Raw genomic sequence first — 57671 nt, forward strand, 5'->3', positions numbered from 1 at the left:
AACGGGTCGGTTAGCAAGCAGCAACGCGAATAGCGCTTTTTCCTCTTGTCAGCGACATGACATCTACGACAAAATGGAAAAGCGCTATTTATTTTTTAGCGTGAAAGTGCATCTCTATTCTTCGGTCATCAACGCCTCTACTTCAATCTCAATCATTAACCTGGGATCAATTAAAGCTTTCACCTCAACCATTGTTGCCACAGGCTGAACTTCCCGGAAAAATTCCCCGTGCGCACGGCCGAATTCTTCCCATAAGGAAATATCCGTCACAAACATCCGCGTACGTATGACATCCGACATGGTGGCTCCAAGTTCTAAGAGTGCTTTCTCTATCGTCTCAAGCACATAACGCGCTTGCTCATAAGCGTTGCCTTCTCCAACGACTTCACCATCCCTCATCGCTGTTGTACCAGCGACCTCAATGCGATTCCCTACTCGGATTGCGCGGCAATAGCCTACTGTTGGCTCCCAAGGCGAGCCTGTAAATACTTTTGTTCGAGTCATCACTCACTCAACTCTCCTTTTACAGATAAGATGCAAGATTAACGCGCAAACCTTCCGATACTGGCATAAGCGGCAAACGAAGCGTACCCGATTCAATGACGCTTTGCTGCTCAAGCAGCCATTTCAGTGGAGCTGGATTAGGCTCTTGGAAAAGCAGGCGGATCAGCGGAAGCAACTCTTCAAAAAGCACCTTGCTTTTCTCCTGCTGCCCTGCCAAAAAATGGCGGTAAAACGCTATAAACCGCTCTGTCTGCACATTCGCAGATGCGCTCATTACCCCCTTTGCTCCGGATTGAAGAGCCTCGAAAAGCAACGTATCTTCTCCGCACAAAATCGGCTTCGAGCCCAATCTAGTAAGCTCCGAAACTAACTTAGTGTTGGGCGTACTGTCTTTCATTCCAATCACACCATCCAGTTCGAGAATCGTCCGAACCGTATTGAGTTCTAATTTCACCCCTGTACGATGAGGAACTTCATAGAGAATCACGGGCACACCCACACTCGCAACACGGCGAAAATGCTCAATAATTCCTTGCTGACTAGGCTTATTATAATACGGTACCACGACTAAAACACTGTCAGCGCCAAGTTTTCCAGCTTCTTCTGTCTTACGTACCGTAGAACGTGTATCATTCGTGCCCGTACCCACTACAAGCGGGACATGCACATGGGCTGCATCTCGGGCAGCTTGTGCGGTTGCAAACATAACGCCTAGTTCATCACTCGCAATTGTCGGGGATTCCCCTGTCGTTCCATTCACGACAAGGCCATCAATCCCGTCTTGAAACAAATTGTAGGCAAGATTATAAAAGGAGGCAGCATCCAACTCACCTTCCTCATCAAAAGGCGTGATGATAGGAACATACACACCATGCAAATCTTTTTCTTTTAACATATAAGCCATCTCCCCGTCAATTTGATGTTGTACATCCACTTTAGCATGGAATATTGAATCACAGTTAGCTATAATAAATGATACTACTCATCAATAATTTTGAAGTAATGATAGGAGGCTGCCATGGACTTAACGTATTTCCGCACCTTTCGGGAGGTCGCCCGAAGAAAGAGCTTTACCAAGGCTGCCGAGGAATTAGGCTATGCACAGTCCAGCATTACGATGCAAATTCAGAAGCTTGAGCGTGAATACGGGGTACCTCTTTTTGAAAGATTTGGTCGGCAGCTGCGGCTAACATCTCCTGGTGAAAGCCTTCTGAAGCTGGCTGTACAGATGCTCGATCTCTATGATCAATCCAAAGAAATGGTGGCAAGCCAGGTCACAGGTACTTTGACGATTGGCACGATCAACTCTCTTGCCGCTTATTATCTTCCGCCTTATTTACAAGCTTTGAAACAGCTTTATCCCGGCCTCAATATTCAGTTATATCCGGACAGCGAAGCCTCCCTAATGACCAAAGTCAGAGAAGGCGACTACGATCTGGGTTTGCTTTTGGACCGATATCCGGCTGAGCCCCTCTTAACCTGTACGAAAATTAAAGAAGAACCATTGCTGCTCGTTGCTCCATTAACTCATCCGCTCACACAACTAGACCGCATTGAGCTTAGCGACTTGCAACAAACTGAGTTTATTGTGACAGAAGAAAGCTGTATTTATCGGGGCATGTTTGAAAAGCTGCTCAAAGATCACGCCATCCCGCTCCAAATCGGCTTCGAACTTGGCAATTTAGAGGCCATTAAACAGTGTGTCATGAACGGGCTCGGGATCGCACTGCTACCTAGAATTGTCGTTCAGAGCGAACTCGAACAAAAAAGGCTTGTTTCCCTTCCTTTTTCACATGAAGATTTAAAGCTGGATATCCAACTACTTCTCCATCCCAAAAAGTGGATCTCCCAGCCCTTGCAAACATTTATCCAACTATTAACCAGTAACGAGGAATAAATATAAAAAAAGAAGCCCTCCTTTTCGAAAAGGTAGGGCTTCTTCGCATTTCATTTATATGTGGATGTCGAGAATGTCATCCACTTGTGGCGCCGCCGGTGCGGTAACCAGTTGAACGCTTCGCATTCCTTCTATACACCAAACGCGGCTGGATTCTCTCTCCATGAACGGAGCAAGGCCATATCCTCAGCTTTGATTGCACCCTTCTCTAAAGCTACTTCAAGCAGCGTCGAGTAGTTGGAAAGCGTGTGAAGCGGCATCTCCGCAGCTTGGAAAGCGTCTGTCGCTTTATCCAGTTGGTAGGAGAAAATGGCTAGTACGCCTAACGGAATGGCTCCAGCTTCTTTGACAGCAATCGCTGCTTTCAAAGAGCTTCCGCCTGTTGAAATCAGGTCCTCGATCACGATGACCTTTTGACCTAGCTTTACAGAACCTTCAATCAGGTTCTCCTTGCCATGGCCTTTCGCTTTATCGCGAATGTAAATCATTGGGAGACCTAACTTCTGAGCGACCCATGCCGCATGAGGGATGCCAGCCGTTGCAGTACCGGCTACTACCTCTGCATCCGGGAACTTCTCTTGAATCAAGCTGACGAAGCCGTCAGCGATCGCTTCGCGAATCGCCGGGTGTGACATCGTCAGACGGTTGTCGCAATAAATCGGGGATTTCAAGCCCGATGTCCATGTAAAAGGTTGCTGCGGTCTTAACGCTACCGCTTGAATATCTAATAAGGAAGCCGCGACATGCTTCGCAATCGTTTCGAGTTGACTCATGTTACTTCCACCGTTCCTTCCGTTGTTAAGTGCTACAGGATGGAATCAATAATCGATTCCAATGCAGCCCTTGGGTCCGCCGCACCTGTGATCGGTCTGCCGATCACGACGTAGTCCGTGCCCTGCGCAAACGCCTCGCCTGGCGTCATGATGCGCGACTGGTCGCCCACATCCGCGCCTGCCGGGCGAATGCCCGGCGTTACGGTGACGAACCCGTCACCGCACGCCGCCTTAATCGCCGTCACCTCTAGCGGTGACGCGACGACGCCCTGAAGCCCCGCGGCATGCGCCAAGCGGGCATAACGAATGACGGCTTGCTCAACCGTGCCGGTCAAGCCGATCTCTTCATTCAGCACCGCTTGCGAGGTGCTGGTCAGCTGCGTCACGCCGATAACGATCGGACGTGCAGCGCCTGCGGCCAATCCCTTGTCGACACCCTCCAAGGTAGCCACCATCATGTCCTTGCCTCCGGCGGCATGGACGTTGAACACATCCACCCCTAGGCGCGTTACGCTTTCCGCGCCGCCTTTGACCGTGTTCGGAATGTCATGCATCTTCACATCGAGGAACACCTTATAACCGCGATCCTTCAGGCTCGCGACGAAGCTTGGACCTGCAGCATAGAACAGCTGCATGCCCACCTTCACGTAGCAAGGGATACCCTCGAGCTGCTTCAGCAGCCCTTCGGCGCTTGCCGCATTCGCATAATCGAGCGCGACCATAATGCGTCCTGCAACATCCGTACGAGTTAATACTGACAAGTCCGTCACCTCTTTCTTAGACATGCACCGGCATTGCGCGCGAGGAGAAGTTGATCGCTTCAAGCATATTCACGAGTGCTCTTACTGTGTCAAGCGATGTCATACAAACCACACCGTTCTCAACCGCTTCACGGCGAATACGGAAACCGTCGCGCTCAGGCGTTTTACCTTTCGTCAGCGTGTTGACAACAAATTGTGCATCTCCGCTGCGAATCAGGTCCAAAATGTTCGGTGAGCCTTCGCTCAATTTATGCACCGTTGTGACTGGAAGGCCAGCTTCTTCAATGGCTGTAGCCGTTCCGCCGGTCGCGATGATTTTATAACCAAGACGGTAGAAACCTTTCAAGATTTCAATCGCTTCTTCCTTGTCTTTGTCAGCAACCGTTACTACGACTGAACCGGCAGCCGGGATTTTCATGCCCGCACCGATTAAACCTTTATATAGCGCCTTAGCAAAGTTCGTATCGCGGCCCATTACCTCACCTGTGGATTTCATCTCAGGTCCAAGTGTTGTATCGACACGGCGAAGTTTCGCGAAGGAGAATACCGGCACTTTCACGGAGACATAGTTATCTTCCGGCCATAGACCGCTTTGGTAACCCATATCCGCCAGCTTTTGTCCCATAATGACGCGTGTCGCCACGTTAGCCATCGGGATGTTCGTTACTTTGCTTAAGAACGGTACCGTTCTGGAAGAACGCGGGTTAACCTCGATCACATACACTTGATCGTTGTGGATAACGAACTGGATGTTTACCAAGCCCACTACGTTAAGTTCCAGACCGATTTTTGTTGTAATCTCGATAACTTGCGCCTTAATTTCGTCAGAGAGCGATTGCGGCGGGTATACCGCGATGGAGTCGCCGGAGTGAACCCCTGCGCGTTCAACGTGTTCCATAATCCCAGGGATTAGCACCGTTTCTCTATCACAAATCGCGTCTACTTCTACCTCTTTGCCCAGCATATAACGGTCGATCAGAACCGGATGCTCAGGGTTGATTTTCACCGCATATTCCATGTAGCTCAGCAATTCTTCATCGGAGTAGACAATCTCCATCGCACGTCCACCCAAGACATAGGAAGGTCGAACGATAACCGGATATCCGAATTTCGCTGCTGTTCCAACCGCTTCATTCACAGAAGTTACTGTGCCGCCTGGAGGTTGAGCAATGGAAAGCTTGCTTAGCAAAGCTTCGAATTTTTTGCGATCTTCCGCTGTATCGATGCTTTCCAGATCGGAACCAAGAATGCGAACTCCTGCTTTGTGTAAAGGAGCTGCCAAGTTGATAGCCGTTTGACCGCCGAATTGTACGATAACACCGATTGGTTTCTCGCGTTCAATGACGTTCATCACATCTTCGAAGAACAATGGCTCGAAGTACAAGCGATCGGATGTGTTGAAGTCCGTGGATACTGTCTCTGGGTTGTTATTGATAATAACAGCTTCGTAACCAGCAGCTTGAATCGCCCATACAGCATGTACCGTTGAGTAGTCAAACTCGATCCCTTGACCGATACGAATCGGACCGGAGCCAAGTACAACGACTTTCTCTTTCGATGTTTCCGTTACTTCATCTTCTTGCTCATAAGTTGAATAGTAGTATGGCGTCGAAGCTTCAAACTCCGCTGCGCAAGTATCAACCATTTTGTAAACAGGTTTAATGTTTTGCTTCAAGCGATAAGCTCTTACATCCGCTTCGTTAATGAATGTTGTGCAGCCAGCAAGCGTACGAATTTCAGCAACAGCGCGGTCTGTGAAGCCTTTGCGCTTAATTTCAAAAATCAGATCAGCCGTTAATTCACTTGCGGCGATTTCTTTCTCGTACTTGATCAAACCTTCAAGCTTGTTCAAGAACCACCAATCAATTTTCGTCAAATTTTGCAATTGTTCTACAGAATAACCCCTGCGGTAAGCTTCTGCTAGCAAGAACAAGCGCTCATCATCAGGTTTTTGCAAACGGGATTCCAATGTTTCTTTATCTAAAAGGTCTGTTTCCTTCAGGAACAAACGATGTACACCAATTTCCAACGAGCGAACCGCTTTGTGAATGGACTCTTCGAATGTGCGTCCGATCGCCATAACTTCGCCGGTTGCCTTCATTTGTGTACCCAATTTGCGGTTAGCCGCCGTGAATTTATCGAATGGCCAGCGCGGGATTTTGGACACGATGTAATCAAGTGCAGGCTCGAAGCAAGCATACGTTTGACCCGTTACTGGATTTACAAGCTCATCGAGCGTGTAACCAATCGCGATTTTAGCTGCCATTTTGGCAATCGGGTAACCTGTTGCTTTGGATGCAAGCGCTGAAGAGCGGCTTACACGCGGGTTAACTTCGATAACATAGTACTGGAAGCTGTGCGGATCAAGCGCATATTGTACGTTACAACCGCCTTCGATGTTCAAAGCGCGAATGATTTTCAGGGATGCGGAGCGAAGCATTTGATATTCGCGATCCGACAATGTTTGGCTTGGCGCTACTACGATACTGTCTCCTGTATGTACGCCTACTGGATCAAAATTCTCCATGTTACATACAACAATACAGTTGTCGTTCGCGTCACGCATAACTTCATACTCGACTTCTTTCATACCTGCGATGCTGCGTTCAACCAGACATTGTCCGATTGGGCTGTAACGAATTCCGGAAGCTACGATATCCGTCAGTTCTTCCATCGTGTTACAGATACCGCCGCCAGTACCACCAAGTGTGTAGGCTGGGCGAACGATAATCGGGAAGCCGATTTCATTAGCAAAATCTACCGCTTGCGCGACTGTTGTTACGATAACACTATCTGGTACAGGCTGTTCCAGCTCTCTCATCAAGTCTCTGAAAAGATCGCGGTCTTCCGCTTTCTCAATCGCAGTAAGCTGAGTACCCAGAAGCTTCACATTCTCACTCTCAAGAACTCCAGCGCGAGCAAGTTCTACCGCCATGTTCAGACCTGTTTGACCGCCTAAAGTTGGAAGCAAGCCGTCTGGACGCTCTTGACGGATGATTTGTGTAACGAATTCAAGCGTAATTGGTTCGATATATACTTTGTCGGCCATGTTCGTATCCGTCATGATCGTAGCCGGGTTGGAGTTGATCAGGATAACTTCCATGCCTTCTTCTTTCAATGCTTGGCAAGCTTGTGTTCCCGCATAGTCGAATTCCGCTGCCTGACCAATAACGATCGGACCGGAACCGATAACGAGGATCTTTTTAAGTGTATTATTTTTTGGCATATTACAGTTCCTCCCTAGAGTTTTGCTTCAGCAAAACTTGCTTCGTAAGCTTTACTTACAGATGTCGATGCCGCGGACGCTTTCCATTGAGCAAGCATTTGTGCTTGGCGCGGCTGTTCTGGATGATCTAGTTTGTGCTGACGAATCATCGAGATGAAATCATCGAACAGATAGCTGGAGTCAAAAGGTCCAGGTGCGGCTTCCGGATGGTATTGAACCGAGAAAGCTGGGAATTTCTTATGTTTCAAACCTTCAATTGTACGGTCATTATTGTTAATGTGCGTCACTTCAAGATCAGTTCCGGCAACGGACTCATCTTTCACTGTGTAGCCATGGTTTTGCGAAGTAATGTAGCAACGGCCGGAAGCCAAATCTTTCACCGGGTGGTTACCGCCGCGGTGACCGAATTTCAGTTTATCCGTGTCAGCGCCGCAAGCGAGGGCGAACAGCTGGTGACCCAAGCAAATTCCGAAAAGCGGGATGTCGCCAAGCAAACCTTTGATCATTTCGACAGCGTGAGGAACATCCTTGGGATCCCCAGGGCCGTTAGACAGCAGGACACCATCTGGTGCAAGGCGGCGAATTTGTTCCGCTGTTGCATCTTGAGGCACAACAACAACGTCACAGTCGCGTTTGCTCAGATCGCGGATAATTCCGCTTTTTGCTCCAAAGTCAACCAATACGATACGCTCTTTGTGACCTGGTGCTCCGTACACGCTTTTCGTGGAGACGCGAGCAACTTGATCTGTCATGAGGGAAGTTCCTCTCAGGATTTCAGTTAGCTCGGCAACTGATTTATTGGAAGTTGTCAGCAAGCTTTTCATAACGCCGTGGTGACGGATCTTACGAGTCAACATGCGCGTATCGATACCGCTGATGCCTACGATGCCGTATTCCTTAAGCAAGCTGCCAAGCGTGTATTGCGCTCTCCAGTTGCTTGGAATTTCTTCATGTTCACGAACGACAAAGCCATGAATGAATGGGCGTACGGATTCAAAATCATCACGAATCACACCGTAGTTCCCCACCAATGGATAAGTCATCGTTACGATTTGACCGCAGTAGGACGGATCGGAAAGGACCTCCTGATACCCTGTAATCCCCGTGTTGAATACTACCTCACCAACGGACTCTCCTTCACTACCGAACGATTTTCCTGTAAAAAGCGTGCCGTCTTCCAGCAACAATCTTGCCTGCATGTATGTTCAGCTCCTTCACTATTGTCAACGATTCTAACGAATCGCAGATGTCATGCTTATTTGTTACCATCTTTATGCGTAGACTTGCATAAAAAATGATCAGTTTGTATAAATATACACGATTTTCGGGTTGCCGTATAGATCGTTCGTGTCGTTTTTATGAATAAACGATTTTTCCGGAAGCGATGGTAACAACGGGCCACCCCTTCAGTTTCCATCCGATAAACGGTGTGTTTTTACTGCGTGAAACAATCTCTTCTTTGAGGACTTCGCGTTCTGTTTCCAAATCTACAATTGTAATGTCTGCTACGCTGCCTACATTCAACGTTCCGTATGGAAGTCCGAAGACGTCAGCAGGTTTCTTAGTCATACGGTCTACTAGGAAACCAAGCGTCCACTTGCCGGTCAGCACAAATTTCGTGTACAGCAGGTTGAAAGCTGTCTCGAAACCAAGGATACCGAATGGCGCCAGCATCATGCCCTTCTCCTTCTCTTCTTCCGAGTGAGGAGCGTGATCCGTAACGATAATATCGATCGTCCCGTCTTCAAGCCCTTCGATGACGGCTTGCACATCGCGCGGTGTGCGCAGCGGCGGGTTCATCTTCCAGTTCGCGTCAAGCCCTGGAATATCTTCATCGGATAGCACCAGGTGATGCGGGCAAACCTCTGCGGTAACTTTAATTCCGAACTGTTTCGCGTGACGGATCAAGCGAACTGATTGCTCAGTAGAAACGTGGCATACGTGGTAGTGAACACCGGTTGCTTCAGCCAGCAGCACGTCGCGGCCAACATGAATCGCTTCGGATTCATTTGGAATGCCTTTGAGGCCGTGCTTCTTGGCGAAAGAGCCTTCGCTGACCGGCGCTCCGACGACAAGCGTATCATCCTCGCAGTGAGCGATGATGGGCATTCCGATGGATGCGGCCAACGCCATGGCATCCTTCATCATTTGCGCGCTTTGCACGCCTACGCCGTCATCCGTGTAACCGATGACACCCGCTTCTTTCAGCGCGGCAAAGTCCGTCAACTCGCGGCCAAGCTCGTTTTTGGTAATCGTGCCGTAAGGAAGGACACGCACTACGCCTTCTGTAGCTGCTTTGTCCAATATGTAATTCACCGTCTCTACCGTATCGATGACGGGTCTTGTATTCGGCATACAAGCAATCGTTGTAAATCCGCCTCTTGCAGCGGAACGCGTTCCCGTCGCAATATTTTCTTTATGTTCAAACCCAGGTTCTCTCAAGTGAACATGCATATCGATAAAGCCAGGTGTTACCAATTTACCTGCTGCATCGATGACTTCATGTCCTTCGGTTTGTGGCGCTGAACCTTCAACTGCGTCCAGAACCTGAGCAATTTTATCATTTTCAACTAAAATGTGTTTCTTCGCTTGTACATTATTTACGTCAACTGTCGTTCCGTTTAGAATCCAAATGCCCATTGTGGTAAGTCCCCCTGTTTTATGATAAAGCTCGTTCGATGACTGCCATACGAATCGGCACGCCGTGAGCAATTTGTGTGAAAATTTTTGATTTATCATGTTCAACCAGTTCATCGTCCAGTTCCACGTTGCGGTTAACCGGAGCCGGATGCATGATGATCGCGTGAGGTGCCATACGGCTTGCACGCTCTACCGTTAAACCATATTGCTCGCGGTATTCCTCTGCGGAGCGAAGCAGCCCTGTGTCGTGGCGTTCCAGCTGCACACGCAGCATCATCACGACATCTGCTTTCAGCGCTTCGTCGAAGGACACATATGGCGCGAACTCTGCGAGTTCTGGAGCCTGCATGCTGGCCGGTGCGCAGAATTGCACTTTCGCGCCCAGTGCGAGCAGTCCCCACAGATTGGAGCGTGCCACGCGGCTGTGCAGAATGTCTCCGACGATAGAGACGGTGAGCCCTTTGATGGCGCCGAACTGCTTGCGCATCGTGTAGAAGTCGAGCAGCGCTTGCGTCGGATGCTCGTTGTTGCCGTCACCCGCATTAATAAGCGGGATTTTGATTTTCTCCGCGAGCTCCTGGAGCACGCCGTTCGGCTTCAAGCGGATAACGCCAGCGTCGATCCCCATCGACTCCAATGTGCGGACTGTGTCGTAGATGGACTCGCCTTTCTGTACGCTGGACTCCGCTGCCGAGAAGTTCAGGACATCTGCGCCTAGACGTTTTTGCGCCAGTTCGAAGGAAAAACGGGTTCTTGTGCTATTTTCAAAAAATAAGTTGGAAACGAATTTGCCATTAAATTGATTGGTCACTTTCGCAGGACTCTGTTCAAAATAGGCCGCGCGATCGAGGATGCTTATGATCTCATCTGCGCTTACCCCTTTTAGTCCTAGAAAATGTTTGGTTTGTGTACTCACCATGCTCACTCCTGTTTCCCCCTCTGTTGAAGTATAATGACGCCGTCTTTGTCGTCAATTTCCGTTAGCAGCACTTCAATGCTTTCACTTTTGGAGGTAGGCACGTTCTTTCCTACATAATCCGGGCGGATCGGCAGTTCGCGATGCCCTCTGTCCACAAGCACGGCCAACTGGATCATTTGCGGCCTGCCTAAGTCGATCAAAGCGTCCATAGCTGCCCGCACGGTGCGTCCCGTAAACAGGACATCGTCGAACAGAATGATTTTCCGGTCTTGAATTTGGATGCGGCCGCCTTCCTGAACGTTCTCGACCGATTTCACTTTGACGCGGTCGTCTCGATACGAAGTGATATCAATCTCGCCGACAGGAACCGGTACGCCTTCGATTTCTAAGATTCTCTCAGCGACTCGCTTCGCTAAGTAAATGCCTCGTGTCCGAATCCCAATTAGGGTACAATTTTCTACCCCTTTATTCTTTTCAAGTATCTCATGCGCAATCCGCGTAAGAGCACGGCGAATTCCCATTTCGTCTATAATCGTGTGTTCGGCTGCTTCGTTCATTTGATTCGCCTCCTGAGAGTTTTGCTTTAGCAAAACTGGCATCGTAAGCATTAGTTGAGTTTTGGCCAGGTTAAAACACACCAAAAAACTCCTTGCCCATTCATTGGCAAGGAGTTAGCGTGCATAAAGATACAGAGCGGGGCATAAGGATGCGCACATCCCCAAGCTTGTTCATAAACTGAATTCGCGATTCAATTTATCCCGTCTTTTCTTATCGACTACCTTGCCAGCCTCTCTGGACTGTTTTTAAAGGTACATATGTAATTAAAAGAATTATGCCACTTTCGACACAATAAGTCAATAAGAATTCCATTGAATTTTTGAACAGATATTTTATCATGTGTTATAATTTACATATCAAAATTCACATTCTGGCATTTATTCACAATTCCCTAAGGAGGAAAACATTTGTTCAAACTGTTTAGACTTTTGAACCCGTACAAAGTTTCAGTTACAGCCATCATCGCCTTAATGCTCCTTCAGTCATTGTCCCAACTGTATCTCCCCACTTTGCTCTCGGACATCGTCGATGTCGGAGTCTTGAATGGGGATGTTGCCTATATTCTCCGTTATGGGGCCTACATGCTTTTGGTAGCTATGGGCGCGATGGTTTGCGTTATGATCGCCAGCTACTTGCTGGCACGGACAGCTACTGGATTCGGCAGAGATTTGCGCCGCAAGCTTTTTAGCCATGTCGAGAGCTTTTCATTAAATGAGTTTGACAAGGTCGGCACCTCCTCCCTGATTACACGAACCACCAATGACATCGCACAAGTACAGCAAGTGATCGTTATGATGCGGATGTTCATCGGTGCGCCGACAATGCTGATCGGCGGTGTAATCATGGCGACCTACAAGGATGCCCATCTGGCCATTGTCCTCATTGCCGTCATTCCGATTCTCGCATTAGCAATCATAGGAATCATGTCCAAAGGGCTTCCTCTATTTAAGGTGCTGCAAGTCAAAATAGATGCCATCAATCTCGTGCTTCGCGAGAATTTGACCGGTATCCGAGTCATTCGCGCTTTTAACCGTTCCGGTCATGAACAGACGAAGTTTGAAAAAGCGAATCTTGATTACACCCAAACAGCCATCAAAGTGAACACAATCATGGCGACGATGATGCCAATCATGATGTTGGTTTTTAATTTGGGGATTGTCGTGATCCTCTGGTATGGGGGAATACGCATTGATAGCCAACAGATGCAAATTGGCGATTTGATGGCTTTCATTCAATATGCGATGCAAATTATGTTTTCAATGTTCATGATGACAATGATTTTCATGATGATTCCAAGAGCCTCCGCCTCTTCCGGACGTATTAATGAAGTTCTGGCTTTGACCTCCACGATACATAATACCAAAGAGGCAAAGACCCTTCCCTCCGATCAGGCAGCGATTGAATTTAAACATGTAACCTTCAGCTATCCTGGCGCCGAGCAGCCTGCGATCCGTGATATTTCATTCCGCGCAGAGCCGGGTGAAGTAACAGCCATTATTGGCGGTACGGGTTCTGGCAAAACGACCCTGATCAATTTGCTGCTGCGCTTTTATGATGTTAATGAAGGCAGCATTACGATTGACGGCCATTCTTTGCCAACATTGAAAATAGATAGCCTGAGGCAACAAATTGGATATGTCCCACAAAAAGCAGCGCTCTTCTCCGGTACGGTTGCCGACAACATCCGGTTCGGACGCGAGTCTGCGACGGAGGAAGAAATCCAACAGGCTGCGCAGACAGCGCAAGCCGCAGATTTCATTGCCGAATTGAAAGACGGCTATCAATCCATCCTGGCTCAGGGAGGCACGAATTTATCCGGTGGCCAGAAGCAGCGGTTAGCCATTGCTCGAGCCCTCGCTCGCAAACCGGAAATCTACGTCTTCGACGACAGCTTCTCTGCGCTTGATTTCAAAACGGACGCAAAGCTGAGAGCGGCACTTAAAGCTGAAACCGCGCAAGCGACGAAAATCATCGTAGCTCAGCGAGTCAGCACCATCATGGATGCCAACCGGATTATCGTACTAGAAGACGGACGCATTGCCGGGATCGGCACACATGCCGAGCTGATGAGCACCTGCGGTGTATATCAAGAAATCGTGGCTTCCCAGCTGTCAGAGGAGGAAATTGCATGAGTGATCAACCGAGAAACGGGCAGCGTCCTTCCTCCCAAGGTGTTAATCCAGCTCATTTTGGCCGAGGCGGTATGGGTGCGATGGGCATGCCCGTCCAGAAAGCAAAGGATTTCAAAGGTACCTTGCGTCGGCTGTCCGGCTATATGAAACCTTTTCGAGTATTAATCATTTCTGTTTTTATAGCAGCCGTGCTCAGTACGGTTTTCAGCATCGTTAGTCCCAAGCTTATGGGGAATGCAACAACAAAGCTGTATGAAGGCTCTATGGCTAAGCTGAAGGGTGTGCCCGGCGCGAGAATTGACTTTGATGCGCTGCTTCAAATTGTTTTGATACTAGCTGCGCTTTACCTATTCAGCTCTGTTTTAACTTTTATCCAGCAAAGGATTATGGTTGGTGTTACTCAGAAAATTGTGTTTAATCTCCGCAAAGACATTAGCGATAAACTGACTCGGGTACCACTTTCTTTCTTTGATTCCCGCAGTCATGGAGATACGATGAGTCGTGCAACGAACGATGTCGATACGATCTCTTCGACCATGCAGCAGAGTTTAACTCAGCTAATCACATCCATCGTCACGCTGGTCGGGATTATCATTATGATGCTCACCATTAGTCCCCTGTTGACGTTGGTTACCATCATCACACTGCCTTTAAGCATTATGGCAACGAAGATGATTGCTTCCCGCTCCCAGAAATATTTCAAAGGTCAGCAAAAAACACTTGGCGAGCTCAATGGCCACGTCGAGGAAATGTACACGGGACATACCATTGTCAAAGCATTCGGGCGTGAACGCCACTCTATTGAGAAATTCAATGAAATCAATGACAGGTTGTATCATTCCGGATGGAAGGCACAATTTATTTCCGGGATGATCTTCCCCCTCATGTCATTTATCGGAAATATTGGATATGTACTCGTCAGTGTCATTGGCGGTATCATGGTGACACACAGCGTGATCAAAATTGGCGATATTTTGGCTTTCATCCAGTACTCCGGGCAATTCGGGATGCCCATCACGCAGGTTGCGAACATCGCAAACATTATTCAGTCCACCATTGCAGCCGCGGAACGGATCTTCGAACTGCTGGATGAGCCTGAAGAGGTACTCGAGGACACCGCAGTCAAGTCCGTTACGCAGGTGCGCGGGCATGTCCAGTTCAACGAGGTCGCTTTCTCCTATAAAAAGGATGAGCCGCTCATTGAGCATATGAACATCGAAGTCGAGCCAGGTCAAACCGTGGCTATCGTCGGCCCGACCGGTGCGGGGAAAACGACCATCGTTAACCTGCTCATGCGGTTCTATGAGCTAAAAGGCGGAACGATATCTATCGACGGCGTTGATTCCCGTAAAATGTCTCGCAGCCACCTTCGTGGACTGTTCGGCATGGTGCTTCAAGACACGTGGCTGTTCAATGGCACGATTCGGGAGAACATCGCTTACGGGCGAGACGGTGCATCCGAGGAAGAAATCGTGAATGCGGCTCGCGCAGCGTATGCCGATCATTTCATTCGAACGCTACCGGATGGATACAACACCATTTTAAATGAAGAAGCTTCCAATCTCTCCCATGGTCAAAAGCAGCTGCTTACCATTGCTCGAGCAATTTTGGCGGATCCAGCGATTTTGATTCTTGATGAAGCGACAAGCTCTGTAGATACCCGCACAGAAGTCTCCATTCAGAGGGCGATGAACAATCTGATGGAGAACCGAACGAGCTTTGTTATTGCCCATCGCTTATCCACCATCCGTGACGCTGATCTCATTCTGGTGATGAATCATGGAACTGTTATTGAACAGGGGACACACGAGCAGCTTTTAGCGCAAAATGGCTTCTATGCCGACCTGTATAACAGCCAATTTGCATCAAAAGCCATCTCATAATCAATGGACTGCGCACGCGAGTTGATTCGACTCGGTACGCAGTCCTTTTCACGTCGCCCCCTATCTGATAATATAGGAGAGTCAATTTAATTTAAGGAGATGTCACCATGAGCGAAATGAATACGTTAGAAATCATCCAGTTTATTAAAGAAAGCAAGAAAAAAACTCCCGTTAAAGTATATGTAAAAGGAAACCTTGAAGGTATTGAATTCGGAGAAGGCAGCCAATCCTTCATTTCCGGGGGCAGCGGCGTCGTATTTGGCGAGTGGAGCGAAATCTCCCCTGTGCTTGAAGCCAACAAAGAGCAAATCGTTGATTACGTGGTTGAATCAGACCGCCGCAACTCCGCAATTCCTATGCTTGATCTTAAAGGAATCAACGCTCGTATCGAGCCAGGTGCGGTTATTCGCGATAAAGTACATATCGGAGACAACGCGGTTATCATGATGGGCGCTCTTATTAACATCGGTGCATCCGTAGGCGACGGCACCATGATCGATATGAACGCTGTTCTTGGCGGCAGAGCGCAAATCGGTAAAATGTGTCACATCGGCGCAGGTGCAGTTGTTGCCGGCGTTATTGAGCCTCCTTCCGCACAACCTTGCGTTATCGAAGATGACGTGCTTGTAGGCGCAAATGCCGTTATCCTGGAAGGCGTTCGCATTGGTAAAGGTTCCGTAGTAGCTGCAGGCGCTATCGTTACACAAGATGTTGAAGAGTACACGGTTGTTGCAGGCGCTCCTGCTCGTGTAATCAAGAAAGTTGACGATAAAACAAAATCCAAAACAGAAATCTTACAAGATCTGCGTACCCTGTAAGATCATCTGGAGGAACACCTATGTCTAGCCCTTTCATCGCATTGCGTCGTCAGCTTCACCAAATCCCGGAGCCGGGCTTTCAAGAGTTCAAGACGCAAAAGCTGCTCTTAGACGAACTTGCTAAGCTGCCTCAGGATCGGATCAGCATCCGGACTTGGCGGACAGGCATTTTGGTTTATATCAAAGGAACAAATCCGACCAAACGCTTTGGCTATCGGGCGGATATGGACGGGCTGCCGATTACGGAAGAAACCACACTTCCGTTTCCATCGCAGCATCCTGGGTACATGCACGCCTGCGGTCATGATTTTCACATGTCTATCGGGATGGGCGTGATCACCCATTTTGTTGAACAGCCTATGAAGGATGATCTTGTTGTCTTGTTCCAGCCGGCTGAAGAAGGACCTGGGGGCGCAATGCCCATGCTTGCTTCGGAAGAACTGCAGGACTGGATGCCGGATCAAATGGTTGCCCTCCATATCGCGCCTGAATACCCGGTTGGCACCATTGCCACACGCCCTGAGATCTTGTTCGCCAACACTTCTGAGTTGTTCATCGACCTGCTAGGCAAAGGCGGACATGCAGCTTACCCGCATCAAGCGAATGACATGATTATCGCGGCGACGCAAATGGTTGGCCAACTACAAACCATCGTTTCCCGTAATGTGAATCCGCTGGATTCGGCTGTCGTGACCATCGGCAAAATGGAGGCTGGCACCAAACAGAACATCATTGCCGAAAAGGGGCGCTTGGAAGGCACGATTCGCACGCTTTCCGCTGGTTCGATGGACAAGATCAAGAAACGGATTGAGGCCATCGCATCTGGCATCGAAAGCTCTTTTGAATGCAAAGTAACGATCGATTACGGTTCAAACTACCGTCAAGTTTTTAACGATCCTGCTTTGACCGGGGAGTTCATGGCGTGGCTGCGAACAACCGATCAAGTTCAGCTTGTGGAATGTACAGAAGCTATGACCGGTGAAGACTTCGGCTACTTTTTGGAGCAAATTCCCGGTTTCATGTTCTGGTTAGGGGTAGATACGCCTCACGGACTGCACAATGCCAAGCTTGACCCGGATGAACGGGCGATTGAAGTTGCTATTAACACCATTACAGCTTACTTCCATTTTAAATCTCAATAAGTGGATACAAAAAAACCTCCAAGCCTTAGAGCTTTGGAGGTTTTTTGCGTCTTACAATTTGCTGATAAAACGTTCCACACGATTCAGCGATTCTTCCAGTACTTCCTGCGAGTACGCATAGGAGATACGGATAAAACCTTCCCCGTAGGAGGTAAAAGCATCCCCAGGCACGACCGCGACATGCTCTTCTTGAAGCAGTCTCATCGTGAACTCTTGCGAGGATAATCCGAATTTGGCGATGGACGGGAACAAATAGAACGCCCCATCCGGCTTATCCAGCTCAAAGCCCATGGCCATCAAACGATTATAGACGTAGTCTCGGCGAGCTTCATATTCTGCTCGCATCGGAAGTGCATCGTCGATCCCTACTGTCAATGCTTCCAAAGCCGCGTATTGGCTTACGGAGCTGGCGCAGGTGACATTGTATTGGTGCACCTTGACCATATGCTCCGTTATGTTAGCCGGCGCCAAGGTGAAGCCAATTCGCCATCCTGTCATGGCGTGAGATTTGGACAGCCCATTGATGACGATCGTTTTTTCACGCAGGTTGCCGATCGTTGCAATGGATTGATGCGTTTCCCCATAAACAAGCTCGCTGTATATCTCATCGGATAAAACGAATAATTCACGGTCTTCCAACAACTGTGCCAAGTCGTTCAACTCTTGCTTCGACAGCACTTGGCCCGTTGGATTGGACGGATAACACAAGATCACGCAGCGCGTTTTGTCCGTTAAGTGTGGCGCTAATAGTTCGGCTGTTAATTTCAAGCCGTTTTTTCTTGTGTCCACATAGACAGGAACCCCGCCGGCAAGTCGAATCAAGGGCTCGTACCCCGGATAAATCGGTGCTGGCAAGATGACTTCCGCACCCGGCGTAAGAATGGTCCGCAGCGTAATATCGACCGCTTGGCTTGCGCCGGCAGTCACGATGATTTCATCTGCTGCACGGTAGGTTTGGCCATATTTCACTTTCACAAAGTGAGATACCGCTTGTCTAAGCTCAAGCAAACCCGGATTTTGCGTATAGACGGTTTTATTTTCGTCCAGCGCCCTCTGTCCCGCTTCAATAATATGCCGCGGCGTCGGGAAATCCGGTTGTCCGATCGTAAGCGTCAGTGCACCCGGAATGGTGCTGACCAGATTGGAGATTTTACGAATACCCGAAATCTGAATGTCTTTTACTTGTGGATTAATTAAATGCTCCATATGATTCGCTCCTCTCCCCATCAGATGAACCTTAGGATGTTCGTATCGTTTGCAGTAGGTGCTCCATGTCCGAAGGAATCGGCGCTTCGAACTGCAGCCATTCCCCTGTCCGAGGATGCTCGAAGCCTAGCACTGCGGCATGCAGCGCTTGACCATCCATCAACATCCCTTTGCTCTTGCCGTACATCGGATCTCCGACTAAGGGATGTCCAATAAACTTCATGTGCACGCGAATTTGGTGCGTTCGCCCCGTTTCTAGCTTGAGTTCCACCAAAGTGAAATCGCCGAAACGTTCCAGCACGACGAAATGAGTCACCGCATGCTTGCTGTTTTTCTCCGTCACCGTGTACATCTTACGGTCATGTGAATCGCGTCCAATCGGCGCATCGATCGTGCCTTGATCATGCTGAAGGTGTCCGTGGACTAACGCGATATATTTGCGATTAACCGTGTGTGCCTTCAATTGCTCAGCCAGACTCGCATGTGCCTTGTCATTCTTAGCTGACATAATCAAGCCGGATGTGTCCTTATCGATGCGGTGTACAATGCCAGGACGAAGTTCTCCGTTGATTCCGGAAAGATCCTTGCAATGATGCATCAAGGCATTCACTAACGTACCTGAATAGTGCCCTGGCGCAGGATGAACAACGAGCCCGCGCTGCTTGTTGATGACGATGACATCCGCGTCTTCGTATACCACTTGAAGCGGAATGTCTTCAGCAATCAGCTCGACACCTTGCGGGTCAGGTATTTGCAGCGAAATCGCATCCTGTTCCGAGAGCTTATAGTTAGGTTTGATCGTTTTCTCATTTACCTTAACATGCCCGTCTTTGACCCATTGCTGCACCAAGGTTCTGGACACATCTTCTTCCAACGCTTCGGTGATGAATTTATCGATCCGTTCACCCGCATACTCTTTATCAACTGTCCATTCGATAACATCTTGAGATGCCATGTCAGACGAGGTCTGATTTGTGTTCATGAGCGGCTCCTTTTTTCTCTTTTCTCCACGCAAGAATTGAATCTAAGAAAATGAGGATAACCCCGATCACGATGGCGGAATCAGCAATATTGAAAATCGGATAAATGTAATAAATGTCCTTACCGAACAAGCTGAAATCAAAAGTCACCTGCAGGAAATCCACCACTTCTCCGAATAACGCGCGGTCTACAAAGTTTCCGATAGCTCCCCCGAGGAGTAAGCTAAGTGCGCATGTCAACAATGTTTTATTCTCACGAATTGTCCGACGCATATACCAGATGATACCGATCAACACAAAAGTCGTAATGATAATGAAAAACCATCGTTGGTTTTGTAAAATGCCGAATGCGGCTCCCCGGTTTCGATGGGAAGTGATCATGAAAAACTCACCAATGACAGATCTTTCTTCGCCAAGCGGAATTCTTTTTACGATGAACCATTTGGACACTTGATCCAAAATAAAGACGATTAACGCATAGAAATAATACTTCATATACTTCATTTCTTTTCCTCCTAAGAGCTCTGCCTCTGCAAAAACCCACTTCATAAACATTCACATATATCCCTAAGCAAGAAAGGTACCTTAATTTCAAGGAATTACCTCACTAAAAAACGCGGCTGCTCGGCATTATAACGGTAAGGATCAGCTGTAAGAAGGGAGCTGTACGACCTATGAGCCATCTAACCGAGGAGCAATCAAATCAATTATATTTGCAATTATTGGAGGAAAAGCTTGGTCTTGAAAAACATTTTGCCACGAACGATCATTATGGCCTGTCAAACTCTTTCAGAGACGGTACGGGTGAACTCTCGATGTATGATAACCATCCTGCTGACGTGGCCTCAGAAATCTTCGAACGTGAAAAAGATATCTCGCTCAATGAGCATGCTGAATTTCACTTGAGGCAGGTTGATGAAGCCTTAGCACATATGGAAAAAGGTGACTATGGCCACTGTATCTTTTGCGATAGCCCAATTCCTTTTGAACGCTTGCAGGCCATTCCAACTACGCTCTACTGCAAAGAGCATGTGCCTGATCCAGAACAGTCCATCAGAAGACCGGTTGAGGAGCAAGTGCTTTATCCGCCTTTTGGCCGGACAAGCTTTGACGAGCGTAATGACGAAACCGAATTTGACGGTGAGGACGCTTGGCAAATCGTTGAAAGCTGGGGCACATCCAATACGCCTGCCTTCGCAGAAGACCCAAACGTTGAGAATTACAACGAAATGTATATTGAAGCTGATGAAAATGTCGGCTATGTTGAATCTTTCGAAAGCTTCGTAGCGACAGACTTATATGGTGAGCATGTCACCATTGTGCGCAGCAAAGCTTACCGGGATTATATGCACAGCGATGAAGGCGACCCTTTTCTTGAGCCGGAAAACCGTTCCCTTGATGACGAGCCGCTCTAAAATAAACAGGACAAACGAGCTTCGCTATAACAGCGCAAGCTCGTTTGCTCGTTTCTTACTCGTGGTAATGAGCAGTAACCACGTCATTACATCTGACGCATAGTGTTGGATGTTCTTTACTTTGCCCAACCTCTGGAGTCACTATCCAGCAGCGCTCGCATTTCTCGCCGTCCGCTACTTCAATAGCAATAGCTAAATCCTTCGTCTGATGAGCCCCCTCAGGTGCACTCGTTCCTGGCTGATGTACACTTACAGCGGACACGATGAACAATTGATCCAACTGTTCAAGTTGGCTAAGCAGGCCAAAAGTCGCTTCACTCGGATACAGGTGCACAGCAGCCCCTAAGGAGTTACCGATGACTTTCTCTTTACGCGCTTCTTCTAGTGCTTTCAACACTTCGTCGCGAATATCAAGGAAGCTGTTCCATTTATTTTCCAATTCCACATTGTACAAGCTCGAATCCACTTCCGGCAGCTCAGCCAACTGAACACTGCTTAATGCTACTCCAGGGATGTACTTCCATACTTCGTCAGCTGTATGAGCCAAGATTGGTGAAATTAGCTTAGTCACAGCAACTAATGAATCATACAACACCGTTTGCGAAGCTTTCCGTGCTGGATCTTGCGGTGCGTTCGCATATAAGCGGTCCTTGATAATATCCAAGTAGAAAGAGCTCATTTCAACCGCGCAGAAATGATGAATCGTTTGATATACAATGTTGAACTCATAAGCATCATAAGCTTTGATAACCTTATCAATCATCCGGTTCAGACGGATCAATGCATAACGGTCAAGCTCTGACATATTTTCAACAGCTACACGATCTGTCTCTGGATTAAAGTGACTCAAGTTCCCGAGCAAGAAACGCATCGTGTTACGGATTTTGCGATAAACTTCCGTTGTTTGATTCAAAATGTTGTCCGAAATCCGGTGATCTGATTGGTAATCCACAGAGGATACCCATAGACGCAGAATATCAGCACCAAGCTTGCCACAAACCACATTAGGATCAATCGTGTTCCCAATGGACTTGGACATCTTGCGTCCTTCTCCGTCCAATGTGAAACCGTGACTTAGAATGCCTTTGTAAGGAGATTGCTCTTTCGTCGCAACACCGGTAATCAAGGAAGAGTTAAACCAACCACGATATTGGTCAGAACCTTCCAGGTACAAATCTGCCGGCCATTGAAGCTCAGGACGTGCCTCAAGCACGGCTACGTGGCTGGAACCGGAATCAAACCAAACATCCATGATGTCTGTTTCCTTGCGGAATTCGCCATGACCGCATTTCGAGCAGCAAGTTCCCGCAGGAAGCAGGTCCTTCTCTTCTTTGATAAACCAAGCGTTCGATCCTTCTTGCTCAAATAGCTGTGCCACATGCTCAATCGTTTGTTCATTGACGAGCGGTTCATTACAGCTGCGGCAATAGAAAATCGGGATGGGTACGCCCCATGAACGTTGTCTCGAAATACACCAGTCTCCACGATCGGCGATCATGTTGTGCAGGCGCAATTCTCCCCACTCTGGCGTCCATTTTACTTTCTTGATTTCATCCAACATCTCTTGTCTGAATTTATCGATTGAAGCAAACCATTGCTCCGTAGCACGATAAATAACCGGTTTCTTTGTACGCCAGTCATGCGCATATTGATGCTGAATTTCCCCTGCTTTTAGCAATAAGCCTGATTCCTGCAGTTTCTCAATGATCAGCTTGCCGCCTTTTTCATAGAACATGCCTTCAAATCCAGGTGCCTCCGCTGTAAAATGACCTTGGTCATCCACAGGACAAAGGACCCCGAGGTTATAGCGTTGACCGATGGCAAAGTCATCTTCCCCGTGACCTGGAGCCGTATGTACACAACCTGTACCGGCTTCAAGCGTAACATGCTCGCCAACCATAACAAGGGATTCGCGATCATAGAAAGGATGCTGGCAAGTCACGTACTCCAACTCTTGACCTTTCACTGTCGACAATACTTCATAATCGCTCCAGCCGATTTCTTTGGCCGCTGCTTCCAGCAAGCCTTTCGCCAGCACATATTTTTCCCCACCGGCTTGCACCACAGCATAATCAAATTCCGGATGCAGGGAGATTCCCAAGTTGGCGGGAAGTGTCCAAGCTGTAGTTGTCCAGATGACGATTGCTGCGTCTTGAGGAAGCTTGCCTTTTCCGTCTTTAACCGGGAATGCCACATAGATGGATGAGGACGTTTTTTCTTTGTACTCGATTTCCGCTTCAGCTAGAGCGCTTTCGGAAGACGGAGACCAGTAAACAGGCTTCAAACCTTTATAGACGTAACCCTTTTGCACCATTTTGCCGAATACACGGATTTGTCCCGCTTCATATTCCGGCAGTAAAGTGATATACGGATTCTTCCAGTCGCCTCGAATACCTAGACGTTTGAATTGGCTCTTCTGTTTCTCAACGGATTGCAACGCGTATTCTTTGCAGTATTCACGGAATTCAGGGACCGTCATTTTCTTACGGTCGACTTTCCCGCTGTTCGTAATCACCTGCTCGATCGGCAAGCCGTGTGTATCCCAACCCGGCACGTAAGGAGCGTCATATCCTTGCAGCGTTTTAAAACGAACAATCACATCTTTCAACACTTTGTTAAGTGCATGTCCAATATGAATATCCCCATTGGCGTATGGAGGTCCATCATGCAAAATAAATTTCTCTCTGCCTTTGCGACTCTCCTGCACTTTGGCATAGATGTCTTCGGCATCCCAATGTTCTTGAATTTTCGGCTCCGCTTGAGGTAAATTCCCTCTCATCGGAAAATCGGTTTGTAATAAATTTAATGTTTTGCCATAATCCAACTCAACCACTCCATTCTTACCTTCACACATTTTATCATCCAAAAAAACAAAAAAAGCCTCTCATCCCCTAAAAGGGACGAGAAACTCTACTCGCGGTACCACCCTCGTTAATGAGCCACCGAAAAGACGCGTTAAACGCAGCAATTTCACGCTCATTCACTCGATCATGTATAACGGCATGACCCGGTTCTCTCTACTTGATTCAAGAGACGCTCCTGGGAGATATTCGGTACGCTGCAGAGATTAGGCTCACACCAATACCCTAATTCGCTGACACTGCTTAGGCGACTTACTCGTTCCAGTCATAGCTTTACTGAGATACTAATAAAAGGAGTATAACGAATTCACTAGACATAGTCAATATGACAGCTGCCTGGCAGCCGTCATCCTAGGCTTCTTCCTTTTGATCGAACTGCATGCTCTGCCAGCCTTCATTGTTTAGAAGCTCCAACTGAGCTTCCAGCAACGTCCGGAAACGCGTACGGTAAATCGATGCTTGTTTCTTCAACTCTTCAATCTCCAGAGCTACCTTACGTGAACGCGTCAAGGATTCGTTAATAATCCGGTCTGCATTCTTCTCAGCTTCCTTCAAGATCAGCTGCGCTTCTTTCTTGGCGTTGTTTCTAACTTCATCCGCTGCTTCTTGGGCAACAATGATCGTTTTGCTTAACGAGTCTTCGATGTTCGTGAAATGATCCAGACGCTCCTGCAGGGCCACCGTTTGATTAGCTAAGTCTTTATTCTCACGAATCAATGCCTCGTAATCCTTAATGACTTGATCGAGGAATTCATTGACTTGATCTTCATCGTATCCGCGAAAAGAACGGGAAAATTCCTTATTATGTATATCTAACGGTGTTAATGGCATCAGTGCCCCTCCTTTGCGTTTTGCACAGCTTTGCACAGCAATACGCACATCTATACTGAATCAGTTCGACAGAAAATTAGCAATTCCTGCATGGTTCGTGGATAATTTATCCACGTTCATGCAAACTTGCCGATCTTCACACGAATCCTACCTTTTTTCGTTACGCCTTCGACTTCGAGCACCTTGAATCTGCCGAATCCTTGCATAGAAACCATGTCGCCCTCTTTCAGCGGCTTACTCGGATCTTCTTCCGGCTTCCAGTTGACGCGGCAGCGCCCGGCTTGAATAGGGATCAGCACTTTAGCGCGGCTAAGCCTGAATACATCGCTTACAATACCGTCCATCCGCATGGAGGCAACGGATAACGTCAGCTCGTCCAGGTTCACAGTTGCTAGCTCCAGTTTATTCAATGGAAGCAGTTCTGTCTGAACATGGACTCTATGAACTTGTGACAAGTTTAAGTGCAAATAATCGGCTGCATCACGGGTAACTAGGCAATGGCAGCCACCCTCTATAACATGAATATCGCCAACCTTGTCTCGCTTCATGCCGAGTCCAAGAATGGCGCCCATGTAATCCCCATGTTCTAATGTTAAAAATTTACCGTCCCCGGATGAAACGGAGAGAACAGCCATCTCCATATCTTCCTCATCCAATGTCCGGTAATCAGGGGCGACTAGCGCCCTTCTGCGTTCCGCATCCGGATAGCCGCCGTCGAACCGGCAGTGCACATCCGGATGCCGATTCACGAGTGAGGTTAAGATGAAAGCTTGTCTGGGATCCAGAAAATCAGTCAGCTTCACGGCGTGGTTCTGTGCCGCCCGCTCCACCCAATCCCAGGCTTTATCTACAAAGTAATGTTCGTCTGAATGAAAATGACTATAGAGTTCTTTAGACAATTTTAAAACATCCCTACAATGAAATCTAGAACGGCAATAATCCCCATGACCACGAATCGCAAAGCGATAAGGGCAACGATCGGCGACAAGTCGATGAACCCGATGCTTGGAATTATTTTTCGGAAAGGACTTAAGTACGGTTCAACTAATTTCCCCAGCAGACCACCGACAAAACTGTCGCGTGCATTCGGAAACCAGGAAAGAATTAAGTAACCGATAATCATGAAATAATAAATTTCCATCAAAATACTAAGATAATAGTGAACGTAATCCACGTACGCATCCACCTCTGTGTTAGGATATGCGCCTATTCCTCACTCATCATCTCTGAGATGTGGCCATGAATATCAACTGTATCAGGTGTGCAAAGGAAGATATTCGGTCCCAGTTTGGATATAGACCCATTCAAAGCATATACTGTTCCGCTCAAAAAATCTACGATGCGTATGGCTAAATCACCGCGAACTCGCTGTAGATTGACGACCACCGCTCTTCGAGAACGAAGATGATCCGCGATGTCTTGCGTTTCTTCGTACGTTCTAGGCTCGCTCAGCACGACACGCGCGTTCTTCTGAGAGTGAATGCTGACGACATTCGCCTTATTTTTATTACGCAATTCATAAGGATTGGTTTCAGGTTCTTCCGTTGTTTCCACGATTCGCTCACGCTCCACAACTTCTTCCTCTTCTTGTAATCCAAGAAAATTCATAAAACGGTTATAAACTCCCATTATAATTCCCTCCTATCCGCTTGTTCAATCCTTTATAACCTTTATGCTTCTTTTCCAACCAGAACAGTACCCAATCGCACCCATGTAGCTCCCTCTTCAATCGCCACTTCAAAATCTCCTGACATCCCCATGGATAGCTCTTTAATGTCATAGGGGAAAATGTTGCGCTCATTCAATCGGTCTCTCAGTTCTCTTAAACTGCGAAAGACAGGTCTAGTCGCATCGGCTTCCATCTCATAAGGCGCCATCGTCATTAAACCGGAGATATGTATATGCTGCAGTTTGCTGACTTCTTCAGCAAATTCGAAGAAATGCTCGGGATCCATGCCATACTTGGATTCTTCTCCGGATATGTTTACTTGCAGCAAACAATTAACTTGCATACCGAGCGCCGCAGCCTGCTTGTCCAACTCCTTGGCGAGCGACATCCGATCGAGCGAATGAATGTAGGCGAATTTGCCAATGACATCTTTCACCTTGTTCGTCTGCAAATGACCTATGAAATGCCACGTACCGCGTTCATGCAGTGCCTCCCACTTAGGCTTTACATCCTGCCAACGATTTTCACCGATATGCAGCAATCCCGTATCCAGTACACTTCGGGTCGTCTCCAAGGACACATATTTGGTCACAGCAATAATTTTGATCTCATCCTCATTTCGTCCTGACCGCTGGCAAGCTGCGGCAACACGAGCTTCAACTTCTTCTTTACGCGCTAGTAAAGTCATATATGTAAACACCTCAATTTCAAACGTTGCCTGCTTGTTATCTCCTTACCGAAGACCAATCCAAGCAACCATTCTACCTGTTGATCCGCCCTCTTTGCGATGAGAAAAGAAGTCATCTGAGCGGCAACTCGTACATAACTGAGTTACTTCGATATGGGACGACAAAATTCCTGCTTGTACCAACAATTTTCGGTTCAGTTCTTGCAAATTCAGCATGTACTTGCCGTTTTCCTTGCCAGTAATAACTGTAAGCCTGTCATCAGGCGTTGCATTCATCTCATCTAGCACAGCATAAACACGTGTTGCAACGGTGTCATCCACCTCATAACAGCAAACACCAATGGAAGGTCCGATGGCTGCCCTGATGTCCTTAGGCTGACTACCAAAAGTATGTGTCATTAAGGATATTGTAGCCATGGAAATGTTTAGCACGGTCCCTTTCCAGCCGGCATGGGAGAGTCCCACAACATGATGAACAGGATCATAGAAAAACAGTGGTACACAGTCTGCAAACTGCGCACATAGCACAATTCCCTTCTCCTTCGTAATAAAGCCGTCCTTCGCTTGAATGGCTGACTCCCTCGACGTTCTTCCTATCCCTTTCTCCTGAAGCGACACAACCGTCACCTCATTGCCATGTACCTGCTCCGCGTAGGTAAAAGCGTCGAATGGCTGACCGATGGCTTCAGCTAACCGTTCTCGGTTCCTGATCACGTGCTCAGGATTATCCAACACATGCAGACCACAGTTCAACGTTGAATAAGGTGCTTCGCTCACTCCGCCATGTCGTGAAGTAAAACCTGCCGTCAGTCCTTCAAATTGGTCCATCCAGTTTTCTATTGTATAGAGTGCAGGCTGCCCCTCTTTTACTTGTTTCACAAATGGTTCCACGATAATTCCACTCCCTTACATTCATACTACCTCTACTTTAGCACAAAACAAAAAGACACACGATTGTCTCTTGGCTGATTGTGGGAATTCAGCCTACATTCGTGTGTCATACGTTAGTTGCGGAACTGTCTGTTGAACTCATAGACACCTTCATTTTCTTCGGTTTGACGATACGGACGAGCATCTTCGAGCTTCACGAGCACAACGTCTGCGCCGATTTTCACAATATGCTTCCATGGTATAATGACGTCTGTTCCGGTACCAAACAACCCGAAGAATCGGCTTTGGTTCGGTACGACAATCGATTCGATCCGCCCCTGCAGCAGATCCAGCTCCAGATCGCTGATTTGACCCAGTTTTTTACCGTCCACGATATTAATGACATCTTTCGTCTGGAAATCAGATATTTTCATGAGGCCATTCACCACGAATCCATAGGATTTTAACTGATTTTGTACTAGTATATGTGCGGTATGGGCAAAATGTCCTGAAAATCAAAAAAAGACCGTCACAGCTTTTCACAGCTGCTCCGGTCTTTATGTATAGAAATTACGATTTCACGTGTTTCTGCATCTGGCAGATGGCTGATTTCTCAAGTCGCGATACCTGTGCTTGGGAAATGCCAATCTCATCGGCAACCTCCATCTGTGTTTTTCCTTCAAAAAAGCGCATGGAGAGAATCATTTTCTCTCTCGCATTCAGCTTGCGCATCGCTTCACGAAGTGCGATTCCCTCAATCCAGGACATGTCCTTATTTCTTTCATCACTGATTTGATCCATGACATAAATCGGATCACCGCCATCATGATAAATCGGTTCGAATAACGAAACCGGGTCTTGAATAGCGTCAAGTGCAAACACGACATCCTCTTTGGGCACGTTCAGCGCCTCGGAGATCTCATAAATCGTGGGTTCGCGTGAGTTCGCATTCGTCAGGCTGTCTCTGACTTGCAGCGCTTTGTAAGCAATATCTCTTAAGGAACGAGAAACGCGAATCGGGTTGTTGTCACGTAAGTAGCGGCGTATCTCACCTATAATCATCGGTACAGCATAGGTTGAGAATTTGACATTTTGGCTTAAATCAAAGTTATCAATGGCTTTCATCAGACCGATACAGCCAACTTGGAAGAGATCGTCCACATACTCTCCGCGATTGTTGAACCTCTGGATCACACTTAGAACCAATCTGAGGTTCCCATTCACCAATTTCTCTCTTGCCGTTCGCTCCTGCTTGGTCTGCAAATCAGCGAACAGCTCGCGCATTTCAGCATTGGTCAGAACAGGCAGTTTGGCGGTATCAACACCACATATCTCAACTTTATTTCGGGTCACCGTGATTACCTCCCAAGGAGAAACATTAATGTTAATTATCCCCCTGAGTGAGTGATTTATTCCTGCTTAACCCCCCGTTCCGCCACTTGACAAAAGGCCTCCGACTCGCTCCCCCCTGTGACGCCTGAACAATTTCGACATTGCCAGCTCAAAAATATTTTTCACAAAAAAAAGAGAGGTGGGATCACGACCACATCCCAAGCTCTCTTTTCACCTTACACCATCTTGTTAAACTCCTTACGCAGCCTTTTAATGATTCGTTTTTCCAGCCTGGAGATGTAGGATTGCGAAATGCCAAGTAGATCTGCCACGTCTTTTTGCGTTTTTTCCTCGCCGTCCTGTAATCCAAAGCGCAGCTCCATGATAATACGCTCACGCTCACTTAATTTATCCAACGCTTTGTGCAGCAGCTTACGGTCTACTTGTTCTTCAATATTGCGGTAAATGGTATCGTTCTCTGTTCCGAGTACATCGGACAAAAGCAGCTCATTACCATCCCAATCGATATTCAGCGGTTCGTCAAAAGATACTTCCGTACGGATTTTACTATTACGCCGCAGGTACATGAGAATTTCGTTCTCAATACATCTGGAAGCGTATGTAGCAAGTTTAATTTTCTTCTCCGGATCAAACGTGTTAACTGCTTTTATTAAGCCAATAGCGCCGATGGAAACCAGATCTTCGATGTTGATGCCTGTATTTTCAAACTTCCTGGCTATATAAACAACCAATCGCAGGTTGCGTTCAATCAACATGGCTCGAATAGCGGCGTCCCCGGATGGTAATTTTTCCAATAAGTATTCTTCTTCTTCCCTCGTTAGCGGTGGCGGTAGAGCCTCGCTTCCACCTATGTAATAGATTTCTTCTCCCTTAAGACCAAGAAGCATCAAAATTCGATAGTACGCTAGTTGAAAAAGCATTTTCCACTTCAAGAGCATGTTAGTTTCCTCCTAAGAGTTTTCCGTAGGAAAACTTGCTTCGTAAGCATAAGCTGAGTTTTGCGTAAGCAAAACTAACTTCGTAAGCATGGGCTGAGTTTTCGTAGGAAAACTTGCTTCGTATGCATTCGCTGAGTTTTGCGTATCAGAACAGACTTCGCCAGGGCAATGAAAGCGCTAACCAGCAGATATTAATGCCGGATGAATAATCGCTTGATAGGATCCGTCGCTGCAAAGCTTTCCTCCGTCGAGTCCGATAAGCACCTTAGATGCTTCAATTTGCGTACTATTATGGGTAATCACCACCTTATCCGGTTTAATGGCCAGCATGAATTGGGTGTTCCGATTAACGCCTCGATAAGGCACTAGACGCAAGCGGTCCTGCCAAACGAACTCTTCTACACCCAAACCGCTTATGATTTGGTCAACATCAGCTGACCGAATCCGCTGCAGCCACTCTACAGGCAATACATCGCCCCATTCCGACACTTCCATGACCATCACAGGGGTGCGCGTTAGTGGATCATACAATTGATTTCCCGTATCAATTAATCCTTTGCAGGAGGCCGTATAGTCTCCTACATGAATCGTAACTTCCGCAACGTAGGCTGTCAGCACATCACGCTGCTTTGTGCTTTGCAGCACGGTCCTGAACCACCAGAGCAATGGAATAAGTAGCAAAAGAACAAAGAGCACGCTGCCAATTTGGAGTTGGAACATTGCCACACCGGATTGGGTGAATACAATACCTTTCATCACCTCAGAGGACGATGCAAGGACATAATGGATACCAAACATCCCGCCAGCGACAGCAAAATTTACTAAGAGGAACGTTCCGAGGTTTCTCAATAAATTTTGTAAAGACCCGAACCCAAAAGCAGTCATAATCATCCCTATACAAAACATACATTTCACAGAAAATGTAAAAAGAAACACGGGTACCGGCAAGAACATAATGACGACATAGGAGGCTCCTAAGAACGACGAACCTACGATTCTCCACCATTTGAACGATATTTTCCGCGTTTTGGCCGTTACGATCAGCATGGCCGCATCCATCAGAAAGTTCAGTAGGAAAATGAGATCCGCGTAGACGATCACAATGTCCTCACCTCCATGATAGATGCTTTTTCAACCATTTTCCTGACGAAACTTTAAGGTTCTAAATCAGTATAGGGCAATCCTAGTTCAAAGTCTGTCTAAACTTGCTAGTAGGCTACTACTTTTTTTGTCAGTTGACGCGGCCTTTAACTAACTAGAAAAGCCTTCAAAATAACAAAAAACCGAAGCCGCTACATGACGTAGGACTTCGGTCTCTTTACACATTTCGTGTAATTATTTGTCGTTATTCCGCCCGCGATTGCGCAGGAACGTCGGAATATCTAATTGATCGTTTGATGGCTGTGAGCCAAAAGGTTTGAGGTTGTTCAATCGGTCGGAAGAAACGGATGGCGAGGATTGTGGTTGCTCTTGATGCCCGCTGACAGGACGCTTAACCGGTTGAGCCAGTGGTGATGCTCTATGCTCAAAACCAGTAGCAATGACCGTTACCAGAATTTCGTCTTTCAGCTTATCATCAATAACTGCTCCGAAAATCATGTTCACTTCAATATCAGAAGCTGATGCCACAATATCCGCCGCTTCATTGACTTCGTACAAGCTGAGGTTCACGCCGCCTGTGATGTTCATCAGAACCCCACGAGCACCTTCGATCGACGTTTCCAAGAGTGGCGAGGAAATCGCCTTTTTCGCTGCTTCAGCCGCGCGGTTTTCACCTGTTGCCACTCCGATTCCCATCAGGGCGGAGCCGCGTTCTGTCATGATTGTCTTCACATCAGCAAAGTCCAAGTTGATCAAACCAGGAACCGCGATCAAATCGGAGATCCCTTGAACGCCTTGGCGAAGTACGTTATCCGCTTCGCGGAAAGCTTCAAGCATCGGCGTTTTCTTATCTACGATTTCCAAGAGACGGTCGTTAGGAATAATGATAAGAGTGTCTACTTTCTCTTTCAATGCAGCAATCCCTTGCTCTGCTTGTAAGGAACGCTTGCGACCTTCAAATGTAAACGGACGAGTAACAACACCAACGGTTAACGCGCCCACTTCTTTTGCGATTTCAGCAATAACGGGAGCCGCTCCAGTTCCAGTACCGCCACCCATTCCTGCAGTAACGAAAACCATGTCTGCGCCGCGAAGCGTGTTCAGAATCATCTCCCTTGACTCTTCTGCCGCTTTCTTCCCTACATCCGGGTTTGCACCTGCGCCAAGACCGCGCGTCAGCTTGTCCCCGATTTGCAATTTATGCACCGATTTGGCAAGGTGTAAAGCTTGAGCATCCGTGTTAACGGTAATAAACTCAACGCCCTTAACGCCGTTCTCGATCATTCGATTTACCGCATTACTACCACCGCCACCAACACCGATGACCTTTATTTGAGCCAACTGTTCCATATCCATATCAAATTCAAACATGTGAGTCATATCCCCCTAACGTTGCGTTCACTATATAAATTCACTGAAAAAACTTTTTACACGTTCCAAAATACCAGGTTTAGAGCTCTCGGAGGATTTTTTTGTTACAGGTTTTGATGCCACTTTTTTGGTGAAAGCGGTATTCCGGTTTTTCATGTACTTGGAAACGAATTGAATGATGCCAACACCACTCGTGTAAGAAGGATCACGCACTCCGATGAAATCAGGAACGGCAATTCGAACAGATGTAGCGAGTTGAGCTTGTGCAATGGCGAGTACACCTGGCATACAAACGGTTCCGCCTGTGAGTACGTACCCACCGGCTAGATCGCCATATCCCAGGCGGTGCACTTCTGCACGTATCATTTGGAAAATTTCTTCAACGCGGGGTTCAATAATATTCGCGAGATCAACTTGCGAAAACTCTTTTTCCACATTGCTTCCCATTCGTGTAACCTTAAACATTTGATCGGGGGCTGAGTCGTCTACCGATGCGCAACCGTATTTCAGCTTTATTTTCTCTGCGATTTCGAGCTGAGTACGAAGGCCTATCGAGATATCATTGCTGATATACTCACCGCCGATTTGAATCGTTGATGTGGCTGTCAGATTCCCTTGTTCAAACACAGCGATCGTCGCTGCACCTGCACCAACATCAACCAGTACAGTTCCTACTGATTTCTCATCCTTGGAAAGAGCTAACTGTCCGGATGCAAGCGACATCAAGATGAGGCCTGCGACCTTAAGTTCGGATTTTTCCACAACTCGGATCAGATTATGTATCCCCGTCTTCGCGCCTGTGATTATCGTCGCTTCCACTTCTAAGCGAACGCCGATCATGCCGCGAGGATCGTTAATGCCTTCTTGTCCATCAACTAAGTATTGCTTGGGTACGACTCCAATAATTTCACGCTCGGGAGGTAATGCGATGACTCTTGCCGCTTGAATGACACGATCAATATCCTCTTCCCCGATTTCTCGGTCTTCATTAGAAACAGCGACAACACCGTGACTCGATTGAAGAGCAATATGATTCCCTGAAATTCCTACGTAAACCTCGGAAATTTGTACGCCGACCATTCGTTCAGCATGATCAACAGCGCTCCGGATGGAGTTGACCGTTTGGTCAATATCAACGATTGCGCCTTTACGAATACCCTCTGACTCGGCAGATCCCACACCTATTATATTAATGGTTCCGTTAACAACTTCCCCAATAATAGCACGAACCTTGGATGTACCGATGTCTAAACTAACAATGATATCATTGTTGCTCAAGCCCCTGGCACCTCCTATAACTTGGATAATATTGTGTTTACATTACAATTACTTAAATACGTATTCCACACAACCGCCATATTCCCTCTTTTTTCAACATTTTTTTTAACGGAAGCAAAGTCGTTTTTTTAAACAGTTAATTTTCAATAGAATAGGGATAAAACAAGTCTAGTAATTGCTTGTACACTTCATAGGGTTAATAGAATTCTATTTAACCATAAAACTAATTTTAACATTAATTTTCATGGTTGAGTAGTCCATTAAACCGTTTTTTTATCAGGAAGGACGCGCTGTTTCTGGGATTACGGTTTCGGTGTCGCTTTTGGAGTCGGCTTTGGCGTCGACTTGTTCCCATCCTTGTTAGGATCGGGTGATGGGCTTGCTGCTGCATTGCTTCCACCTTTTTGGCCCGACGCATTATTCGAATCAGATTTCGTATCTTCATTAGGTTCAAAAGGAGCATGATATTCTACTTCTAGCATTTTGATAATGCCGCTAGTAATATGATCCTCTTGTAAGCTTGCTATATAAGCAGGCAGATTGTCAATTTTCTCAGGCAAGTAAGCTATCGTGGTGTACACTTCAAATTGGGATCTCGTGTACAGCTTGATTTTGTCAGGGTACGGCTCCGACGGGTCCGGTTTGATTTCGGAAATGTCCGAGAGCGCACTCTCCGGAATTTCACCTAGCACTTTGCATAGTGCTGCTTTATTCGGATCACCATCCGTCCACCCCGTCAAAATGGGCATATCCAGTGGAATGCTGCTGCCAGCAGGCAATTCAACGACAGCGCCATCGGCAAGCACCGCTTGCTTTTTGCCATCTGCTGCTATCTGGAAAGCAACCTTCGGATACTCCTGCACGGTAATGAGAACTTTGCCTGGAAAATGCTTCTTCACCGTAGCTGTCTTAATCATGGGCAGAGATGCTACACGCTGTGTTATCGTTTGTGAACTGAAGGCAAAGAACCGGTCCCCGACGGCAATCTGGCTTGCTTGTCCGATCGCTTCTGAGGTCATGAGCTCATTTCCTTCAACTTCAATGGCACTTACACGGCTTAGAGAAGACTGAAAAAACAAAATGACTAAAATGATGATAAAAAAAATAAATAAGAAGATGAGCAGTTTTCTATTCGTACGGGCTCGTGGCTTTGGAACGGGCGGCAGAGCGGGCATATTGCGGTCGTCAGACAAGCTGGGCACCACCTAATAGTTTCGAATGAAGGTTAAAATTTACAATCTTGTATGTACCAATCAAATGAAACCGTGAATCCCCGCCTGAATCCAGGAAGGGATGCGCGGAATTCATTCAGTTGTTCGCTTGCTCACTTGGAACAGGTGATTGTCGATGCACGGAAGCACCTAATCTTGAAAGCATATGTTCAATTCTATCATAGCCTCTATCAATATGATGAATTTGCTCAACGATCGTCGTACCATGCGCAGCCAGACCGGCGATAACAAGTGCTGCGCCAGCACGTAAATCCGTCGCCTCCACTGTCGCTCCATACAGCCTGGGAACGCCTCGAATAAAGGCTGAACTCATATCTACACGGATATCTGCACCCATACGGGACAATTCATCTACGTGCTTGAATCTACCTTCGAAAATCGTTTCTTTCATTACGCTCATCCCGTCTGCTAAAGATAGCAGCACCATAACCTGTGATTGCAAATCAGTAGGAAAAGACGGATGCGGCGAAGTCACGATACGTTCGACGGCCTTCGGTCTAGTCGGACAGCTTACATGTATTATATCACCGTCAGAGATGATTTGAACACCTGCACGCTTGAGGACATGAATCACAGAGGTTAAGTGAGCAGGGTTAACCTTCTCTAAAGTAATGCTCCCTTTCGTTGCAGCAGCGGCCACCATAAAGGTTCCGGCCACGATACGGTCAGGGATGATGCGGTAGGTGCAAGGTGACAGAGTTTCCACACCACGAATGGTGATGGTATCTGTTCCTGCTCCGATAATGTCGGCGCCCATGGCGTTCAGGAAGTTCTGCAGATCCTGAATTTCCGGTTCGCGGGCCGCATTATAAATCGTTGTGATGCCTTCCGCTTTCACAGCAGCCATCATGATATTTTCCGTAGCTCCGACGCTCGGGAAATCAAGAACGATTTCACTGCCATGAAGCGATTCGGCTGTGCAAACAATTTTGTTTGCGAATTCTTCGATGTTGGCTCCTAAAGCTTGCAGCCCTTTCAGGTGCAAATCAATTTTACGTTCGCCGATTGCGCAGCCTCCGGGTTGATACACGGTGACACTGCCAAATCTAGCGAGCAGCGGTCCCATTAGAAAGATGGATGAACGCATCTGCCCCATCAATTCTTCTGGAATATGCGAGGAATTAGCTGTGGTTGTTGTAATAGATACCGTATCCCCTTGCTGTTCGGCACGGCAGCCCAACGCACGAAGAATGCGGAGCATGGTGTCGATATCGAGCAAATTAGGAACATTATGCAGAGTATGAGTGCCGCTAGCCAGGATGCATGCTGCTAAGATTGGTAATGCGGCGTTTTTAGCGCCGTGTATCTGGATGGCTCCCGTGAGAGGTTTTCCACCTTCGATAACGAGCTTCTCCAAAGTTCCACCTCCGATTTACCTCTCACCCATCACCAAAACTTCCGGTACTAGCGATATGCCGTACTGTTTCTGTACGATCTGCTGTACTTCTGCGATGAGAGTGAGAACGTCCTCGGCTTTAGCATCTCCGGTGTTCACAATGAAATTGGCGTGCAGCGTAGAGATTTGTGCTCCACCGACACGTTTGCCTTTCAGGCCAGCCTCTTCGATGAGCTTTGCGGCGAATCCCCCTGCGGGGTTGCGGAATACACTTCCAGCACAAGCTAATTGAAGCGGTTGTGTGCGAAGACGCCGATCCCGGTAAGCCGCCATGGCTCCCGCGATTTCTTTGCGTTCTCCAACCTGTAATTCAAAGACAGCTTCTGTTACGATGCCGGGGAGAGTGTGCAGAATAGAATGCCGATAGGCATACTGCAAATCCTCTGCCAGCATCGTGACCAATTCCCCTGTGTCCAGGATGACTTCAGCCTGCTTGAGTATGCGTGACACATCGGACCCGTGAGCCCCTGCATTCATGTAGACGGCGCCTCCCACAGAACCGGGAATGCCCGAAGCAAACTCCAGTCCGGTTAAACCTTCCTTGGCTGCTAGCACAGACAATTTAATGAACGAATAGGAACCGCCTGCATAAACCGTCGCACCTTCAAAGCGCAAAGTTTCCAGCGCAGAGCCAAGTTTGATAACTACCCCTCTAATTCCTTTGTCACTGACAAGCAGGTTAGATCCACGACCGATAATCGTCCATGGTACTCCACGTTGATGCAGAAAACGGATGACTGCAGCAACCTGCTCCTTCGTGTTCGGGAGGATAAGGCAATCGGCCGGACCACCGATTTTCCAAGTCGTATAAGGGGCCAGTCGCTCATTCGTTCGAATCTCGCCAATATTTGCTGCCTTTAAGTCGGATATTAACTGCTGCATGGGAAAACCTCCTTCACAGAACATAGGGCGAAATTATCGAATCATCTTAATCTCCATAATTTCAAAAATACGGACCAAGTTGAAGATGGCCGGGCTTCAAACTTTGGCGCCATATCAAGCCTTAGGTGTCTGTCACGGTTATAGTATAGTTTATGTAAAATCGGATAGAGTGTGACAATCGCCCATTCGCTTTCGAAAAACTAACTCGATAAGCTGTAGGATTCAATCAATTTAACGATCGCAGCAACAGCATCGCTGTCGTTGCGGGATTGCATAGCTGCTTTATAAGTTTCTCTGTTTGCATAAAGAGCCTCCAGGCGTGATTGCAGCGATTCAGCTGTAAGCTCATCTTCCTGCATAACATCCGCGTAACCGGCTTTCTGAAACGACTTGGCGTTCAGAATCTGATCGCCACGGCTCGCTTGCAGAGATAAGGGAATAAGCAGCATCGGTTTTTCCAATACCAAAAACTCATAAATCGACGTAGCGCCTGCCCGGGAAATCACAAGGTCTGTCATAGCTAAGACATCCGGGAGTTCCTCATTCAAATATTCGAATTGTTTATATCCCCGCGTCCCGGCAAACTCTGCCGCAATATTGCCCTTCCCGCACAAATGAACAATTTGAAATTGTTCCAGCAACCGGGGAAGATTTCCTCTGACTGCTTGGTTGATGACCTGCGAGCCCAGGCTTCCCCCCATGATCAAAATAACGGGTTTTTGCTTATGAAAATCGCAAAGCTGGTAGCCTTTGGAGGCTTTCCCGCTCCGAATATGTTCGCGAATCGGCAAACCGGTAAGAACCGCTTTCTCTTTGTTGACATGCTGCAGGGACTCCGGAAATGTGACACATACTTTCGTTGCCATAGGAATCGATATTTTATTAGCCAATCCTGGCGTCATATCGGATTCATGAATAATGACCGGCACTTTGTTCATGCGACTGCCCAAAACAACCGGTACGGAAACGAACCCGCCCTTCGAAAAGACGATGGCGGGCTTCAGACGACGGAGCAATCTATAAGATTCATAAACACCTTTCATCACTCTAAAAGGGTCTTTGAAATTTTTCAGATCAAAATATCGACGCAATTTCCCAGAAGATATCGGGTAAAAAGGAACACCTTCGCGCTCGATGATGTCTTTCTCGATGCCTGTAGCCGAGCCTATGTATTTAATTTCCCAACCTAACTCTTTCAGCTTATGCATAAGAGCAATGTTAGGCGTAACATGTCCTGCGGAGCCTCCTCCGGTAAAGACAATTGTTTTCATTCCTTTGTCACCTCGAATAACGGGATATATTGAGCAGGATGCCGACGGATGTCAGCATAAGCGTCAATGACGAACCACCTGCACTTATGAATGGCAATGTAATACCGGTAACTGGAAACATACCAATGACAACACCGATATTAATAATAACCTGAACAGCAATCATGCCGATAATGCCGACAGCAATTAAACTTGCAAACGTATCCGGTGCTGTAATCGCTGCCCGCATACCGCGCCATACTAAAATGGTAAATAATAAAAGCACTAAGGTACCGCCAATAAAACCAAGTTCTTCAGCAATGATGGAGAAAATAAAATCGGTTTGCGGCTCAGGCAAATAACTGTATTTCTGACGGCTCATACCAAGTCCCAACCCTACTAAGCCGCCTGGACCAATTGCATAGAGAGATTGAATAGATTGATAGCCTGCACCAAGCGGGTCCTGCCAAGGATCTAAAAAAGCAGTAATCCGTTTCAAGCGATACGGAGCAGCAATGATGAGCCCAATAAAACCGGCAACCCCTATCATACCCAGATATGAAAGATGAAGCAATCGTGCGCCTGAGATAAAAATGATAAGCAGTGAAGCTCCGACCAGAACAGCGCCGGTTCCAAGGTCAGGCTGCAGCATAATCAAGCCGAAGGCTAACCCCATAATCCCTAGCGGAGGCAATAACCCTTTGGTAAATTGGGTGATTTTGGATTGCTGCTCCGATAACAATTTGGATAAGTACAGAATCATCCCCATCTTCATAAACTCCGACGGTTGTATACCGAAGGCGCCAATCCCGAGCCAGCTCCTGGCTCCGCCGCGCACAACCCCAATGCCGGGAATCAGCACAATAATCAGCATGAAGAAACATACGATCAGTGTAATGCGCGCTACCTTTTTCCAAACGAGATAATCGACATTCATCGTAAAAAACATCGCAATGATCCCTAAAACAGCAAAAATTAACTGCCGTTTCAGGTAATACAGGGAATCGCCGAATTCCCGAAAGGCCAGTACACTGCTCGCACTGTAAACCATAATAATGCCAATTGTCAAAAGCAGCAAGGTTGGAATAATAATCCAAATATCAGGAGCAGACCGTGATTTACCCATAACAGACACCTCTTTAAGTGTTCTGGGCCACATCCATAGGATGGATAGCCGAGCAGGAGACGACCGTCACCTGCCAGCAAACACATGTGGATAAGCCCTATTTAAAGGTTATGCACGGACTCCTTAAACATGCGTCCCCTGTCCTCAAAGGAGGGGAACATATCCCAACTTGCACAAGCCGGCGAAAGAAGGACGATATCTCCCTCTTCACACATCTGCCAAGCAAGCTGAACGGCTTGCGAAATTGCATCCGCTGCATCCTTAGCAGTATCGACGGTTTGAATACGGCTAATCCCTGCCAGCTCGGCAATATGTTTAATTTTCTCTTTTGTTTGTCCGAGTGTGACAATCCCTTTCACTCGCTCCCCGAACGTAGGCAGCAGCTCCATATAATCAGAGCCTCGATCCAAGCCTCCTGCAATTAAAACTAACTTTTGGTCGAAGGCTTCAATTGAGCTAATCGTAGCCACAGCGTTTGTCGCTTTCGAGTTATTGTAGAAAGTGACCCCCTTCAGTTCTCTCACGAACTCCAGACGGTGCTCTACGCCTTTGAAGCTTCTAAGCACATCTGCGATCGTGTGCGGCTCTACACCTGCTGTGAGGGCCGCTGCCGCTGCCGCCAAAGCGTTCTCAATGTTAAAGCTGCCCGGCATTCCCATTTCGCGTGCTGGCATAATCGGCACAATTTCACCTCGGCCATTCGCATAAACAAGGTTATCTGACGATTTGTCATAATAAACACCGTAAGACAACGCTTCTTTCCTGGAGAATGGGAAAAGCTTCGCTTTTAGCGTAGGAATAAGCGATTGGCATACCGGATGATCCCAATTTAATATAGCCGTATCTTCTTCTGTTTGATTGGCAAACAGCTTCGCTTTTGAGGCAATATAATCATCCATCGAACCATGGTAGTCCAGATGAGTTTCGTACAAATTCAAGAACAGCGCAATTTTCGGACGGAACGAAGTCGTCCCTTTGAGTTGAAAGGAGCTTAGCTCCACAACCATCCAATTGTCGGCCGTCACTTCAGGCGCTGCTTCCGTAAGAGCACGCCCGATATTCCCCGCCACGACAGGCGACATGCCTGCTGAATCCAGCATTAATCCAATCAATGTTGTCGTTGTTGTCTTCCCGTTTGAACCAGTAATCCCGATAATCGGCGCTTCACAGAACTGATAGGCGACTTCTACTTCCGTAACGACTTCAATGCCAAGCTCCAAAGCTTTGCGGATCGGCTCAACCGAGTACGGGATACCCGGGTTTTTCACAACGAGCGCAACACCCTCATGGACCAAGGACTCCGGATGAAACCCGCATACAACAGAAATACCCAGAGCCTCCAATTCGTCGGCTTCAGGGCATGCGCTCCGCTCTTTTTTGTCATTAACGGTGACCAAGGCTCCTTGTTGATGAAAAAGCTTAGCCGCAGCGACACCGCTGCGAGCCAAGCCCAAAACAACCACTTCAAGTCCACGATATTCCCGCGGATGCATCATGTTCTACAACACCTCATTCATATATAATCCGAGTGCAGCAAGTACAAGACCTACGACCCAGAATGTAATAACAACACGCCATTCCGACCATCCGACCAGTTCAAAGTGGTGATGGATCGGACTCATTTTAAAAACACGCTTGCCCCTGGTCTTGAAGGAAACAACTTGAATAACAACAGATAAAATTTCGATCAGGAACACGCCGCCGACAACCGCCAGCAGCAGCTCCGCTTTGGTCAAAATCGCAACAGCCACTAAGCCGCCGCCGATGCCAAGCGAGCCTGTATCTCCCATAAACACTTTCGCCGGATGTGCGTTAAAGACGAGAAAACCAAGCACAGCACCCACCATGGCCGCTGAGAAAATCGCTGCTTCCGGCTGTGTGTTGTTCATCGCAATCACCGTATACGCGCCAAATGCAATTGCACTTGTCCCTGCCAGCAAACCATCCAACCCATCGGTGAAATTCACCGCGTTAGACGCGCCTAACATGAGGATCGCCATCAGTGGGAAGTACAACCAGCCAGGATTGAAGTGGAACTCCACAAAAGGGATATATAAGTCCGTGCTATGTCCTTCCCTCACCAGCAGGTAACAAACAATAGCCGAGATCAGCAGCTGCCCGAACAGCTTTTGTTTCGCTGTAAGTCCAAGCGAGCGTTTGAAAATAATTTTGATGTAATCGTCCAGAAAACCTACGAGGCCGTAGCCTAGTGAAGCAATCAGCAAGATGAGAAGATCTGTATTTTTATCAGCAAAACGAAGGCTTGCCAAAGCCAGGGCAATTAGAATGATGATGCCGCCCATCGTTGGTGTTCCTTGTTTCTTCAAATGTCCCTGTGGGCCATCCTCACGGATTTGTTGGCCAAACTTCATACGCCGCAAAATCGGAATACAAAGCGGCCCCATAATAAGCGCAAGCACAAATGCGACGCCCATCGTTAATAAAATTGCGTTTTCCACGTTGGTTCCCCCTGCTCGTTTCCGTTATCCGAAAACGATCTACTGTTTCATAATAAGTTCATTCTGTTCCTATTAGGTGAGTAAAGCATTCACGACTTGCTCAAGCCGCATACCGCGCGAGCCCTTCACAAGCACAATGTCCTCCGGCTGTGCCAAAGCGGCTAGCTCGCTCGCGAGCAGCTCCTTGTCCTCGAAGGCGCGCACGCGATCCTTCGAGAGGCGCTCCGCCGCTTCCTCTGCGATGAAGCGGCCCAAACGGCCGAACGTGAAGACGTAGTCTACACGTTCCGGCGATACCATCGCGCCAATTTCGCGATGGAACTGCTCTTCGTGCTCGCCAAGCTCCAGCATGTCGCCGAGCACGAGGAACTTCCGACCGAAGCCGCCCAGCGTCTCGGTCAATGTAATGGCCGCCCGCATGGAAGCCGGGCTGGCATTGTACGCATCGTTGAGCACGGTCAGCCCTGAGGCTGCCGTCAGCTTCTCGATGCGCATGCTTGTCATCTCCAGCGAGCGGAGCCCCGCTGCAATGGCTTCCTGCTGAACTCCGAAGGCTTCGCCGATGGCGACGGCCGCTAACGCGTTGATGACGTTATGCGTGCCGAGCAAAGGAATGTACAATTCCGCGTAATCCGGTGAATTGACCTGGAAGTGCGCACCGTCCGCATCCATACGAATCGCGGTCGGGTATTTCGCATTGTCCTTGCCGTGTCCGAAGCGGAGACGGTGAAGCCCTTCCGGCAAGCTGCGCTCTGCAAGAGCCATCTCAATGAGCGGCTCGTCACCGTTGTACACTAGCAGGCTGCCGCTTGGCATGCCGCTTACGATCTCCACTTTCGCCCGGGCAATTTCTTCCCTCGAACCCAGCTGAAGCATGTGGGACTCGCCGATCATTGTGATGATCGAAGCATCCGGCTCGGCCAAATCGCTTAGCAGCTCGATCTCGCCCCGTCCGCTCATCCCCATTTCAACAACGGCAAACTCTGTCGTTTCCTCCAGCTGTAAGAGCGTAACCGGCAAACCGATATGATTATTTAAATTCCCTTTGGTTTTATGCACTTTATACGTACTACCCAAAACCGCTGCGACCAAATCTTTCGTCGTTGTTTTGCCGTTACTGCCCGTTATGCCTATGATGCGCACAGACAGTTGCTTCCGATAAGCCTTAGCTAATTGCTGTAAAGCTGCCAGCGTATCTGCCACTGGGACATAGGGAACACCTGCTGGTGCATCTCCGCGATCCTCCTGCCATAAAACAGCCGCCGCTCCTTTATGATAAGCTTCCTCTGCATAGGCGTGCCCGTCAAAATTTTCTCCAATCAGCGGGACGAATAGACTGCCGGCCGGAATCGAGCGAGTATCGGTTGAGACGCCCGCAACGCTCACGGCAGCTTCAGTCCCTCGAACCTCACTCCCCAACATTTCTGCAATTTGTTCTAATGTACGCTGGATCATCGATTTCTCCCCTTTATCGCAGCCTTAGCCACCAAACGATCATCGAAATCATGCTTGACCCCCATGATATCCTGATACGTTTCGTGGCCTTTTCCCGCTATCAATATTACATCTTTGGGGCCTGCCCCATCAATAGCCTTTTGTATCGCTTTTTTACGATCCGGAATCAATTCATAGTTATTTTCGGGATAACTGACCTCCTGAAGACCGGGAACAATGTCCTGAAGAATGGCATCCGGATTCTCGGTGCGGGGATTGTCGGAAGTCACATATAAATAATCGCTAAAGGCCGCTGTTACCTTCCCCATCAAGGGGCGCTTCGTTCTGTCGCGATCTCCTCCACAACCAAATACGGTAATGACTTTGCCCTCGGCAAATTCACGGACCGTAGAAAGTGCATTCTCTAGTCCATCCGGCGTATGGGCGTAGTCAACCAGAACCAAGTAATCCTGGCCCTCATCCACGACCTCCATCCGTCCATCTACGACAGCAATACTTTCCAAGCTGTTCCGAATCGCCTCTAACGGAATGCCTTCCGCCAATGCGGCTGCGATTGACCCAAGAGCGTTATACACATTAAATTTGCCGACCAATTTCATTTCGAAGAACGCTTCTCCGGCAAAAGAGATTAATCGGAAAGCTGTGCCTTTTGCAGTAATCCGAATGTCAGTCGCACGAACATCACATGGCTGCTCTATCCCGTATGTAATCACTTGTGCGGCTGTAAGTCTGTTGAACGTCTCTGATGCCGCATCATCCGCATTCAAGATCGCATACTGACGATCTTGGGAATTACCTGAAAACCCGTTGCCCAATCTGGAGAACAAAAGCCCTTTTGCCGCTGCATATGCTTCCATGGTTTTGTGGTAATCCAGATGATCCTGGGACAAGTTCGTAAAAATGCCTGAGCGGAAGTGAATCCCCTTCACACGGCCAAGCTCCAAAGCATGGCTTGAAACCTCCATAATGCAGTAATCTGTTCCTGCCTCGCACATGCTGCGGAAACTGCGCTGCAGATCAACGGACTCTTGCGTTGTCCGCTCCATCTCGGTGTAAGTATCACCGATTTTCATTTGAATCGTGCCCATCAGACCCGTGGTAAAGCCTTGATCGCGCAATATTTTTTCCAGCAAGTAGGTCGATGTTGTTTTGCCGTTGGTCCCTGTAATTCCAATTAACTTTAATTCCTTACTCGGATATCCGTAGAAGTGAGCAGACAATGCGGCCATCGCGTATCTGGCATCTTTCACCACCAATTGTGGAACCGGCAAATCCAGCACTCTTTCGGTAACAAGCGCAGAAGCCCCAAGCGCAATAGCTTTTGGGGCGTAATCATGGCCGTCAACCGTCAGTCCTGGGATGCACAAAAATATATCGCCTGGTTTAATTTTACGAGAGTCTGCTTCAATCCCCGTAATCTCCGTATCCGCATTTCCATGTATGTGGGTAATGAGCAGTGCGGAAGCAAGCTCCTGCAGTTTCATGAGCAACCCTCTCCTTAACATTTTTCCTATCTATTATGGACAATTTTATGCATATGGAAAAGCTAAACATGTCTTACTTGCAAATCTTTTTTTGAATCGGAACCTAACTCCCTATTGTGGCGGCTCATTGTTCGATAAAAAAATACGAATCGTTGAACCTTGATCAACCCTTGTGCCTGCTTTCGGCGCTTGGCTGATCACATATTTGCCATTACCGGACTTCGCCAGCTTAAAATTCATGTTCAGATCTTCTAATATATCATCAACTGACGCTCCAACCAAGTCCGGCACCTCAACAACCGGTGTTTCCCCATATCGGTACTCTTTATCGAGCTGCTGCTTATTCGGCTCAACCTTCATATAGCGCAAAGCGTCAGCCATCATGTTCTTAACTAAAGGCGCTGCGATCAAACCGCCAAATTGAATGCCTTTGGGGTCATCCACTGCCGCATAAATAACAACTTTGGGGTTATCCGCCGGGGCAAATCCGATAAAGGATACGATATGCTCATCGGGTGAATAGCGGCCGTTGATAACCTTTTGCGCGGTTCCCGTTTTCCCACCGACCCGGTAGCCGTCGATAAAAGCATTGCGCCCTGTACCTAGCGCTACTACGCTTTCGAGCGCTTCCCGGACCTGTTTCGAGGTTCCCTCGGAAATGACATTGCGCACAAGCTCCGGCTCTACGACATCAACGACTTCACCTGTGTCCGGGTTCGAGAACGATTTGGCCACATAAGGCTTAAACAGTTTCCCCCCATTGATTGCTGCAGATACAGCTGTAATTTGTTGAATCGGCGTTACGGAAACCCCTTGACCGAAAGCGGTCGTTGCAAGTTCCACGGGCCCAACCTGAGAAGGTTTGAACATAATCCCGTTTTCTTCACCGCCGAGGTCGATGCCTGTCTTTTTCCCAAAACCAAATTTGGAAATGTAGTCAAACAACTTCTCTTTGCCGAGCCGCTGCCCCATGACGACAAAACCCGGGTTGCAAGAGTTTTGAACAACTTGAAGCATCGTTTCACTGCCATGGCCGCCACGTTTCCAACAACGCAGTCTGGCTCCCCCAACTTCAATAAAACCAGGGTCATAGAAAGGTTCGTTCTTGAGATCCACTTTCTTTTCTTCCAAAGCTGCTGCAAGCGTAATAATTTTAAACGTCGAACCTGGCTCATACGTTTTCCAAATCGGCAAGTTCCTGTTATACGTTTCAGCCGGATAGTTCTTATAATTGCCCGGCTCGTAGGTCGGTCTGCTGCCCATGGCCAATATCTCTCCATTATTCGGGTCCATCATAATTGCGACGACATTTTGCGCTTGATACTGAACCATGGCTTGGTCCAATTCTCTTTCCATCACGGACTGCAGATGATTATCGATGGTCAGTTTTACGTTGAGCCCGTCTTTCGGGCTTGTATACTTATCCGTTGTCCCTGCCAGCGGCCTGCCCGCTGCATCTGTCATATAAGAAATATTGCCGGGGATTCCCGTCAATTCCTTATCGTATTTTGCTTCAATCCCTGTAAGACCTTTATCTATGCCGGCAAAACCCAGAATGTGTGCGGCCAAGCTGCCATATGGGTAATATCGTTTATTATCTTCGGCGACTACAACCCCGGGAAGGTGCAGATTACGGACTTCCTGCGCTTTCTCAATCGTTATTTTCCGACCGGACGGCTTGATGTCGACTTGGGACGTTTTTTTCGTAATTTGCTTATAGATATCATCCGCATTTCCTTGAAGCACTTCCGCCAGTTTAGCAGCCGTACTCTGAGGATCTTGAATTTGAACCGGTATCGCCACGATCGTCGGCGTGCTCATGCTATAAGTCAAAGTGATCCCGTTGCGATCCTGAATCTCTCCTCGTTTCGGCGCAAACTCAATCTGTCTCCTCCAGCTATCCTCCGCTTTATTCGCCAAGTCTTGTCCAATCCATAGCTGGACGTAGGCCAAGCGGAGAATAAGTGCAGTGAAAATAATCGTGCCAATGATGAGCGCAGTAAACAATCTGCGGCGAACAGTAACGTTAGAAGCACGCATGAACGTTCAATCTCCCTTCCCAAATAAGTCAGTCTCATTCCTAACATGACTATTCGGGACAAACAGGGGTTAGAACAAGCCTGCCACTTTCAGGCTACTTTGCACCTGTCACTGCCGGTTTATCGCTTAATGGTTTCAGCGTCAGTGTTGCACTACGCCCTTCCCCCTCACCTGAGCTCGTTTGATCCGAGACATAACCCTCGCCAGAAGTTTGGCAGTCCACTTTAAAGAAGGAACAGGCTTCTACAGCATCGCGCAAGGATCGACCCACTAAGTTAGGCAGGGGCATTTCAGTAACGTTTTGCATGGCCACATATATTCGTTGCGTGGATAAGATTTCAGTTCCTGGTTTAGGGAATTGTTCGACAACTTGTTCTCCCTTTCCAAATACCTCCAATGATAAATTACTCTCCTTCGCCGCTGCTTTCGCATTCGCTGATGTCATTCCCATAAAGTTAGGTACTTTTAATTTATTCGCTTCTTTGGCAACCATTTGTGTTTGCTTGCTTGATTTAACCCCCATATATTGCAGGGATTCCCCAACAATATCTTTAAAAGCCGGCGCTAGAACTTGTCCGCCCAAATGGTAATTGCCGCCGAGATCAGGCTGATCTGCGATCAACGTGACAAGGATTTTCGGATCTTCAACGGGTGCATAACCAATAAAAGAGATAACCCAGGTATTGGTTGAATATGTTTTTTCTCCAGGAAGTACCAAGTTTGCTGTACCTGTTTTGCCGGCTACGCGGTATCCTTCCATATAGGCCAGCTTACCTGTTCCGATATCTTGGTCGGAAACGACTTGTTCCAAGTAGCCGCTAACCGTAGCTGCCGTCTTCTCGCTCACGACTTGACGCACGACTTGCGGCGCGAAGGATTGAATGGTTTTCCCTGTTTTGGGATCCAAGATGTCCTTCACAATGTGCGGCCACATTAATTTACCGCCGTTCGCCATTGCTGCATAAGCTGCCGTTTGCTGAATTGCCGTAACAACGACTTTCCCTTGCCCATACGTTGCAGTTGCATACTCAGATGGATACTTCATGTCGATAAGTCCAGATACTTCATTGGGCATATCGATATTTGTTTTTTCGTTAAATCCAAATTTCTCTATATAACTCTTGAGTTTAGGTTGCGTGAGTTTCTCAATCCCTAATTTAACGAATGCTACGTTACTTGAACGCTTAAGACCATCCAGATATGAAATTTTGCCCCACCCCACACGGTTGTGGTCATGCAGCTCTCTATCCTGCACACGAATCATACCTGACTGGTACATCTCATTAGGATTAAATAACCCCTCTTCTACCGTACCTGCTAAAGTGACAATCTTGAATGTCGAGCCAGGCTCATAACGGGAAGCTACTGCATTATTTTTAAAATCACTTTGATCTTTAATGGTCCAATACGTATTCGGATTAAAGGTCGGTGTGTTCGCCATACCCAAAATTTCCATCGTTTGCGGATCGACTGCAATAGCCGTTAAGCTTTTGGGATGCCACTTATCATTTACTTTGGCCAGCGCACTCTCCAAATAGAACTGAATGTTCTTGTCAATGGTGAGCCGTACATTATTTCCGTCTTCCGCCGGTTTAAAATCAACTTTGGCATCCGGCAGCTCCACGCCTTTGCCGTCTTTTTCATAGCTCAGCATGCCAGGAACGCCCTTCAGCGTGTCATCCAGCTTCAGCTCTAAGCCAAGTGAGGCTTTACCTTCTTTGTTCGTATATCCTAGAATATGCGCAGCAAGCGTTTCCCCTGGGTAATACCGTTTCTTTTCTTCAACGATCCCGATTCCGATGTTCGTTTTCGCCGATTTATTCAATCGCGTTTGCATCGTTGCAATGAAGTCACGAACTTGATCCGCTTTCTCCTTGTCAATTTTCCAGCCTTCGTTGCGAATTTCGACATTGACCGCGAAATCGCTGCCGTCCGGTTTCTTCCTCGTGGCCAGCTCGCGGATCTTGTTTTCAAGCGTTGCTTTGGTCACATCGGATTCTTTCAAAATATCCGCCAACCCTCTGGCAATATCATCCGCCGCATGCAGACCATCAATCATTTTGGGATTCAGCGTAACCGTGTAGGCGGTTCCTTCTTCAGCGAGCACTTTATTATTTCGATCCAAAATGGTCCCACGAACAGGCGCGATAATTTTGTCCGTCTCCCATTTTTCTTCCGCTTGTTCTAGCAACCAAGAGGCATCTACCACTTGGATCCAATAGACTTTAGCAATAAGGACAACAAAAAGAAGGGTGAAAAACCCTCCAATGAGTAAAGAACGCAGCTTAATTTTTTTTGTCATATCGATACCTGCCCGTTACGGTTTAGAAGCTACTTTGGTATTTTTACTGCTGCTAGTGCTGGTTTTCGATTTGGCCGGAGTCTCTAAACTTACCTTCTTGCCATCATCTAAATTAAACCCGAGGCGCACAGCTTCCTCTTTTAGACGATCAGGACTTTGCAGTTTCTCTACTTCCTGCTTCAAAGCGCTGTTCTGAGCTTGAATCTCGCGAATTTCTACTTGCATTTTCAATATGCTTGCATTCATTTGATAGATGGATGCGTACCGCCAAATGATCACTCCTGCAACAAGGACACAGAGGAGAACCGTGAACAGATACAGCATTTTTTCTTGGGTCGGCAGCGATTTATTGCGGTAAACAACTTTCGTTGTCTCTTTAATCTTAACCTTAGCTGCTGGAACCGTTCGTTTCCGGTCAAGAGCTAAATTCCCCTGGATGTAAGATGGCATATCAACTTCCTCCTTTTGTGTCAAAGCTTTTCGGCAATACGTAATTTGGCGGATCTTGCTCTTTGGTTCACCTCAAGTTCATTCTCACTAGGTATGATCGGTTTACGTGTTACTAATTTAAGATCACCGGATTTATCGCAAACACACATTGGAAACGCCGGTGGACACGTACATTTCTCCACATTTTTGACGAAAAATTGCTTGCAAATGCGATCCTCCAAAGAATGGAACGTAATAACCGCTACTCTACCCTCCGGAGCCAAACATCTCACAGATTGCTCCAACGCTTCCTCAAAAGCGCCCAACTCATCGTTAACAGCTATGCGCAGCGCTTGAAAGCTTCTCTTAGCCGGGTGGCCGCCTGTTCTTCTTGCGGCTGCAGGAATTCCTTCCTTAATCAGCTCAACAAGCTCACCCGTGGTTTCAATCGGCCCTTTGGTACGTGCTTCGGCAATGACGCCTGCAATGCGCCGTGAAAACTTCTCTTCCCCATATTCAAACAAAATTTTTGCAATTCGTTCAGGAGCCCATTCATTGACGATCGTTTTGGCGGTTAATTCCGTCGTACGATCCATTCTCATATCAAGCTCTGCATCTTGATGATAGGAGAAGCCTCTCTCGCCATCATCCAGCTGCGGGGACGATACGCCAAGATCGAAGAGAATCCCATCAACCTGCGGTTTCCCATCACGTAGTGCTCTCGGCTCATTCATGAGCACTTGCTCTAAATCTCTGAAGTTGCTTTTCACGATTTTCACACGATCCAGGTATGGAGCGAGTACGGTTTGAGCATTAGCTAGAGCAACATCGTCCTGGTCAAGGGCAATCAGTAACCCATCAGGACCTAATTTAGAAGCTATCAGGGAACTATGCCCCGCACCTCCCATCGTACAATCCACGTATACGCCATCAGGCTTTATATGTAAACCTTCAACTGATTCTTCTTTTAATACCGTCACATGATGAAACAACTTGGTGTCCTCCTAAATTTCAAGCATCTATAAATCAAAATTAAAGTCGACGAGTTTCTCAGCTATTTCATTGAACGACTGTTCCGATTCATTGGCATAGCTTTCCCAAATTTGCTTACTCCAAATCTCTACTCGGTTGGAAACACCGATAACGACGCAATCTTTTTCAAGCTTGGCATGATCGACGAGATTGCCTGGAATATTCGCCCGACCTTGTTTATCAAGGTCACATTCGGTTGCGCCCGAGAAGAAAAAACGGGTGAATGCACGTGCATCTGATTTCATCAGCGGCAATGCCTTCAGTTTTTGTTCGAGAATCGCCCACTCGGAGCGAGGGTACACGAACAAACACTGATCTAGACCGCGAGTGATAACGAAGGATTCGCCAAGGGCTTCACGAAATTTGGCCGGGATGATCATTCGGCCCTTTTCGTCTATGCTATGTTGATATTCCCCCATGAACATAGCATGGCGCCCCCCTTTCCCTCCACTTCGTACCACTTTTCACCACTTTTTAATGTTAATTCGCCAATAACGCAACAAATCCTGCTTTTTGAGCAGGATTTGTGAAAAAATTTTCATTTTTGGGTCTATTCTGCGTCTATTGTTCCTTGTTTGTCATCTTCAAGTGAGTTTAAAGAAGCATTTTGCTCTTTGAGTTGATTTCGCATCGCGGCCAATTGCTTGTTTCTTTTGCGCCTGTATACCCAAATCGGTATACCGATCAACAGTACAATAACGAGGATCGGGAATGCAGCCGCCAGGAAAACAAGGATACCTTGCAGCACAGCTACTAGTACATTAAGGCTAGAGTTCCATGCTTTCTGGATTCGCTCGTTTAAGCTAAGTTTGCTTGGATCCGAGAGGAGCGGCTTCTTATCGGTTTGTTGATACATCCGAATTTCAATCGTGGAGTAAGCGACGTTTTGATCCAAATACCTCATCCGACCTTTGATCTGCTCGATCGCTTCCTGCACTTTCGAGAGCTCATTCGAGAAGGCCAGCAAATCATCTGTCTTTGAAGCTTTTTCCATAAAACCGAGCAATCTCGTTTCAACCAGCTGTTTGGCCTTCAAACGTGAACTGAGATCAACGTACTCTTCCGTTACATCCTGCCCTTGCACATTCCTTTGCAAAGACGGACTGATCTTCTCTAAGCCATCCAACAAAGAAACAAAACCGTTAGCCGCTACTTTAATGGTATACGTGCCGCCCCTCTCTCCTGTGTTGGCGTTTTCCGAGAACTGCAGGATGTAAGCCCCACTCAAAGTCACAAGGTCTCTAAGCGCTGTTTGAGCCTTCCCGTAGTCATCTACGGGCATGACCAAATTAGCCCGGTAAATCAGCTTACGATTAAACCCCGCCGCTTCATCGCTGCCCAATGCCGGCATGACAGTCATCGTCGCATCTTTGCCATCGGCCGGCGTTTGAGCCGTTCCTGACTCTGCCGCTACCCCTTTGAGGTCACTCGCTGCCTTCGCCTGAGCGGCGGGAGCCGCAGCATTTTGACTTTCGGCACGTGGCGCTTCTTTCGTCAATGCTCCACTGCTTGAACTCATTTTTTGCTTTGAAGACGATGCGGTTTCATCATTTTTGGATGAACTGCATCCAGCTACTAGACTGCCTATCAGCATACACACAGCAAGCAGCAACGCAACCTTTTGACCCCACTTTTTGACCCCCATCTTGCCATCTCCTCGCTACCAAATATAGGATTTACACCCTATAAACGGATAGCGAATAAAAAATGTTGCAAAATCTTTACAAATAAAAAACCTCTCAGACCACTGAAAGGCGGTCCGAAAGGTTCTCTAGTTCTTTTAATGCTCTGCCCAACTGTCAAGGTACAGCTTTTGCTCATCACTTAAGGAATCAATGCTAGTGCCTAACGACTCCAATTTGAATCTGGCCACTTGCTCATCCAATACATAAGGGACGTTAACAACTGTTTTCCCTAATTTATTATATTCGTCATTCACATATTTTAGAGACATTGCTTGCAGAGCAAACGTCATATCCATGATTTCAGCCGGGTGTCCGTCACCTGCCGCTAGGTTCACAAGGCGACCTTCAGCCAATACATAGATTTTACGGCCATCCGCCAGCTGATATTCTTCAATGTTGCGACGAACGGTACGTTTGGATACCGATTGTGCTTCAAGTTCAGGTTTGTTAACTTCTACATCGAAATGGCCTGCATTCGAAAGAATAGCGCCATCCTTCATGACTTTATAGTGTTCGCCGCGGATAACATCCTTGTTGCCCGTTACCGTCACAAAGAAATCACCTAATTTCGCCGCTTCAATCATCGGCATTACAGCAAAACCGTCCATGTAGGCTTCAACGCCTTTGATAGCGTCAATCTCTGTTACGATAACATTAGCGCCAAGACCTTTGGCTCGCATCGCAACACCTTTACCGCACCAACCGTAGCCGACAACAACAACTGTTTTACCCGCAACAACCAAATTCGTTGTACGGTTAATCCCGTCCCAAACGGATTGGCCTGTGCCGTAGCGGTTGTCAAACAAGTACTTGCAGAAGGCATCATTCACAGCAACCATCGGGAATTCCAGCTTCCCTTCTTTTTCCATAGCTTTCAAACGAAGGATACCGGTTGTTGTTTCTTCCGCACCGCCGCGGACTTGAGCAGCGAGATCTTTACGCTCGGAGTGAAGAATGGATACCAGATCCCCACCATCGTCAATGATCAGGTCCGGCTTCGTTTCAAGCGCTTTAATCAACAATTCCTTGTACTCTTCCGGGCTAGGGTTGTATTTCGCGAATACCGTAATGCCGTCCTCGACAAGCGCAGCACAAACGTCATCCTGTGTAGAAAGAGGATTACTGCCTGTAATCGTAACTTCCGCTCCGCCTGCTTTTACCACTTTAGCCAAGTAAGCTGTTTTGGCTTCCAAGTGCAAGGAGATCGTTACTTTTAACCCTTTAAAAGGCTGCTCTTTTTCAAATTGCTCACGAATTCGGTTCAAAACAGGCATATGCGCCTGAACCCAATCAATTTTCAAATGGCCTTCAGGTGCCAACGCCATATCCGTAACAATACTTTTTTCAACAGTTGTCATATATATTTCCTCCTACAAATAATAAACACGGTGCAAACCGTCCACAGGAATCGGCGTCTCGACAAGCGCACGCAGCCAATCATTCCCATATCGATTCATATAAACACACCCATTATACACTCTTTCTTGCGGCTTTGCTAACGGTATTATGGTTAGTCGAATGCGCTCTAACTGTCTTAACGTCGCATCAAACTGTGTTTTGTACGCATCCGAAGCTTTATTTTGTAGGAATTCTATCTGTTCTATAATCTTCGTCAAGTTCGTATCTCCAAGCTTTTTAATGCCTGGATTAATTTGGGCCAGTGATTCAACAAGAGGCGCATAGCTGGCCTCAAACTCAGTTTTCACCTTATCGAAACGCTCGCCTAGCTGCATTGTATCTTGCGCATCCAGCCAATCCTGTTTCTTTTGCTCAAAACGGTGCAGAACATCCTCAAACGTAAAATCATATTTGTGCATCTGCTTCTGAACGGTGCCTTCAATCAAGGTAAATTCCAAGCGCGGAACAACAATCGGCATTTTCATACCAAACTGCTCAAACCCCTGCTTCGTGAGCGCCCAGTAGGCAATTTCACCGGCACCTAACACACTGGCCAACACAGGGAACAGAAACTCCTGCATAAGCGGTCTGGACATGACGTTATTGCTCAACTGCTCAGGGCTCGTAACCGCCAGATCATGCAGCTGCTCTTTCGTGAAGCGATATTCCTTTTTCTTATCTGTAAAATATTCACCTTCTCGATGCAGCAGCAAACGATGTCCTCCAGCGTAAACGAAAAGATTAGCCGCATCCTCTGCAATTTCCGCTTGACTGCTGTAACCTGCCCGCTGCACTTCGTCTTGACTCTTCATGAGAGATGCAGCGAAGGCTTCATTTTCCAAAACAAGCTGCTCGAACATCTCCGTTTCTATCGCACGAAGCGCGGGTTCATCGGAATCAATCAGAACAAGTCCGTACTCGCCAAACAGAACAGCCATCCAACGGGCAAAAGCATCGGATAACGTAGCGCTGCCTTCCGTCGTGCTTTCTAATTTCGCCATCAAGGAAGCTTTGAACTCTGTATCCATCAAGGACTGATCCAAGGCCGCCAAGGCGTCCTTCCACGCTTCAGGCTCCAGTGGAAGCTTGCTGACTGACGTGCGGTGCCCTGTTGGGTGATCCACCTTCATTTTGTCAATCTGCTGCGTATTGGACAGGACGTACATATGATTTACTTCATCAAAATCATGGTCTTCGCCAGCGATCCAAAAAACAGGTACGACTGGACGATTTAATTTGGAGCTCCACTCACGAGCGAGTTGAATAATCGTGATGGCTTTGTACAAAACAAGCAGCGAACCGCCAAACAGCCCTGCTTGCTGTCCTCCAACAATGGCAAGTGCCTCTTGGCTCGCTAGCGCGGTAATCTGATCTAGGGCAGCCCCGGTATTACCAATTCGCTCATTGTATGTTTTCAGCACTTCCACCAAGCGTCCGCGATCAGCCTTCCGGGCGGAATGCCCTTCGTCCAGCCACTTAACGCGAGATTGCCAATCTTCTTGATTTCCAAAATGATATGGAAATAATGGTGCAGCTTCTGCTGACTGTTGAATATAATCTTCAGCTAGTTTCTGACTCTTTTTCCAATGAAAAGTTTCCATTTGCATATGCGACTAGTGTCCCCTCTTCATACCAAATAAAACGACTATCCTTTGATTGTACACGGTAGGCATCCAATCGTCAAAACTGTATTTCAAATCATTACAATTGAATACACGAATGCCAAAAAGCCGCCCCTTTCGGGACGGCAAATGAGAGCTTAGTACAAATGACAAGCTACGAAGTGATTCGGTTCCACTTCTTTGCTAGGCGGCATGGATTCCGCACATTGCGGCATCGCTTGCGGACAACGCGTACGGAACGGACAACCGCTAGGCGGGTTGAGCGGGCTTGGTACGTCGCCTTGAAGAATGATACGCTCACGTGTGCGCTCGATTTCCGGATCTGGAATCGGAATCGCTGAAAGTAGCGATTGCGTATACGGATGCAGCGGTTTCGCGTAAAGATCATCGGATGTTGTAACTTCAACCAAGTTGCCGAGATACATAACTCCGATACGGTCAGAAATGTGCTTCACCATCGCCAAATCATGCGCGATAAACAAGTAAGTCAGGCCCATTTCCTTCTGTAATCTCTTAAACAAGTTGACAACTTGAGCTTGTACGGAAACGTCCAATGCCGAGATCGGCTCATCGGCAATAATGAATTTCGGCTCAATCGCAAGCGCGCGGGCAATCCCGATACGCTGACGTTGACCACCGGAGAACTCATGTGGGAAACGGTTCGCATGCTCATCATTCAAACCAACTGCGCGAAGCAGCTCCATAACGCGCTCCTTGCGTTTCGCACCGCTGTACAGTCCATGAATATCAATACCTTCGGCGATGATATTCCCAACTGTCATACGTGGATTCAAGGATGCGTAAGGATCTTGGAATACCATTTGCATATTCCGGTTAAATTCTTTCAGCTTTTTGCCTTTCAGCTTATGGACATCTTCGCCGTCGAAAATAACTTCGCCTTCTGTCGCATCATATAGCTTAATAATCGTTCTACCTGCCGTGGATTTACCACACCCAGATTCTCCTACGAGACCGAATGTTTCACCGCGGTTGATTTCGATGGAAAAATTGTCAACGGCTTTCAACACTTTCCCGTTACCAAGATTAAAATGCTTCTTCATATTGCGAATTTGCAGAATTGGTTTATTGGCATTAGACATGTTGATGACCTCCCACTCCAACAGGACGTTCAACTTTCGGCGCATCAGGATGCAACAGCCAGCAAGCAGAACTATGCGTCTCGGATAGCGTAGTGTGTTCCGGATCTACTTCCAAGCAGTGATTCATTGCGTATGGGCATCTAGCTGCAAATGCACAACCTTTTGGAGGTGCAAATAGATCTGGCGGCGTACCAGGAATCGGTACAAGTTCTTCGTTCGCATTTGTATCCAAGCGCGGTACGGAACGAAGCAAACCCCATGTGTACGGATGCTGCGGATTGTAGAAAATCTCGTCTACAGTTCCTTGCTCGATAATTTTACCTGCGTACATAACCACGACGCGCTGCGCCATATCAGCTACAACTCCGAGGTCATGCGTAATTAAAATAATAGATGAGTCCGTCTTCACGGAAATAGTTTTCATCAAATCGATGATTTGAGCTTGAATCGTAACGTCCAGAGCCGTTGTTGGCTCATCCGCAATTAGAAGCTTAGGAGAACAAGCCAGCGCAATCGCGATCATAACACGTTGACGCATACCACCGGAGAGCTCATGCGGATATTGATGGATACGGCCTTCCGGCGAGTTGATTCCGACAAGCTTTAAAATTTCAATAGCTTTCTCGGTTGCTGCCTTCTTGCTTAACCCTTCATGCTTGATAAGACCTTCTGTAATTTGATCGCCGATTTTCATCGTCGGATTCAGGGAGGTCATCGGATCTTGGAAAATCATACCGATTTCGGATCCGCGAATTTTTTCCATTTGTTTGTTGGAAAGTTTGGTAATATCCGTTTTTCCGTCAAACATGATAGAGCCGCTTTTTATATAACTAGGCGGAGTAGGAATTAAACGCATGAGCGTTTGTGCCGTAACGGATTTACCGCAACCGGATTCGCCTACAATCGCCAACACTTCACCTTTTTTCAAAGAAAAAGATACGCCGCGAACAGCTTGAACTTCCCCC

Annotated in this window: 51 protein-coding genes and 1 other annotated feature (2 of these 52 cut by a window edge); of the genes, 7 read left to right on the plus strand and 44 right to left on the minus strand. The window is 47.5% G+C overall.

What is annotated here, in order from left to right; genetic code table 11:
- Window positions 1–14: the final stretch of a GNAT family N-acetyltransferase gene (locus RQP52_RS10790; protein WP_315951367.1), read on the plus strand. 493 nt of this gene lie to the left of the window's left edge; only the last 14 of its 507 coding nucleotides appear in the window; its start codon lies beyond the left edge, outside the window; its stop codon occupies window positions 12–14.
- 100 nt (window positions 15–114) lie between these two features.
- Here RQP52_RS10790 and RQP52_RS10795 read toward each other — a convergent pair whose 3' ends face one another.
- Window positions 115–504: a RidA family protein gene (locus RQP52_RS10795; protein ID WP_315951505.1), complete on the minus strand. Its 390-nt coding sequence runs from the start codon at window positions 502–504 to the stop codon at window positions 115–117.
- 19 nt (window positions 505–523) lie between these two features.
- Window positions 524–1399 carry a 4-hydroxy-tetrahydrodipicolinate synthase gene (gene dapA / locus RQP52_RS10800; RefSeq protein WP_315951368.1) on the minus strand — a complete coding sequence of 292 codons (876 nt, stop codon included), beginning with the start codon at window positions 1397–1399 and terminating at the stop codon, window positions 524–526.
- Between the two features lie 123 nt (window positions 1400–1522).
- Between dapA and RQP52_RS10805 the strand changes: the two genes are divergently transcribed.
- Window positions 1523–2401, plus strand: coding sequence for a LysR family transcriptional regulator (locus tag RQP52_RS10805; protein WP_315951369.1), 879 nt, complete (start codon window positions 1523–1525; stop codon window positions 2399–2401).
- Window positions 2402–2532: 131 nt separating this feature from the next.
- On the opposite strand, the gene pyrE is transcribed toward RQP52_RS10805, so the two are convergent.
- The 7 genes from pyrE to pyrR form a co-directional block, all read right to left on the minus strand.
- Window positions 2533–3174, minus strand: coding sequence for an orotate phosphoribosyltransferase (gene pyrE, locus RQP52_RS10810; protein WP_315951370.1), 642 nt, complete (start codon window positions 3172–3174; stop codon window positions 2533–2535).
- A 32-nt stretch (window positions 3175–3206) separates the two neighbouring features.
- A complete protein-coding gene (gene pyrF / locus RQP52_RS10815; protein ID WP_315951507.1) occupies window positions 3207–3896 on the minus strand; it encodes an orotidine-5'-phosphate decarboxylase in 690 nt (229 codons plus the stop codon).
- A 55-nt stretch (window positions 3897–3951) separates the two neighbouring features.
- Window positions 3952–7161 (minus strand): carbamoyl-phosphate synthase large subunit, encoded by a 3210-nt coding sequence (carB, locus tag RQP52_RS10820; RefSeq protein ID WP_315951371.1) that lies wholly within the window; start codon window positions 7159–7161, stop codon window positions 3952–3954.
- A 14-nt stretch (window positions 7162–7175) separates the two neighbouring features.
- Window positions 7176–8360 carry a carbamoyl phosphate synthase small subunit gene (locus RQP52_RS10825; RefSeq protein WP_315951372.1) on the minus strand — a complete coding sequence of 395 codons (1185 nt, stop codon included), beginning with the start codon at window positions 8358–8360 and terminating at the stop codon, window positions 7176–7178.
- A 157-nt stretch (window positions 8361–8517) separates the two neighbouring features.
- Entirely contained in the window at window positions 8518–9801 is a 1284-nt protein-coding gene (locus RQP52_RS10830; RefSeq protein WP_315951373.1) for a dihydroorotase, read from the minus strand.
- A gap of 19 nt (window positions 9802–9820) precedes the next feature.
- Entirely contained in the window at window positions 9821–10720 is a 900-nt protein-coding gene (locus RQP52_RS10835; protein WP_315951509.1) for an aspartate carbamoyltransferase catalytic subunit, read from the minus strand.
- A 2-nt stretch (window positions 10721–10722) separates the two neighbouring features.
- Window positions 10723–11277 (minus strand): bifunctional pyr operon transcriptional regulator/uracil phosphoribosyltransferase PyrR, encoded by a 555-nt coding sequence (gene pyrR / locus RQP52_RS10840; RefSeq protein ID WP_161406028.1) that lies wholly within the window; start codon window positions 11275–11277, stop codon window positions 10723–10725.
- Between the two features lie 408 nt (window positions 11278–11685).
- Between pyrR and RQP52_RS10845 the strand changes: the two genes are divergently transcribed.
- From RQP52_RS10845 to RQP52_RS10860, 4 genes are all read left to right on the plus strand, one after another.
- The gene (locus RQP52_RS10845) at window positions 11686–13410 is read left to right on the plus strand and encodes an ABC transporter ATP-binding protein (RefSeq protein WP_315951374.1); all 1725 of its coding nucleotides are present in this window, start codon (window positions 11686–11688) and stop codon (window positions 13408–13410) included.
- Window positions 13407–15293: an ABC transporter ATP-binding protein gene (locus tag RQP52_RS10850; RefSeq protein ID WP_315951375.1), complete on the plus strand. Its 1887-nt coding sequence runs from the start codon at window positions 13407–13409 to the stop codon at window positions 15291–15293. Before RQP52_RS10845 ends, RQP52_RS10850 begins: the two co-directional genes overlap by 4 nt.
- Before the next feature lie 107 nt (window positions 15294–15400).
- The gene (gene dapD, locus RQP52_RS10855) at window positions 15401–16111 is read left to right on the plus strand and encodes a 2,3,4,5-tetrahydropyridine-2,6-dicarboxylate N-acetyltransferase (RefSeq protein ID WP_127452012.1); all 711 of its coding nucleotides are present in this window, start codon (window positions 15401–15403) and stop codon (window positions 16109–16111) included.
- A gap of 20 nt (window positions 16112–16131) precedes the next feature.
- A complete protein-coding gene (locus RQP52_RS10860) occupies window positions 16132–17253 on the plus strand; it encodes an N-acetyldiaminopimelate deacetylase (protein WP_315951376.1) in 1122 nt (373 codons plus the stop codon).
- A gap of 51 nt (window positions 17254–17304) precedes the next feature.
- Here the strand turns inward: RQP52_RS10860 and RQP52_RS10865 are convergent, their stop codons facing one another.
- Genes RQP52_RS10865 through lspA form a run of 3 tightly spaced genes read right to left on the minus strand, consistent with a single transcriptional unit; the run spans window position 17305 to window position 19934 of the window.
- The gene (locus RQP52_RS10865) at window positions 17305–18459 is read right to left on the minus strand and encodes an aminotransferase A (protein WP_315951377.1); all 1155 of its coding nucleotides are present in this window, start codon (window positions 18457–18459) and stop codon (window positions 17305–17307) included.
- Between the two features lie 31 nt (window positions 18460–18490).
- Window positions 18491–19414: an RluA family pseudouridine synthase gene (locus RQP52_RS10870; RefSeq protein ID WP_315951378.1), complete on the minus strand. Its 924-nt coding sequence runs from the start codon at window positions 19412–19414 to the stop codon at window positions 18491–18493.
- Window position 19415: 1 nt separating this feature from the next.
- Complete coding sequence (gene lspA, locus RQP52_RS10875) at window positions 19416–19934, minus strand: signal peptidase II (RefSeq protein ID WP_315951511.1); 519 nt, start codon at window positions 19932–19934, stop codon at window positions 19416–19418.
- A 179-nt stretch (window positions 19935–20113) separates the two neighbouring features.
- Here lspA and RQP52_RS10880 point away from each other — a divergent pair, with 179 nt between their 5' ends.
- Complete coding sequence (locus RQP52_RS10880) at window positions 20114–20854, plus strand: TraR/DksA C4-type zinc finger protein (protein ID WP_315951379.1); 741 nt, start codon at window positions 20114–20116, stop codon at window positions 20852–20854.
- A 55-nt stretch (window positions 20855–20909) separates the two neighbouring features.
- Here the strand turns inward: RQP52_RS10880 and ileS are convergent, their stop codons facing one another.
- From ileS to RQP52_RS11040, 32 genes are all read right to left on the minus strand, one after another.
- A complete protein-coding gene (gene ileS, locus RQP52_RS10885; RefSeq protein WP_315951513.1) occupies window positions 20910–23678 on the minus strand; it encodes an isoleucine--tRNA ligase in 2769 nt (922 codons plus the stop codon).
- Window positions 23679–23747: 69 nt separating this feature from the next.
- Window positions 23748–23993 (minus strand) — a binding site (T-box leader).
- 73 nt (window positions 23994–24066) lie between these two features.
- Window positions 24067–24546: a DivIVA domain-containing protein gene (locus tag RQP52_RS10890; RefSeq protein ID WP_127452003.1), complete on the minus strand. Its 480-nt coding sequence runs from the start codon at window positions 24544–24546 to the stop codon at window positions 24067–24069.
- A gap of 116 nt (window positions 24547–24662) precedes the next feature.
- A complete protein-coding gene (locus RQP52_RS10895) occupies window positions 24663–25445 on the minus strand; it encodes a YlmH family RNA-binding protein (protein WP_315951380.1) in 783 nt (260 codons plus the stop codon).
- 2 nt (window positions 25446–25447) lie between these two features.
- Entirely contained in the window at window positions 25448–25687 is a 240-nt protein-coding gene (locus tag RQP52_RS10900) for a YggT family protein (RefSeq protein WP_157322286.1), read from the minus strand.
- Window positions 25688–25752: 65 nt separating this feature from the next.
- Window positions 25753–26175, minus strand: coding sequence for a cell division protein SepF (locus tag RQP52_RS10905; protein ID WP_315951381.1), 423 nt, complete (start codon window positions 26173–26175; stop codon window positions 25753–25755).
- Between the two features lie 41 nt (window positions 26176–26216).
- Entirely contained in the window at window positions 26217–26903 is a 687-nt protein-coding gene (locus RQP52_RS10910; protein ID WP_315951382.1) for a YggS family pyridoxal phosphate-dependent enzyme, read from the minus strand.
- A 45-nt stretch (window positions 26904–26948) separates the two neighbouring features.
- Window positions 26949–27794 carry a peptidoglycan editing factor PgeF gene (pgeF, locus tag RQP52_RS10915; RefSeq protein WP_315951383.1) on the minus strand — a complete coding sequence of 282 codons (846 nt, stop codon included), beginning with the start codon at window positions 27792–27794 and terminating at the stop codon, window positions 26949–26951.
- Window positions 27795–27907: 113 nt separating this feature from the next.
- Window positions 27908–28207, minus strand: a complete 300-nt coding sequence (locus RQP52_RS10920) for a YlmC/YmxH family sporulation protein (RefSeq protein ID WP_145656916.1) — start codon at window positions 28205–28207, stop codon at window positions 27908–27910.
- A gap of 136 nt (window positions 28208–28343) precedes the next feature.
- The gene (gene sigG, locus RQP52_RS10925) at window positions 28344–29126 is read right to left on the minus strand and encodes an RNA polymerase sporulation sigma factor SigG (RefSeq protein ID WP_127451991.1); all 783 of its coding nucleotides are present in this window, start codon (window positions 29124–29126) and stop codon (window positions 28344–28346) included.
- A gap of 215 nt (window positions 29127–29341) precedes the next feature.
- The gene (gene sigE, locus RQP52_RS10930; RefSeq protein ID WP_090816111.1) at window positions 29342–30064 is read right to left on the minus strand and encodes an RNA polymerase sporulation sigma factor SigE; all 723 of its coding nucleotides are present in this window, start codon (window positions 30062–30064) and stop codon (window positions 29342–29344) included.
- 177 nt (window positions 30065–30241) lie between these two features.
- Complete coding sequence (gene spoIIGA / locus RQP52_RS10935; RefSeq protein ID WP_315951384.1) at window positions 30242–31165, minus strand: sigma-E processing peptidase SpoIIGA; 924 nt, start codon at window positions 31163–31165, stop codon at window positions 30242–30244.
- Between the two features lie 234 nt (window positions 31166–31399).
- Window positions 31400–32536 carry a cell division protein FtsZ gene (gene ftsZ, locus RQP52_RS10940; RefSeq protein ID WP_157321566.1) on the minus strand — a complete coding sequence of 379 codons (1137 nt, stop codon included), beginning with the start codon at window positions 32534–32536 and terminating at the stop codon, window positions 31400–31402.
- 30 nt (window positions 32537–32566) lie between these two features.
- Window positions 32567–33814 carry a cell division protein FtsA gene (gene ftsA, locus RQP52_RS10945; protein WP_127451985.1) on the minus strand — a complete coding sequence of 416 codons (1248 nt, stop codon included), beginning with the start codon at window positions 33812–33814 and terminating at the stop codon, window positions 32567–32569.
- 302 nt (window positions 33815–34116) lie between these two features.
- Window positions 34117–35007, minus strand: coding sequence for a cell division protein FtsQ/DivIB (locus RQP52_RS10950; protein ID WP_315951385.1), 891 nt, complete (start codon window positions 35005–35007; stop codon window positions 34117–34119).
- Between the two features lie 115 nt (window positions 35008–35122).
- The gene (gene murA / locus RQP52_RS10955) at window positions 35123–36403 is read right to left on the minus strand and encodes a UDP-N-acetylglucosamine 1-carboxyvinyltransferase (protein ID WP_315951386.1); all 1281 of its coding nucleotides are present in this window, start codon (window positions 36401–36403) and stop codon (window positions 35123–35125) included.
- A 15-nt stretch (window positions 36404–36418) separates the two neighbouring features.
- Window positions 36419–37324, minus strand: a complete 906-nt coding sequence (murB, locus tag RQP52_RS10960; RefSeq protein WP_315951387.1) for a UDP-N-acetylmuramate dehydrogenase — start codon at window positions 37322–37324, stop codon at window positions 36419–36421.
- Between the two features lie 200 nt (window positions 37325–37524).
- Entirely contained in the window at window positions 37525–38595 is a 1071-nt protein-coding gene (locus RQP52_RS10965) for an undecaprenyldiphospho-muramoylpentapeptide beta-N-acetylglucosaminyltransferase (protein ID WP_315951388.1), read from the minus strand.
- A gap of 7 nt (window positions 38596–38602) precedes the next feature.
- Window positions 38603–39700: a stage V sporulation protein E gene (gene spoVE, locus RQP52_RS10970; protein WP_315951389.1), complete on the minus strand. Its 1098-nt coding sequence runs from the start codon at window positions 39698–39700 to the stop codon at window positions 38603–38605.
- A 101-nt stretch (window positions 39701–39801) separates the two neighbouring features.
- Entirely contained in the window at window positions 39802–41196 is a 1395-nt protein-coding gene (gene murD, locus RQP52_RS10975; RefSeq protein ID WP_315951390.1) for a UDP-N-acetylmuramoyl-L-alanine--D-glutamate ligase, read from the minus strand.
- 3 nt (window positions 41197–41199) lie between these two features.
- Window positions 41200–42135 carry a phospho-N-acetylmuramoyl-pentapeptide-transferase gene (gene mraY / locus RQP52_RS10980; protein WP_127452395.1) on the minus strand — a complete coding sequence of 312 codons (936 nt, stop codon included), beginning with the start codon at window positions 42133–42135 and terminating at the stop codon, window positions 41200–41202.
- Between the two features lie 96 nt (window positions 42136–42231).
- Window positions 42232–43614, minus strand: coding sequence for a UDP-N-acetylmuramoyl-tripeptide--D-alanyl-D-alanine ligase (locus RQP52_RS10985; RefSeq protein WP_315951391.1), 1383 nt, complete (start codon window positions 43612–43614; stop codon window positions 42232–42234).
- The gene (locus RQP52_RS10990) at window positions 43611–45098 is read right to left on the minus strand and encodes a UDP-N-acetylmuramoyl-L-alanyl-D-glutamate--2,6-diaminopimelate ligase (RefSeq protein WP_315951392.1); all 1488 of its coding nucleotides are present in this window, start codon (window positions 45096–45098) and stop codon (window positions 43611–43613) included. The genes RQP52_RS10985 and RQP52_RS10990 overlap by 4 nt, the downstream gene beginning before the upstream one ends.
- Window positions 45099–45209: 111 nt before the next feature.
- The gene (locus RQP52_RS10995; protein ID WP_315951393.1) at window positions 45210–47138 is read right to left on the minus strand and encodes a stage V sporulation protein D; all 1929 of its coding nucleotides are present in this window, start codon (window positions 47136–47138) and stop codon (window positions 45210–45212) included.
- A 94-nt stretch (window positions 47139–47232) separates the two neighbouring features.
- Window positions 47233–49440, minus strand: coding sequence for a penicillin-binding transpeptidase domain-containing protein (locus RQP52_RS11000; protein ID WP_315951394.1), 2208 nt, complete (start codon window positions 49438–49440; stop codon window positions 47233–47235).
- A 15-nt stretch (window positions 49441–49455) separates the two neighbouring features.
- Window positions 49456–49890, minus strand: a complete 435-nt coding sequence (ftsL2, locus tag RQP52_RS11005; RefSeq protein ID WP_315951395.1) for a cell division protein FtsL — start codon at window positions 49888–49890, stop codon at window positions 49456–49458.
- A gap of 20 nt (window positions 49891–49910) precedes the next feature.
- Window positions 49911–50861: a 16S rRNA (cytosine(1402)-N(4))-methyltransferase RsmH gene (rsmH, locus tag RQP52_RS11010; RefSeq protein WP_315951396.1), complete on the minus strand. Its 951-nt coding sequence runs from the start codon at window positions 50859–50861 to the stop codon at window positions 49911–49913.
- Between the two features lie 27 nt (window positions 50862–50888).
- Window positions 50889–51326 (minus strand): division/cell wall cluster transcriptional repressor MraZ, encoded by a 438-nt coding sequence (mraZ, locus tag RQP52_RS11015; RefSeq protein ID WP_127451955.1) that lies wholly within the window; start codon window positions 51324–51326, stop codon window positions 50889–50891.
- Between the two features lie 125 nt (window positions 51327–51451).
- On the minus strand, window positions 51452–52546 hold the full coding sequence (locus RQP52_RS11020) for a DUF4349 domain-containing protein (protein WP_315951397.1): 1095 nt from the start codon (window positions 52544–52546) through the stop codon (window positions 51452–51454).
- 135 nt (window positions 52547–52681) lie between these two features.
- Window positions 52682–53944, minus strand: a complete 1263-nt coding sequence (locus RQP52_RS11025; protein ID WP_127451949.1) for an adenosylhomocysteinase — start codon at window positions 53942–53944, stop codon at window positions 52682–52684.
- A 12-nt stretch (window positions 53945–53956) separates the two neighbouring features.
- Window positions 53957–55591 carry a bacillithiol biosynthesis cysteine-adding enzyme BshC gene (bshC, locus tag RQP52_RS11030; RefSeq protein WP_315951398.1) on the minus strand — a complete coding sequence of 545 codons (1635 nt, stop codon included), beginning with the start codon at window positions 55589–55591 and terminating at the stop codon, window positions 53957–53959.
- 152 nt (window positions 55592–55743) lie between these two features.
- Window positions 55744–56706, minus strand: coding sequence for an ABC transporter ATP-binding protein (locus RQP52_RS11035; RefSeq protein ID WP_157321594.1), 963 nt, complete (start codon window positions 56704–56706; stop codon window positions 55744–55746).
- On the minus strand, window positions 56699–57671 hold the 3' portion of the coding sequence (locus RQP52_RS11040; protein WP_246239275.1) for an ABC transporter ATP-binding protein. 62 nt of this gene lie beyond the right edge of the window; 973 of the gene's 1035 nt are visible here — the last part of the coding sequence; its start codon lies beyond the right edge, outside the window — the gene reads right to left on this strand; the stop codon is at window positions 56699–56701. The genes RQP52_RS11035 and RQP52_RS11040 overlap by 8 nt, the downstream gene beginning before the upstream one ends.

The organism is Paenibacillus violae, from assembly GCF_032461945.1.
GTDB classification, from domain to species: domain Bacteria; phylum Bacillota; class Bacilli; order Paenibacillales; family NBRC-103111; genus Paenibacillus_E; species Paenibacillus_E violae.

Excerpts from the sequence above, each read along its gene's own strand:
- RQP52_RS10795 (WP_315951505.1), bottom strand. The coding sequence starts at position 504 with ATGACTCGAACAAAAGTATTTACAGGCTCGCCTTGGGAGCCAACAGTA.
- dapA (WP_315951368.1), bottom strand. The coding sequence starts at position 1,399 with ATGTTAAAAGAAAAAGATTTGCATGGTGTGTATGTTCCTATCATCACG.
- RQP52_RS10805 (WP_315951369.1), top strand. The coding sequence starts at position 1,523 with ATGGACTTAACGTATTTCCGCACCTTTCGGGAGGTCGCCCGAAGAAAG.
- pyrE (WP_315951370.1), bottom strand. The coding sequence starts at position 3,174 with ATGAGTCAACTCGAAACGATTGCGAAGCATGTCGCGGCTTCCTTATTA.
- pyrF (WP_315951507.1), bottom strand. The coding sequence starts at position 3,896 with ATGGTCGCGCTCGATTATGCGAATGCGGCAAGCGCCGAAGGGCTGCTG.
- carB (WP_315951371.1), bottom strand. The coding sequence starts at position 7,161 with ATGCCAAAAAATAATACACTTAAAAAGATCCTCGTTATCGGTTCCGGT.
- RQP52_RS10825 (WP_315951372.1), bottom strand. The coding sequence starts at position 8,360 with ATGCAGGCAAGATTGTTGCTGGAAGACGGCACGCTTTTTACAGGAAAA.
- RQP52_RS10830 (WP_315951373.1), bottom strand. The coding sequence starts at position 9,801 with ATGGGCATTTGGATTCTAAACGGAACGACAGTTGACGTAAATAATGTA.
- RQP52_RS10835 (WP_315951509.1), bottom strand. The coding sequence starts at position 10,720 with ATGGTGAGTACACAAACCAAACATTTTCTAGGACTAAAAGGGGTAAGC.
- pyrR (WP_161406028.1), bottom strand. The coding sequence starts at position 11,277 with ATGAACGAAGCAGCCGAACACACGATTATAGACGAAATGGGAATTCGC.
- RQP52_RS10850 (WP_315951375.1), top strand. The coding sequence starts at position 13,407 with ATGAGTGATCAACCGAGAAACGGGCAGCGTCCTTCCTCCCAAGGTGTT.
- dapD (WP_127452012.1), top strand. The coding sequence starts at position 15,401 with ATGAGCGAAATGAATACGTTAGAAATCATCCAGTTTATTAAAGAAAGC.
- RQP52_RS10860 (WP_315951376.1), top strand. The coding sequence starts at position 16,132 with ATGTCTAGCCCTTTCATCGCATTGCGTCGTCAGCTTCACCAAATCCCG.
- RQP52_RS10865 (WP_315951377.1), bottom strand. The coding sequence starts at position 18,459 with ATGGAGCATTTAATTAATCCACAAGTAAAAGACATTCAGATTTCGGGT.
- RQP52_RS10870 (WP_315951378.1), bottom strand. The coding sequence starts at position 19,414 with ATGGCATCTCAAGATGTTATCGAATGGACAGTTGATAAAGAGTATGCG.
- lspA (WP_315951511.1), bottom strand. The coding sequence starts at position 19,934 with ATGAAGTATTATTTCTATGCGTTAATCGTCTTTATTTTGGATCAAGTG.
- RQP52_RS10880 (WP_315951379.1), top strand. The coding sequence starts at position 20,114 with ATGAGCCATCTAACCGAGGAGCAATCAAATCAATTATATTTGCAATTA.
- RQP52_RS10890 (WP_127452003.1), bottom strand. The coding sequence starts at position 24,546 with ATGCCATTAACACCGTTAGATATACATAATAAGGAATTTTCCCGTTCT.
- RQP52_RS10900 (WP_157322286.1), bottom strand. The coding sequence starts at position 25,687 with ATGGAAATTTATTATTTCATGATTATCGGTTACTTAATTCTTTCCTGG.
- RQP52_RS10905 (WP_315951381.1), bottom strand. The coding sequence starts at position 26,175 with ATGGGAGTTTATAACCGTTTTATGAATTTTCTTGGATTACAAGAAGAG.
- RQP52_RS10910 (WP_315951382.1), bottom strand. The coding sequence starts at position 26,903 with ATGACTTTACTAGCGCGTAAAGAAGAAGTTGAAGCTCGTGTTGCCGCA.
- RQP52_RS10920 (WP_145656916.1), bottom strand. The coding sequence starts at position 28,207 with ATGAAAATATCTGATTTCCAGACGAAAGATGTCATTAATATCGTGGAC.
- sigE (WP_090816111.1), bottom strand. The coding sequence starts at position 30,064 with ATGCTCTTGAAGTGGAAAATGCTTTTTCAACTAGCGTACTATCGAATT.
- ftsZ (WP_157321566.1), bottom strand. The coding sequence starts at position 32,536 with ATGTTTGAATTTGATATGGATATGGAACAGTTGGCTCAAATAAAGGTC.
- murB (WP_315951387.1), bottom strand. The coding sequence starts at position 37,324 with ATGCAGCAGTTAATATCCGACTTAAAGGCAGCAAATATTGGCGAGATT.
- RQP52_RS10965 (WP_315951388.1), bottom strand. The coding sequence starts at position 38,595 with ATGAAAACAATTGTCTTTACCGGAGGAGGCTCCGCAGGACATGTTACG.
- spoVE (WP_315951389.1), bottom strand. The coding sequence starts at position 39,700 with ATGGGTAAATCACGGTCTGCTCCTGATATTTGGATTATTATTCCAACC.
- murD (WP_315951390.1), bottom strand. The coding sequence starts at position 41,196 with ATGATGCATCCGCGGGAATATCGTGGACTTGAAGTGGTTGTTTTGGGC.
- mraY (WP_127452395.1), bottom strand. The coding sequence starts at position 42,135 with ATGGGCGTCGCATTTGTGCTTGCGCTTATTATGGGGCCGCTTTGTATT.
- RQP52_RS10985 (WP_315951391.1), bottom strand. The coding sequence starts at position 43,614 with ATGATCCAGCGTACATTAGAACAAATTGCAGAAATGTTGGGGAGTGAG.
- RQP52_RS10990 (WP_315951392.1), bottom strand. The coding sequence starts at position 45,098 with ATGAAACTGCAGGAGCTTGCTTCCGCACTGCTCATTACCCACATACAT.
- RQP52_RS10995 (WP_315951393.1), bottom strand. The coding sequence starts at position 47,138 with ATGCGTGCTTCTAACGTTACTGTTCGCCGCAGATTGTTTACTGCGCTC.
- RQP52_RS11000 (WP_315951394.1), bottom strand. The coding sequence starts at position 49,440 with ATGACAAAAAAAATTAAGCTGCGTTCTTTACTCATTGGAGGGTTTTTC.
- ftsL2 (WP_315951395.1), bottom strand. The coding sequence starts at position 49,890 with ATGCCATCTTACATCCAGGGGAATTTAGCTCTTGACCGGAAACGAACG.
- mraZ (WP_127451955.1), bottom strand. The coding sequence starts at position 51,326 with ATGTTCATGGGGGAATATCAACATAGCATAGACGAAAAGGGCCGAATG.
- RQP52_RS11020 (WP_315951397.1), bottom strand. The coding sequence starts at position 52,546 with ATGGGGGTCAAAAAGTGGGGTCAAAAGGTTGCGTTGCTGCTTGCTGTG.
- RQP52_RS11025 (WP_127451949.1), bottom strand. The coding sequence starts at position 53,944 with ATGACAACTGTTGAAAAAAGTATTGTTACGGATATGGCGTTGGCACCT.
- bshC (WP_315951398.1), bottom strand. The coding sequence starts at position 55,591 with ATGCAAATGGAAACTTTTCATTGGAAAAAGAGTCAGAAACTAGCTGAA.
- RQP52_RS11035 (WP_157321594.1), bottom strand. The coding sequence starts at position 56,706 with ATGTCTAATGCCAATAAACCAATTCTGCAAATTCGCAATATGAAGAAG.